This window comes from Scytonema sp. PCC 10023, assembly GCF_963920835.1.
In the GTDB taxonomy this organism is placed as follows: domain Bacteria; phylum Cyanobacteriota; class Cyanobacteriia; order Cyanobacteriales; family Nostocaceae; genus Kalymmatonema.
Genome location: NZ_CAWUDP010000054.1, coordinates 1 through 57,671, shown reverse-complemented (window position 1 = coordinate 57,671; position 57,671 = coordinate 1). Strand labels below are relative to the sequence as shown.

The window sequence follows — 57,671 nt, the reverse complement described above, 5'->3', positions numbered from 1 at the left end:
CTATCCTCGCTCACACTAAAAAGTATGCGCTTAGTGAATCATCAAATTTACACTACAGATTTAGGGCAGTCAGTGTAAGCACCACAGCCCTCCAAAAAAGTAGGTATTCAAGAAGAATGAATTTTCACCTGTGGAAAATCCGGTAGATACCCCATAACCTCATTGCGACCGATAGCAAAAATGAGACACACCCAATCACGGTATCAAGAGGTTTTTTTCGTTGCGATCGCTTTCTTACGTATATACGTATATACGTATTTTAGTAAAAAGCGACAACCGAGTACGGTCACGTACCCAGGTTGAGTAGCATAACCAAAGTTACCAAACAAGACACTAAAAATCAAGTAGAATCTATGAAGGCTTTAAGAAAAGTTGTTTAATTGGGATCAAAGCTTTGATTAAGGCTTTGAAATGAATCATGTACCAGGTTAGCTCTTATACTGCCTTGGTACCTGTGATTGCTGTGTGTAAAAATTCCAAAAAATAAGATTTCTAAGCACATTACTGAATTGATTATTATTGATTTTTATTTCATTCTTTCTCTTAAATGTTTACATATAGCAATCCTCCGCAGATTTATGAAAATTGAGAGACACAGATCCCCGACTTCTTTAAGAAGTCGGGGATCTTGTTTTTCACAAATGATTTAGCACTGCTATAAATAAAATGAGTAGAGGTTAAAATCCTGCTCAAAGTTCCCAAGTACTTACCGCTTCTAAAAACCGAAGCATATCTGGGCATTAGTCCGTAAATATGGGCAAGCTCAACTCCACGGTATAAGTTCGCTCGATTAGAAGCGCTTGGAAGCTTGGTTCCCTTGCTTCGTAGCTCAGGTTCTTTGACCACTAATCCCCAGTTAGAGATACTGAAACGAATTTCAATACGAGACTTAAAAAATATTCAATTTTTAATAATTAGTTTGTGCCAAGTGTTTCAAGGGTTTCACGCCAAGTAAGCTATGAGATCCCGTACTAATCAAACGTTGATTGATTATACAACAACAAACGTACAGTTTCCGCATTCCGATGGGCAATAATTCAGACATTTGCCTAGATATGCACAAAATTAACCGAGCAGCATCCAACCCTTACTAAAGAGCAGTCACTTTTTGGGGGACTCCTCCAAGCAAGTCAACTCAAAGGAAAGAGGAACTCTAAGAGGATGTTTGTCAAGTGTCGTATTGTACCAAAATTTATCGATGATCCCCCTAAATCCACGCCAGTTCGCCCACTCAAGACCCCTGCGTACCCGTCACTGGCTCCCCTTAAAAAGGGGGACTTTTACCCCCTTTTTAAGGGGGCAAGTTACCAAGGCTACTACGCCCTGAAGTTAAAGAAGATTCCGACATTAGTATTTAGTTGAGCTTTCAGAAACTAGAGAAAAGCTGATAGCGTCAAACAAAGGAGAGTATTTTTGTGGACGTTGTAGCTTGAAAACGCGCTCTAACTACTGGCAGCTTCTACCGTACATCCAACCCCAGTGGCAAACCATTGTCAAGGGGTTCATTGGCATCTTGGGATATGTGCTAGCGACTTTGGCACTTTTGACTCTTGTGCGTCAATTTGCAACTGTTTTTGGGGGTGGTGATTTAAAAGCGATCGCCCTACAACTTGGCATCATAGCAGCAGTGTTTCTTGCCCGAGGATTTTTTCAATCTGTGCAAGATATGTACATGGCAAAAGCAGCACTGCGAGTCGCTTTTCATCTCCGTAAACAGGTTTACTCACACCTGCAAAAGCTCAATCTCAGCTATTTTGAAACAGCAAAAGCAGGTGATTTATCTTACCGCCTCACCGAAGATATCGACCGAGTTGGGGAAGTTGTACACAAACTCTTTCACGACTTTATCCCCTGCGTTTTGCAGTTGGTGGCAATTCCCATTTACATGATTTCTCTGAATTGGCAACTGACGCTTGCTACAGTCATTGTTGCACCGTTGATGGGTATTTTAATTGGTTGGTTTGGCGAAAAGTTACGCCAGTTCTCCTTAAAAAGTCAAAATCGTGTTTCAGATTTGTCAGCAATACTAACGGAAGTTTTCAGCGGTATCCGCCTCATCCAAGCTTTTGCAGCAGAGAAGTACGAAATTTCCCGGTTTAGCCGTGAAGCAGAACGCACTTTAAAAGCAAAATACTCAGTCGAACGACTCAAAGCAATTCAGATTCCGATTATCGGATTTCTCGAAGTTTTGAGTGTTTTAACACTGCTGTTCGTTGGCGCGTGGCAAATTGCTAATGATAACTTGACAGTAGCGGACTTTCTTAGCTACCTAACTGCAGGAGGGTTGTTGATTGACCCTATCGCTCACGTAACGAACAACTACAATGAGTTTAAACAGGGTGAGGCGTCTGTTGACCGCGTTTTTGAATTGTTGGCAATTCAACCTACAGTGGTGGAAAAACCAGATGCTGTTGTGCTTCCGACCGTCACTGGTAAGGTGGAATATAGTTCTGTGTCCTTTGCCTACAAAACTGGTGAACCTGTTTTAAAAGATATCAGTTTATTGGCACAACCAGGAGAAGCGATCGCCCTTGTAGGTGCTTCGGGTGCTGGTAAAACCACTTTTGTGAATCTTCTCCCCCGCTTTTATGATCCCAATATTGGTCAAATCTTAATCGACGGCGTTGATATTCGCGATGTCACACTTGACAGCTTGCGGCGACAAATTGGCATTGTTCCCCAAGAAACGATTATGTTTTCTGGGACAATTGCCCAAAATATTGCTTTCGGGCAAGACTTGTTTGATATCGAAGATGTTGAGAAAGCTGCGAAAATTGCTAACGCCGATCAGTTTATCACCCAACTGCCAGATGGTTATCACACTTGGGTGGGAGAGAGAGGGGTGAATTTATCCGGTGGACAGCGACAAAGAATTGCAATCGCGCGTGCTGTTTTGCTGAACCCCAGAATTCTTATTTTAGATGAAGCCACATCGGCATTAGATTCAGAGTCGGAAGCTTTGGTACAGGAAGCGCTAGAAAGGCTGATGGAAGGGCGGACTGTGTTTATTATTGCTCACCGTTTGAGTACAGTAAGGCGGTGCGATCGCATTTTAGTTCTGGAACGCGGTCAAATTGTTGAATCGGGAACTCATGAAGAATTGTTAACGCTGGGGCGTCGTTATGCCAGATTTTACGCCCAGCAGTTTAGCCAGACTTGACGTACTCCTCGGCATAAAATGTACGAGGATTCTTAAAAGATGTTCCAATGTAGGCATTAGCCATACATTTCCACCTTAATTCCTGTTTTTTAGACTCTTAACTAGACTGAAAATCAGTCCCCGCTACTACCGTCTCCGCAGGCATTTTGATTTTACGTCCACTTTGGGCGTCCCACCGCAGACTACGGTACAGTCACTCATACTACGTTTCTACCCTCGGAGTCCAGTTATGGATATCCTGTATGGATCGCCACCCAGTACCTTCAAGAATTCTACCAGAGAAACATGATTGTTAAAACCTGTCGTGTCACGTTTCATCCCCGGATTAAAAGGCAGGGGTTCTCACGCTCCCGTTATGCTTTGATAGACAACTCATGGGACAACTCATGGTCTTCATGAACAGCAAAATCCCAGTTTAGGAGTTTTTCCAAAAGTTGACTCTGACGTTTGGCATTTTGCTCAATCTCTTTCAGCGCCACAATTGTAGCACTGCGGTCAAGTTGACCTTGACGCCATAGTTGAGTCAAGTGAGATGTGCGATTCAGGCACGACTTGAACTCGATAGCCACAGAATATTGAAACTTTCTTAACTTTTGATAGTGAAAGTCTACATTGAGTGACAAACTTGAAGCATCAGAGTCGATTTCGTAAGGAGCAAGACGCCAGTTTAGGAGTTGTTCCAACAGTAGAGTCTGAAGTTCGGTGTGTTGCTCAACGATTTCAAAAGCTTGAAGAGTGGCATTGTGGTCGAATCGACTTTGACGCCACAAATGAATCCAAGATAGCAGACAGTTAAGGGAAAATCTAAATTCAATAGATATAGAAGATAGAAATTTTATATACTTTTGGTTAACGTAATCTGCATCTATCTTAGTACTGACTTTATTTTTTCTCATATCATACTTCCTATTGTAGTGTTGACCAGAATCGGCGGTAACTACCGGAAACTAACGGAATTAACTCTACTGTACAAGTTTTCTTTAGGAGAGTCTGTATACCCACAAGCAGATTTGTTCTACTATCTTGAGGAGTATCACTAAACTAAAACTTAAAAAAAAATTCGGGATCACCACACGGATAAATCAGGGATACTCACCAAAATTTTTTGTTTTCAAAGAAAGAACTTGGAGGCTTTTCACCTTGATCCATCTAGCCAGAAAAATTTCCCAACAGATAATTTCTCCGTGTTTATCTGCATACATTTACACTTTTAAATACCCTACAATCCACTTGGGTTTGTAAAACTTTATAAAAACTAAAGATTTTAGGAAAAGTCGAGAGAGCATAAATGGCAGCCATTACAGTTCATCAAAAAGTATTTGAAAAATTAAAACAAGCTTATATAGAAAAGTTAGGTAGTTCACCGAAACTTCTCATTACTGAGTTAAATCGTGTTTATCAAGATAAAGACAATTTGACAAAAGATGTCATTTCTGACAAAACTTTACGTAATTTCTTCAACAACCCTGAACCAACAAAAATGCAGGAGAAGAATCTTAACTTTTTATGCAGAGTGTTGTTAGGATACGAAAGTTATCAAGAAGCTTTGAGACAACAAGCAGCATTAGAACAAGGACAAGCAAACACTCATGTTCATGAAGATTGGCTTGAGCGTTACCAGGAATATCTCAGAATAAAGTGCGGCACAATGAAGGTGCTCACTATGACTCAACCTGTAGAATTAGATAGTGTTTATGCGAATGTCAATGTTTTAGAAGGTATTAAAGGCAAAAAGCAAACAACAATTGAAGAGTTGTTAGGTAACATTTCTAGCGACAATGTCAATAGTATAAGCTTTAGTCGCATCAACTATACAGTGAGCAATAGAAATATAGCAGCTTTAGATGCCGTTAAACATTATCCTAAGCTTCTGATTTGGGGTAAACCAGGAGCAGGTAAAACGACTTTTCTTAAACACTTAGCTTTGCATACTACCCAAGAGGTAGGACAGCAAATTATCCCGATTTTTATTTCATTGAAAGCATTTGCAGATGAAGAAGATAAACATAGCCTTATTGATGCCATCAAACGAGAATTGCTCACTTACGCTTCTGTGTCAGAGTCACTTGTTCAGGAGTTACTAGAACAAGGTCGTTGCTTGATACTGTTAGATGGTGTAGATGAAGTCAGAGACGCAGAAAGCAACCGAATATACAGAAGCATTAATACTTTGGTAGAACAATTTTCCAAAAACCGTTTTGTTATGACCTGCCGTTCCGGAGCTTCAGATTATACATTTGAATATTTTACAGAAGTGGAGATGGCAGATTTTAATGAACACCAAATTGTGATGTTTGTTAATAAATGGTTTGCATCTAGTCAAGAGCCCAAACTAGGAGAGGAATTCTTAGGAGAAATAGAAAAAAACAGTTCTATCAAAGAGTTAACAACAAATCCTTTACTACTCACTATGTTGTGTTTAGTGTTTGAGGATTACTATAAATTGCCCAAAAATCAATACTCACTGATTGATGATGCTATAAATGTCCTGCTACGCAAATGGGATGCTAGTAGGCGAATTGAACGCAATTGGGCGAACCAATTTAACTTACCACATCAACGAAAAATTAATCTGCTTAGCCAGATAGCTTATGAAGCTTTTAACCAAGAACCACAAAAGTATTTTTGGCAAACGAGTGAACTAGAAGAGTTAATTAGGAATTATATTGAAAATATTTCTGATATTTCTCCTAAGACGCTAAGGATTGACAGTTTAGCAGTCTTGAAAACTATCGAAGCCAATCATGGATTACTTGTTAAGCAAGCTCAAGAACTTTATTCATTCTCCCACCTAACTTTTCAGGAATACTTCGTAGCTAATTACGTCGTGGAGAGTCGAAATCCCGAAATTTTGAAACAAATTATCAAGCAGCACTTAACCAACCATCAGTGGCGAGAAGTGTTTCTCATGATTGCAGGACGACTCGCCAATGCTGATGAATTTCTCAAACTCATTTTTAGCCAAATCAACAAGCTAGTCAATAGTAAAATTTTCCAAGATATGTTGGCTTGGTTGGATGATGTCACAGCCTTACACGCAGTAAAATCTAGTTCATGGAGAGCGTTTTATTTATTTGTCGATCAGGAGTTTGAACTTTACACTAATCGATTGACAAAAATTGATTCTAACTTGGCTTTAAAACTTGCAGTTATTTTGAAAGAGTTCAATGACGAACGAGAAAAAATTATCAAACGTTCACAACTGTCCAATTTTGCATTAAATTTAGTTGATATTTCTGCTAAAGTTTCTGCTAAAGCTTACGAACAAGAATTTGAACCTCATAACATCAACCCTTTGTTAAGAAAAGAACTTCCTGTTAGTGTTAATGCTCCTCAACTCCGAGGTGGACTCACTATTGATAAGGAAAAGGGTATCATTAGTATTCATAAACAGGAAAACCAAATAACTCTTGACAAAGAACATTTTCCTTTTCCAAATGATAGCAATAATGATGTAGAAGATATAACTGAGGGTGAAGAAGATATAGTTGCTCGTGCTAGACAACTGAAATATGACGATTTAGCAGATGAACTGATATACTTGCAAGATTGCTTTCCCTCTGATGATGCCCTGACATGGGAATGGCAAGAGTGGTCAAAAAAATTGAAAGGATTGATGAGGTTGTATTTACATATTGGTTTTGATGATGTGAAATTTTCCCAAAAGCAAATCAAAACTTTGAAAGATTATTTTTATGCCAATATTCTATTAATAGAATGTATTCGAGGAGATTGTTACTCTTCAAAAGAGTTACGCAACCAAATTGTTGACCATTTATTGTTGCCAAAGAAATGTATTCCTAAAACCCTCACCCTTGAAATATAGAAGTTATGTTCACAAGGTGTCCGGCAAATTACCCATAATTACAGAACCCCACCCCTAACCCCTCCCCCGCAGTCGCACGGGCGGGGGGAACCCCCGCACGGTGAGCCAGCACTGCAGGCGGGTTTCCCACGCCCAGGTGACTGGCGAACCCGAAGGGCGCTGCTCTCCGCAAGCGGAGAGGGGAAGTTTGGCTTACTCACATCTTGGACCAGTTGTTTTCTTGCAATTTTTGTAGGGTGGGCACTGCTTACCGTTCGCGAAAACCCTTATTTTTACGTTGTGGGCAGTGCCGCTACATTTTTCCGAGACTTAACCGGACAACCTATTGCCTTCGGCAACGCTACGCTAAGGGCAAAAAAGGCGGGTTTATTTGTTAACAAGTACGGATAATTGAGAATGACCGCCTTTTTTGCCCCCACCACAGATATCTGAGGAACCATTAGGAGTACTCGTGGGGGATGTTGTCCTGTTTTGTCATGGTTTCACCCAACCCACCCGAAGGGTTTTGAGAATGGTGAGTCCAGCCCTGTAGGCGGGTTTCCCACGCCCAGGGGACTGGCGTAAGCGCAAAGCGCAGGCTCCTTCATGTGCGCAGCGTCTCCGTAAGCGCAAAGCGCAGGCTCCTTCATGTGCGTAGCGTGCCCGTAAGCGCAAAGCGCACACTTCGTGTTCGCGCAGCGTGTCCGTAAGGACTCAGGGCTTAGGAGATACCCGAAGGGTGCAAGATCTCAGCTTAACCACTCATTCCGGGTAGCCCACAACCTTATTATTCCACTCTTTACCGCTTATTACCGCTTATTACCTTGAATGCTATATTAATTAGGTACGCTGTAGCATTAAAAAAGAATGGCTGTAATATGAGCAAGCAGGTTAAGAAAGTATGTAAGCACGAACCGGGTAAAGAGTGGACTGACGGCTGTTGTAGCTCGAATCATGTAGATGACACGAGTTCTAGAAAGCCTGATGAACAAGTCACAAAATTTGCTTTCGAGCAGTCTTTGTCAGCCCAACCAGGGACATAAGCGAAAGCTACTTGCTGCAATTATTGTGCTATAATCCAGTCGGCAATTTCTGGTATGCACTACCCAGTCCCTACCTTTTATTTCCTGGGAAGTTCATAGGGTTTCCAAATAGCTCAACAAATCCGCCATTTCTTGTGGGCTAGGTTGAAATTTCGGCATGGGTGGAGTTTCCCCACTAATGACTTGGTGAATCAGACCATACGAGGATTTACGCTTTGAGACTCCTTGTAAACTGGGACCTACGCGCCCATCTGCTTCCCAGCCATGACAACCAGCACAGTTGATTTGAAAGATGGCGTGTCCTAGTACTTGGTCGCCTTTGAGCGATAGAACGCTTTTGACGTATGGATCGGAAGCTCTGGTTATATCAACAGCAAAAATGCTCAAAACAACTGCTAGCAGAATCGCCAGCGCCGTCAGAGTGATTCGCCAAATCAGAGTTTCAGGTTTGGTAATCTGGTTATCCAAAAGTTTGCTGTTTAAGTTGAAGTGTACAAAAAGTTTTCATTTCATACACATAGCTTAAAAGTTCTTGATTGTGACTGCAAGCACAGACAAATGTTTTTTTGCTAACTCAGGAGGGGGTAGGGGTGAGGGGGATGCTGTCGGATGAGGGGGATGAGGGGGATGAGGGAGATGAGGGGCATGAGGGGGATGCTGTCGGATGAGGGGGATGTGAGCCTTTGGAAGAAGGGATTCATGCCAGATTTGGTAGAATCAAGAGCGGGAACAAAATATTGAACGATAGCAACAAAGGAGATTTAAAGTGGTTGAACCCTTGCTTGACGGCATTGTGCTGGGTCTAATCTTCGTAACCTTGAGTGGATTGTTTTACAAAGCCTACCAACAATACAAGCGCGGCAATCAGCTAGGTTTGTAAAGAAAGCATAAGGAGATGAGAGAGATGAGGGAGATGAGGGAGATAAGGAAGAGTACTAATTGTTCTTTGACTTCCTCATGCGACAGCATCCCCCTTCTCCCCCTCATCCTCCTTTTGAAGCCTTCCCTCACTCCACAACCCTGTAAAAGGTTAAAGCTGTGTTTCCGTAAACTTTTTCGCGGTAGATTTCCCAAGATGGAATGACTGGAGGTGTCCAATCTTGAGGATTATGTTCGACTGCTATTTCACCATTGGCGTCTAAAAGCCCAGAGTGAGCGATCGCCTGTAGCACTGGCTGGTATAATCCACTCGCATAAGGTGGATCGAAGTAAATTCTGTCAAACTGTCCTGACAATTTTGGCAAAAGCTGTACCACATCTCCTCGCAGTACCTTCCATTCTTGTTCGGCACTCGCTAAGCTCTGCCAGTTTTGTTGGATAATTGCACAAGCACGGTTAGATTTTTCAATCCCTACGACTAGGCTGGCTCCTCTACATAAAGCTTCTGCACCCATTGAACCAGTACCGGCGCACACATCCAGCCAGCGACAACCTTCTATTGTCCCTTGCCAAATATTAAAAACTGCCTCCCGTACCCGCGCACTTGTCGGTCGGGTTTCTCTCCCTGGTAAAGTTTTTAATTGTCGATTACCGTAAATTCTTAAACTCATTAGTCATTAGGAGGCTGTGCTCGACTAGGGTTCCCCGGCATAAAGCACCTGCCGTTCATTAGTCATGAGATGCAAACATCTTTTTATAGGGTAAGCATCACCCACCAGTCACTTGTAAAGGTGGGTAATGCCATCCTATATGAAATTTACAATTTTTAACAATCAATTCTCAAAAAACCCTTTGACTATGAACTAAAGACTAGAGACTATTGACTCATCCACAATTGTATTTAGGCAGCAACTTGTGTCCAAACTTGGGAGACAAAATTAGACAGAATTTGCAATCCAATATTAGAGGATTTTTCTGGGTGGAACTGAACTGCCATAAGGTTATCGCGGGCGATCGCAGCTGTTACAGTTTGACTACCGTGGGTAACATTTGCAGCACAGACTTGCGGATCTTGTGGATCAACATAATAGGAATGGACAAAATAGACCCAAGGTTGAGATGGGAGATACTCCCACAAATTACTTTTTGGGTGAGTCAGTTCGAGTTGATTCCAACCCATATGAGGAATGGCGATTCCTGGTTCTCGGTGAAATCGCCTGACTGTTCCTTTAATAATTCCGAGTCCAGGTTCAACGCCTTCTGCACTTGACTCAAAAAGAATTTGCAGTCCTAAACAAATGCCTAAAAAGGGTTTGCCAGATGCAATTGCATCTTTGATTGGTTTTTCCAAACCACGTGCTCTCAAGTGTTGCACTGCTGGATCGAATGCACCCACTCCCGGCAAAACTACAGCATCTGCCTTTTCTAATTCCTTTTGAGAGTCAGTAATCTTAGGAGTTGCCCCGGCTTTTTCCAAACCTTTGCAAACCGAGTGCAAATTTCCCATGTCGTAGTCTACGACTGCAATCACTGTCATTTACCTGCTCCCTGTTAATTTATGATGGAGGGTATTTCTATATTATCTATATTAAATAATATTCGATATGAAGAAAAGAATTCTATTAACTTCTTTTGACACTTGGCTATCTGATCAAAAATCAAATTCTTCTGATGATTTGTTGGCAGAAGTTGCTCGGCTTAACTCGTTACCTTATGATTTAACCTTGTTGCGACTATTGCCTGTAGATGTGCAGCGAGCCCGTTTTCGAGTCATAGAAAAAATTCATGAACTCCAACCAGACTGCATTATCTGCTGTGGCATGGCACGAAAGCGGACACTATTAAGTGTGGAAGTCGGCGCTAGTTGTGGAGAAAATGTGTTGCAGACAACAGTTGATTTAGAGCAATTAGTGGCGGGAGCAAGGGCAGTTGAGATCAGTCACGACTGCGGAAAATTTGTTTGCGAAGGTCTTTACTATTGCGTTTTAGATGAACTACGCCAACACCAATTAACAACCCCTTGCATCTTTGTCCACGTTCCTATTGTGACTGAAGAAAATTTGCCCTTAGTCGTTGACGATTTTTTATTGATTATGCACAGGCTGGCACTTTGGTAAAGCTGTTTGCGTCTGTAGCGAGAAAAATATATGTAAGTATATGTTGCCATTCTTACTAATTTTTCCTATCGCTCAAATAACTCCTCCCCCTGCAGCACCGCCACAAGAAATTGTGCAACAGCAACAAGTGCGTCCTTTACCAGGCAATCTGGATAATATCCCTGTATTTAACAGCAATAGCCCAGAAAAGGTTCTCAAAGAAGGAATTTTGCTTTCCACCTTTCCATCCGCAGGGAAAAAAGTTCCAACCGCACACCTGAATTTTCCTTTTAAAGGACGATTTGATGTTTTTGCCCACCATGTTGCTCAAGCACCCACACCAGAAGACTTGCGATCGCTGTACCTCGGGATAATTGTGCACAACCCAGGAAAACAACCTGTGACAGTGAACATTTTGCAGGCGGCGAGTTATTTAAGCCAACCAGATGCGCCGTTTGCGGAGTTGCCATCTAAGAGTGAGAATATTTTAGGAACAATTTTTGCCGGACCAGGCGATCGCGTGATGGCTGATGTCCTTCGGGGACAACGACAAGACACATTTCCTCCCCAAATTATCATTCCACCAGGCGAAAGCCGGATGTTGATGAATGCACCCATTCCTGTCAACGGACTGACACCACCGTTAAATGGTCGGTCTACACTCATGCGACTGTGGAGTAATGACACAGTTTATGCAGCGAGTCTGGCAATGTTTGCACCAAAGAATCCTGATGGCAGCGAGCGTGAGCCTACTTTAGAAGAATGGCAAAATTTACTAAATAATGGTGATTTATCCGGACCACGCGATAAAGTCCCCACGCCTCTTGAAGAGACTAATAAACCAATCATATATGGTCGCGTTGCCGGAGTCGCCCAGGGGACTGAATGGAAAGCATTATTAATAGATGATCCAAAAACTCAACATCTGACCATTCCCAGTTCTGGACAAGCCTTTTCTTACGCTCTTAGTGCTTTAAATCGCGGTACCTTAGGAACGAGTCAAATACAAAGTGCGCCGATGCTAGTGCGCTATCCTGACACCGCATATCGCGCTCATGGAAATTACACTGTGCAATACAGCTTAACATTGCCACTGTATAACAATACTCAGAACCCGCAAACCGTTATGGTGTCCATGCAGACACCAATAAAAGAAGACCAGTTAACCAAAGCAGGATTGCGCTTTTTGAATCCACCAGCGCAGCAAGTGTTCTTCCGGGGTTCCGTAAGGGTACGTTACAAAGATGACCAGGGTCTGCCCCAAAGCCAGTATTTGCATTTAGTGCAGAAACGGGGACAACAAGGAGAACCATTAGTGATGTTAAATATGAAAGCAGGCGAGAGAAGATTAGTAGAAGTAGACTTCCTCTATCCGCCAGACGCCACCCCACCCCAAGTGCTGACAGTTCAGACGATGAATAATGCCGGTTCAACTAGTAGTTCATCGCATTAATTATGATGGTTGTATAAGTTTGTAGTAAGGACTTTAGTCCACGACTGTTTGAGCGCTCTTTGCGCTCACTACCAAGCCTTCAAAAAAAGAAAAAATCCCACGCTTTCTAAGCATAGGATTATCAGTCTGACCTTTCATTTCCTAAAACTTTCACCTTGACGACAACATCATCATTGACCTTGACATAGACCTTGACTACCACTCCAAATGTGGGATCGACTTTGACGAAAACGTTCACCTTTACCACAATTTGCAAGAAACCCCGGTAGTTAAACCGGGGAAAAGGGGTTTTGTCGTGTACTTTGAGTCTTTTATGCAAGACCGCATTAATTTATAAAGATAGGCTTGTTTGAATCCAAATAATTGCCAAATTGCCAAGTAACTAAGCAAGAATAGCTAAAATAAAACCCCAGGCTTATTACCTGGGGTTGACGGTGTTTCAACCACGATGTGCATGACGGCTTATTGCCCTAATCTATCCTTTTGTTGTTAACAAGAGTAGCCAAAATGCCAAAAACACTTATCCACAGATAACTACTGAGTTTGCGACAATTCCCTCAACAACTATGTGTTCTTGGCGAAAAATCGTAATAAATATTAAGTAGAGTCGGCAAGGCACACCCTATAGACTAAAAAAAAGAAATTAAAAAAAATTAATAATTTGTGAATCAACAGCCTAACTATCAAACCACAGCACAATCCTCAAATGGCTGGCATGGCAAACTTAATTTAGTGTACGCCCATCGCCAAAATACAACAACGCTGATTCACAACCAAAATCAAGCACCGCTGAAGGTGCAACGCCCGTTTTATCCAGAAGGGCAAGAGGTTTGTCATAGCGTGATTTTACATACAGCAGGGGGAGTTGTGGGAGGCGATCGCCTTTCTTGCAATTTTCACCTCCAACGCAACGCCCAAGCACTGATCACCACAGCCGCAGCAAGTAAGATATATCGCAGTAATGGCACTCAAGCAAGACAAAGCATTGAGATACAAGTTGATGTTGGTGCTTGCTTGGAGTGGTTACCCCAAGAAACAATTGTCTTTAACGGGGCGATTTATCGGCAAGACTTGCGGGTAGAATTAGCTACGAAAGCGAGTTGGATCGGCTGGGAAATCAACCGATTTGGACGCAGTGCTAGAGGAGAGAAATTTGTAACAGGAGAATGGCGATCGCACACCGAAGTTTGGCAGCAAGGGGTTCCCTTGTGGATTGATAGGCAATGGTTACCGGGTAGCGAAGAGGTTTTTCACAGTCCCCACGGCTTGGCAGGACAACCTTTGGTAGGTAGTCTGGTATACGTTGGGCAAGAGGTTTCACCGGATTTGGTAGAGAAAGCGCGTTCCCTGTGGCGTGGGGAAGGGGAAGCAGGTGTGACTCGTCTTTCATGTGGATTATTGTGTCGATATCGTGGTTGTGCAACATCTGAGGTGAGAAACTGGTTTATTGGTGTCTGGCAACTGCTGCGACAATCATTTTTGGTACGTTCTAGTTGTGTACCGAGAGTTTGGCAGATTTAAACGAACCGCAAAGGCGCGAAGGGCGCAAAGGAAGAGGTAAGAAATGCAACTGACGCCGCAGGAGAAGGATAAATTGTTGATTTTTACTGCTGCGCTATTGGCAGAAAGACGGAAAGAAAGAGGTTTGAAGTTGAATTATCCAGAGGCGGTGGCGTATATTTCTGCTGCTATTTTGGAAGGTGCAAGAGATGGGCGAACAGTTGCAGAATTGATGAGTTATGGGACAACTCTGTTAACGCGGGATCTGGTGATGGAAGGTGTACCAGAAATGGTGCATGAAGTGCAGGTGGAAGCAACTTTCCCGGATGGGACAAAGTTAGTAACAGTGCATAATCCAATTCGTTAATTCTCGCACATAGAGGTAAAGAATGATTCCAGGGGAAATGATAACACTAGAAGGGGAAATAGAACTTAATGCAGGTCGTTCTACTGTAAGATTGCAAGTGTCAAATACAGGAGATAGACCGATACAAGTTGGTTCTCACTTTCACTTTTTTGAAGTCAACGCTGCGTTGAATTTTGACAGAGAACAAGCGCGGGGAATGCGCCTCGATATTCCCGCTGGGACAGCAGTCCGTTTTGAACCAGGCGATGAAAAAGAAGTGAGATTAGTGCCCTTAGTTGGTAGTCGTCAAGTTTACGGCTTCAACGCCAGAGTGAACGGACAACTAGATTGATGATAAGTCCGCCAAGGGTTAGAAACCCCACAGCGAGTAGCCTAAGTCCTTTCAAGAGGACTAAACGCAAGACGAGGCAAGATTTTCAGTCCATTTTAATGTAGAGACGTACCATGGTACGTCTCTACATAGCCGGGAACTTCAGTTCTGAGCGGGTGCGTGAGCTAATTGAGAATAATGCAAGATGTCAGTTCCTAAGTTCCCCACGCCAAAGCCATAAGTGTACACACTTTAGATGTGAGGATTCAACAGAGATGGAATGGTACAATGAACCGCCTGTTTGGAATGTCCAAGATGATAGAATCCGCATCACCTCTGGATCGAAAACGGACTTTTGGCGTGAGACGCACTACGGCTTTATTAGAGATAATGGTCACTTTTTCTATGAACAAATTCAGGGTGACTTCGTTGTTGAGGTGAAAGTCACTGGTGAGTATCAAGAATTATATGATCAAGCTGGACTGATGGTGCGTTTAAATGAGTGTCATTGGTTGAAATGTGGTATTGAATTTGTTGATGGTGTGCAACAAGTCAGTGCTGTCGTCACACGCGACTACTCGGATTGGTCTGTTATCCCAATGCCAGAAAATCCTGATGCAATTTGGGTGCGTGTGACTCGACGCGGGACTGCTGTGGAAGTGCAATACTCTCTGGATGGCAATGATTACACGATGCTGAGATTGGCGTATCTCACTCCTGTGGAAACAGTCAATGTTGGTGTCATGTGTGCTTCTCCAGAGGGAAATGGCTTCCCGATGAAGTTTGAAAAATTTACAATTCGCAGTTTGTGAGGAGTTGTTATGAGTTACAGAATGGATCGCCGCGCTTATGCGGAAACCTTTGGTCCAACAGTAGGCGATCGCATCCGACTAGCCGACACAGAATTATTTATTGAAGTTGAACAAGACTTCACCACTTACGGGGACGAAGTGAAATTCGGTGGCGGTAAAGTCATCCGTGATGGGATGGGACAGTCACCTATTTCCAACGCCGATGGTGCAGTTGATTTAGTGATTACCAATGCCTTAATTCTGGATTGGTGGGGTGTCGTCAAAGCAGATATCGGCATCAAAGACGGCAAAATATTCAAAATTGGTAAAGCTGGAAATCCCTATATTCAAGACAACGTAGATATTATTATTGGTCCTGGTACCGAGGCGGTAGCTGGGGAAGGCATGATTCTCACTGCTGGCGGTATCGACACCCACATTCACTTTATTTGTCCGCAACAGATTGAAGTGGCGATCGCCTCCGGGATTACCACAATGATTGGCGGTGGTACTGGTCCTGCTGCGGGTACAAACGCTACTACTTGTACTCCAGGACCTTGGAACATTTACCGAATGCTGCAAGCTGCCGATGCCTTTCCTATGAACTTAGGATTTTTAGGTAAAGGCAATGCCAGCTTACCTCAAGGACTGGTGGAACAAGTACAAGCAGGTGCGATCGGGTTAAAGCTGCACGAAGACTGGGGAACTACACCCGCAGCAATTGATACTTGTCTGAGCGTCGCCGATGAATACGATGTGCAAGTAGCAATTCATACCGATACTTTAAATGAAGCGGGGTTTGTGGAAGATACCATCGCCGCTTTCAAGAATCGAGTTATCCATACATACCATACTGAAGGTGCAGGCGGCGGTCACGCACCAGATATTATCAAAGTCTGCGGGGAAGCCAATGTGCTACCATCTTCTACCAATCCCACACGTCCTTACACCGTCAACACGTTAGATGAACACCTGGATATGCTGATGGTGTGTCATCACCTCGACGCTGGTATTGCGGAGGATGTGGCGTTTGCAGAGTCGCGCATCCGTCGTGAGACAATTGCCGCTGAAGATATTCTGCATGACTTAGGTGCATTCAGCATGATTTCTTCCGACTCCCAAGCAATGGGACGGGTAGGAGAAGTGATAATTCGCACATGGCAGACAGCGCACAAAATGAAAGTGCAACGCGGAGACCTCACCCCAACCCCTCTCCTACAAGGAGAGGGGCAAAGAGCAGATAATTTTCGGGCAAAGAGATATGTTGCCAAGTACACCATCAATCCAGCCATTACCCACGGTATTTCCCAGTATGTGGGTTCAGTGGAAGAAGGAAAACTTGCAGATTTGTGTTTGTGGCGTCCAGCGTTTTTTGGTGTCAAGCCGGAGATAGTCATTAAAGGCGGGATGATTGCATGGTCACAAATGGGCGATGCGAATGCAAGTATTCCCACACCGCAACCAGTGCATATGCGACCAATGTTTGGTAGTTTTGCAGGTGCGCGTCACGCTACATCGTTCACTTTTGTCTCACAAGCAGCGTTAGAAAGGGAGATTCCCAGTCAGCTGGGTTTGCAAAAGCAAGCAGTTGCAGTTTCCGGGACACGCCAATTGAGTAAGCAGGATATGAAGCTGAATGATGCGTTACCTCATATTGAAGTGGATGCGGAAACTTATGAAGTTAGGGCTGATGGCGAGTTGCTAACGTGTGAACCTGCAACAGTTTTGCCGATGGCGCAAAGATACTTTTTGTTTTGATATCTTATCTTTTGGTATCTATCTTTTGGTATTGTAGGAGCACCTGCCATGACTGTCTCTACTCATAACAACTAGGCTTAGGTGCAACCTACATTCCATAGAACAGAGAGGTGAAAAACTGTTAGGTGAAAAACTGTTGTTAATTTTCAAATCAGTGAGAGCTTTATTTAAGTAACCTTGTTACCCTGACGTCATATTCAGTGCCTTTTGGATGGTCACTTCTAGCTTGAAGGAGTGCCATGCTATCAGCTTTATATTTTGACTCTGCGTCGATTTCGTATCGTGTTGTCCCGCTTTGACAGGTATTGTTCTTCAGATCAGGAAATTCCTTGATATCCACTAATACTTCGTAAGTATGAACCATTTTGGCACCTCCAAATATCTAGTGTGCAACTAATGGGAATACAATCCACTATATGTATAGAAAAAGGTACTAGTTCTCAAACAATACAATTCTTTAACCTTTTTAAGGAAGGTTATTAATACTTTCGTGTTCGCAATTATGCAGGCACTGAGTCCCTTTGGGACATTATAGTGAGATAGCGCATTAAGCTAGCCGTTTGTACAGCTCAGCATTTTTCTTAAGTACATAACCCATAGCATTTTGAAAGGATGCTTCTGGCTGTTTGAGCAATTGTTCTACACCCATTAGCACTAATTCTTCTATTGATACGCCAAGACGAGAGGCGGTTTCTTGCAGCTTGACTAGACGATCATCAGGAATGTGGATGGTGATGGTGTTCATTGCTAGCTAAGGATTTGACGATACGATCACTTTAGCATTGCAACTTATTTCATGATGTTGAGGCTATTTGAGAAAGCGATCGCCTTTCCTGCGCAACGCTACGCGCCGAGAGTGCCTGTCCCCAGGACTTATATCAAATCCGGTTAATCACTTACTGCATCTATACCTCACCCCGCCTAACGGCACCCCTCTCCTTAGCAAGGAGAGGGGAAGGGGTGAGGTTTCACGGATATGATAAGTAAACAAACGGATTTCATATTACGGTGATCGCTTTGCGCGATTGGCTTTGCCACTGCCCCTTGGGCGATCGCTTGCTTTGGGGTAAGAGTGCGTTAGCAAAGTTATTTATTCTTCAAATTCGACAATTGACAATTGCATGACAGAACAACGCACTGATTACGATAGTCCTTGGAAGGAAGTTATTGAAAGCTTTTTTCCTCGCTTCTTGGAATTCTTTTTCCCTGACGCTTACGCCGTCATTGACTGGGAACGAGGCTATGAATTTCTCGATACAGAACTGCAACAGCTAGAACCGGATGCAGAAATTGGCAAGCGACTCGTCGATAAAGTGGCAAAAGTTTGGCTACTCAATGGTGAAGAGGCTTGGGTATTGGTTCATGTGGAAGTCCAAGGACAGTACGATCGCGAGTTTACCCAACGGATGTACACATACAATTACCGATTGTTTGACCGCCACCAAAAGCAAGTCATCAGTTTAGCAGTTTTGGCAGACGAAGAGGTAAATTGGCGACCTTCAAGTTACGGATACTTACTCGGAGGATGTCGCGTCAGTTTAGAGTTTCCCGTAGCGAAACTTTTGGATTATGAGGCGCAGTGGGAAACGTTAGAACAAAGCACCAATCCTTTCAGTGTAGTCGTCATGGCACATCTCAAAACCAAGGCAACACACCGAAACCCAGAAAGTCGGCTAAATTGGAAATTGAGTCTAGTAAGAAGATTATTTGAACGGGGATATAGCCGAGAAGAGATTCTGGGGTTATTTCGGTTTATCGACTGGATAATGGTATTGCCAGAGGAATTGGCGCGTAGTTTTAAACAAGAATTGAGAAGTTACGAGGAGGTACAGAGGATGCGTTATGTAACTAGTATTGAACGGTTGGCAAAAGAAGAAGGTATTGAGGAAGGAATGCTCCTGACAAATCGAGAAAATGTGATTAAAATCCTACAGACGCGGTTTGGAGTAGTACCTGAGCCAGTTGTGGAAGTTATTAATGGCATCGAGAATATGTCTATGCTGGAAACACTTTTCACAAGCGCGATTACCATTGGTTCTATAGAAGAATTCCAGCAAGTTCTCAACGAGAGTACATCCAAGGGAGAATCATGAAAGGATGAAATTACCCTCATTGATTTTTTGTTTCAAGTGATGATGTAACAGTTAAACTTTGCATCGGAAGCAAACAATTATGTTACCTGTTAATAAAAAAATTGTAACTGATGAAGAAATGCGTCCAGTTGCAGTGTTGATTGATTATAGCAATCCTATTTCATTTGTGAAAATTGAGTTCTTCAGATCCCCGACTTCTTAAAGAAGTCGGGGATCTTGTTTTTTCACAAATCCTGCACGGACTGCTATATCAAGACTGGCAGAGAATTGAGCAAATATTGGAGGCTTATCAAGCACAACAGAAAGAAGAGTTTAATTTAAACAAGTATGCAGGTGTCATTAAACTCACTCAACACCCTTTGGAGTATCAGCAACAAATTAGGGATGAGTGGAGTTGACACAAGCGATCGCACTTCGTAAACAATACAAACTAAAACTTGCTGACGCAATAATTGCAGCCACTGCACAATCTCTAAATGCAACTTTGTTTACTAATGATGTGAGATTGACTAATTTAACATAAATTAACATTCAGTCAGTACAAATTATGTAATACATGGAGGGCGATCGCCTACTTTGTTCCAATGCGATCGCCTCTACCACTGCTTTGAATTTCCAGCGATGCCTATTTTGGGTGAGAGTACGTAAGCTCGCCAGCAACTTTTTGTCCTTGGCACTTCCTTCAAGGACTATATATCTTCAGATCTCTTTACTCTTGAACCTGTTCAAATTTAAATCCACTTTCCTGGGGACCACCGCTACCTCTAACGGCTTTGACAAGAACAGGTTCTTGTTGGCGCTCACCATTATTATTAAACTGGAGTGGATATCCTGAAGTTTCATTTTGTGAAAGATTAACAGATTTGAGGTTGTTCAAGACATTCTGGCGAGAGGGATTTTCGGCAGACATAGATATAGCTTTAATGAAAGCCTGAGTTGCATCATAGTTAGCAGCTGTACGCGAGCTAATCTGTCCTCCCCATCTTTGTTTGGCATTAGCTGAAAATTCTTTTGATTTTTGTTCCTCTGCAAACCAGGGTACACATACAACCAAATCTTCAACAGCTTCTCCACCTGATCTCAAAATTTCTGGATCGTATAGAACAGCATCTCCTAGCAAATACAACTTTTTGCTTGCTCGCTGTTCTTGAATTCTTTGCTGTTGGGTACGGGCAATTTCAAGTGCTACAGAAATTGATTGTGTCTTCGGTAAGAAAACAATTGCATTTGCTTGGTTCTGATAATTATCAAGTAACTTTTCAATAGAGGTATTTAGTGTCAAATCATCTAAATTTAGATTTATAATTTTCCCACCTTTTTCTTGAAAATATTTTTCAAATTCTTGCTTTAAATTATCACTATAAATATCACTCTTATTATAGAAAACCACTACAGTATTGTAGCCTTTGATTTTAGCATAGTTAGCTAACTTTTTACCACTTTCTTCATTAGAGGCTATTGCTCTAAAAAAGACCTTATTCCTTTGTCCACTCAGTGAGGTACTTGTGCTTTGAGATATCATAGCTATACCAGCCTTTTCATACTCAGGTAGTGCAGCTTGACTACTTGGGCTAGTGTAGTGTCCAATGACTCCCAAAATATTTTGATTTTTAACTAGCTCTTGAGCAACTTTTTGAGCTTGAGTTGGATCATTTCTATCATCGGCAATTATGATATTCAACAATCTATCATTCACTCCACGTGAACTGTTAAAAGTATCTTGTGCCTGTGCAACTCCTCGCAAAAGTTCTTGAGAAACTTCTCTTCTAGTACTGACAGGTAAAACAACTGCTAAAGTGAGTGGATTGCCTTTTTGATAAGCTTTAGCATTGTTATAGTAAATTTGTAACTCTGAGTCATAACGAAAGGCTTGTTTAGCTCTTTCAAAATACTCAACAGCTTGTTTATAATCGCCTTTTTTGAAAGCTTCAAAAGCTTGATCGCGACTTGGATTTTCATTTCCACCAAAGAGAGTACGCTCGCCTTGGCTCAAGAATGTTGGTACTGACGGTTTCGGTTGTGGTGTTTTCGTTATTGATGGTGGTTGAGAAGGTGGTTTCTTAACAACTTGAGACCAGTATAGCCACCCAAGTACTGGAATGAGTATTAGTACTATTGCAGCAAGTACTGAAATCAGGCGTTGCTGCCTTAGTGTTGCCAATTCTTGGCTAGCATTTAAAAATTGATAATCTTCAACAAGTAATTCTTTACCTTGTTGCCATTTTTGAGCTTCTCTTAATTTCTGTCCACGCAACAGATGTGATTTATCCTGACAATTAAAGTTTAGCCATGCTGCTAGTTCCTTAGCATAGGGTCGTAAATTCGCTAATGTCTGATTAATCCATTTACGGTCAAAAACAAACTCATAAATGCGGTTATAAACTCTTAACTTGCCATTTTCCTTAACTACCAACCCAGACAGTCGCAATTCCATTTGCTCTGGACTATTATCTTCTCCAATTTCTCCCTTTTGTAAAATTCGCTGATATATCCCTAGCAACCGCTCCCCATGCTTATTAATTAAAATCCGATTGCTTATTGTCCGCAAATGCTCCGGGTCATCTTGAGCTTGCCAATTTTGGATAACACGCGATCGCACTAATTCCTCTACAGATAATCTCCGCTCATCATCAAGGATGAGTTGACAAAGCTTTTGGGTAAGAAAGGGTTGCCCACCAGTCCATGTCAAAACCTGCTTCAGCTTCTCTTGGGGATCACTGACTTTACCGACTAATCCCTTAGCCAAAGGCTCAGCTTCATCCTTATTAAATCCTTTGAGTTCAATGGCTTGACCAATATTAAACGGTGTGCGTTGTTTGTCTTTAATCAAATCCGAGGGAGTTGCTACCCCTAAAAGACAAAATGTGAGGCGTTTATATTCTGACTTATCAGCACGTTGGTTATAACAGGATCTAATCAAAGCGAAAAAATCCTCAGTCGAAAAGCTTAGGCTGAGAACACTATCAATTTCATCTACAAAAATAACAATGTTTTTATAAATAGAGGTTAGCAGTACCTCTTCAATAAATCTGCCCAATCGCTGTACTTGAGACAGCAAATTTTGAGCCTCCCACCAGCTTTCCAAATTAAAATGACTTAGTTTTAGACTCTTAGCCAACTTTGCAATCACACCTGCATACCATTGGTCACGGGTAACATCGTGGGTGCCGATCGCAGTAATATCAATCTCAGCACAAGCAATCCCCTCTGCTTGCAACTTTTGCATAGTTCTTACCCGCAAGCTTGATTTACCCATCTGCCGCGAGTTTAGGACATAACAGAATTCCCCCGCTTTTAACTTGTTGAACAATTCGTCATCTGCCTGCCGCGTCACATAGGTAGGCGCATCAGGTGGTAAACTGCCCCCAACTTGGTATTCGTAGTTTGAGTCTGGTTTTGCACTCATCAGTTCACCCTCAAGCGATCGCCAAAATACCGCCGATACAATTCACAAAAAGGCACCACTCCATTGGCTTTCCTCTTCACCAGTCCCATATTCACTAATTTAGATGCTTTCCCTGTATCGAGGCTAACTGGAGAATGAGCTGCAACGACTCGCCTCATGGCTACCAGTAGTTCTGGATTTTCCTCTAGTTTAGATAAATGGTTTAACAAATGGTCGCAATATAAACCTTCTTCCGTGGGTGCGACTTCCAAAAATTGTTCTAGTGTCAGTTCCCGTCGTCCAATTTTTTCTAGCCCCAAACGCACTAGGTAAAGATGCCCATCCACCATTGCCATGAATGTCTTGACTTGCGTCTCACTCCAATAAAGTCGGTAGCGTTGTGCCAAGTTTTGCACCTGCATCTGAGTGAGTTCTGGCAACGGTATAGGTACACCGACATTAAACGGCGATTGATTATTGTGCAGGGGGATGTAATCTTCTTTGGAATAGGCTAGTAGCAAACGTAATTTTTGCCAAATAAGCTCTATCCTGGCTTGTTCATGCCAACTGCGTAGTAACGAGAAAAAATCATGGGCGATACTTGGATAGGGAAAAAGCAAATCCACATCATCCAATCCCAAAACTAGAGGAGTTTGATTTTCTTGCAATAAATATTTTTGAAAGTAGTCGCTACATTTCATTTTAAGAGGCAATATTCCCTGCCAATACTCATTTACCCTATCCTCTACCTGCAATTTCCAAGAAATGTAGGAACAGAACCACCGTAAAAACCCCTCCAGACTAGCAAATACCTCTGTTTCCGCCTGCTTTAGATCCACTCGCACGGCTCGATAGCTTTCCTTAGTCGCGTAATCTAGAATCTCTTTCATTAAGTAGGTTTTGCCCCAACACAATGGAGCTTTGATCCGCAGTAATGCCCCTGGTTTCTTAACTTCTTTGTGGCAGGAGGAATACAAAGCCTCATCAAAAATAAGAAATTCTTGTTCTGTGCAGGGTTCTTCTGGGTATAGAGTACTTGATAATTCAGACCATGCTTTATGTAGCACTTTTGTAGGAATCATAAACGCAGCTTTGGCATCTGGTCGATTGATTTCTGCCGCCACAGCCATTCCTGCTATACCCACAAGCTTTTCATCCCAAATCGGCGCACCACTAAAGCCAGGTTCTAATGCATAACCCTGTTGTTTCACATCCTCAAGCTGAACCCAACCGTTAGCGGTTCCAGATCGTAACTCCCCAGAAGCCCAAGCCCCGTTAGGTTGCTTTAGCGGAAAGCCCAAGACTCTAAAAGAATGTCCCCATAAATCTTCTGATGTCACCAATTGCGCTGGTTTTGCTGCATCTGGAGGAGAACTTTCTAACTCCAATCCTGCAATGTCTTCTGCAAATTCGTCGGGATGAATTGGTCGCCAGAAGACCGCTCTAGCTTTGAAAAACTGTTTTGCTGCTACTATCGGGAAGTCTAAGCTGACTGTTTGCTCAGGCTTGTCAACAATATTTCGTGCCAGTCCCAAAGCATCTGCAACTACATGAGCGCAAGTGAGGATATACTTTGGGGACACCAAGAAGCCAGCACCAACGACTTTGCCACTGTTTGAGTAAATCCTGACAACTGATGACTCAAGCAGTGTGGTCATCCTGTGACTCCCGTTTCCACTTCAGGGTAATTTCGTAGTTGACCTCGCCATTACCAGAAGCAATCACTGCCCCAAGTTCTGCACTAATTTTAATGCCAAACTTAACTTCCACTTCGTCCGCTGGCTCTTTGATATTACGCACCTTGGTGAGAATCACATTAGCTACTGGTCTTATCTTATCCAAGGCAGACTCGAAAGTCTGATGAGCCTTGTCAACAATCTGATCCCGTAAACCAATGCGATCGTCAATGACTGCTGGCTCATCTACTTCTACAAGAATCGATTCGCCGCTTTCCAGAGGAAATTCAACTATGCGCTTCACCCTAAACCTCTAAATATTTTTCCGAAAATGGGTTGTTTTTAACCGTAATCCGCAAATTTTCCTGGTTTGATGCACCTATACTGAAACCCTGCCTAGTTGCTCTCCCTCTAGAGAATCGTCAACTTGCCTTTGCATTATTTTAGGGAACTATTAACTCAACAAAGCAATCGCTTTTTATTAACTTTTTTAAAACTGTTATTACATAGCTATAATATTGTACTATAACAATTGAAATTTTATTGTCAATTTTATACTAAAGTTTTTCATCCTGCTTCCGTAGCTTAATATTCTCGCCATAAGGTAGGAAATTTTCATAACAGTGGTAATCCTCTGTGAATGTATCAGTGGTTCACTGCTGCTAACCGTACTCAACAGCTACAAAAATCGTAACCTTTATCGCCTGTGTCTTGTTCTAAAATTCTACGAGCCATAATTGAATTAGCTTGTCATTATTTCTGGCAAAGAGAAACAGCATTGAACCTCTAAAAAAAAAATAAAGACTAAGTTGAGAAAATTTTAGAGTAAAAAATGTTTCCTCCGTAGGAAGTCAACCTAAGTAAAAAATGACAAAAATAATACAAGTCTAGCTTTGTATACACTCATCTAGTTTTACTGCATCTCTTCTATGCTGTATGTCTAAATCTTCTAACTCTGATAAGATTCTGGTTGTAGATGATTCTCCTGATAATGTCTTTCTAATTAAAACCATTTTGGAGGAAGAAGGCTACACAGTTAGCACGGCAGAAAATGGTGCTTCAGCATTGGCACAGATTGAAACATCGGCTTGTGACTTAGTGTTGCTGGATCTGATGATGCCGGGTATAGATGGTTATGAAGTCACCAAGCGTATTCGGCAAAATATGGCATTGCCATTTATCCCAATTTTGCTCATTACCGCCCATGACTCACCCAACGTTGCTCAAGGATTAGACTTGGGTGCTGACGATTTTATCCGCAAACCTGTCACCGTAGATGAATTGCTCGCGCGAGTGCGATCGCTCCTTCGTCTCAAGCACAGTATAGATGAACGCGATGAAATCGCCCGCCAACGGCAAGATTTTGTCTCTCGCCTCACCCACGACTTACGCACACCCCTAGTCGCAGCGGATCGGATGCTGTTGCTATTTCAGGAGGGTGCTTTGGGAAATCTGTCAGATCAAATGCAGGAAGTCATAGAGATTATGGCTCGCAGTAACAGCAACCTGCTGGCTATGGTAAATACCTTGCTAGAAGTTTATCGCTTTGAAGCAGGTCGTAAAACCCTGGCGTTTCAACCCGTTAATCTTAGCCAGTTACTAGAAGAAGTCTCTGAAGAATTAAGTTCTTTAGCAGCACAAAAGGAACTTGCAGTCAATCTGCATTTGGGTGAAGATTCAGGGATTAGTAAAGTGATGGGCGATCGCCTAGAACTGCATCGGCTATTCACCAACCTTATAGGCAATGCTATCAAATTTACCGATACCGGGTCAGTCACCATCCGCCTTACGCCAGCGACTGCTTCAGATGAATATATTACCGTTGAAGTAGCAGATACAGGTCCAGGTATTCCTCTTGAAGAACAAGCAACTTTATTTGAACGGTTTCGCCAAGGAAGTCACAAGAGTTCTGGTAGTGGCTTAGGGCTGTACCTTTCTCGTCGAATTGTCGAAGCACATCAAGGGACTATTCTCATGAATTCAGAAGTTGGCAAAGGCAGTGTCTTCACAGTACGTTTGCCTATCAAACAGTAATCATTATCGTTTCTTCGGAATTAGTTATAAATAGGATATAGGCAAACAGCCCACCTGACCAAAACAGTGCTAAGTACTATAGCAGCCCTAAATAATTTGTGAAAAAACAAGATCCCCGACTTCTTTAAGAAGTCGGGGATCTGAATAAGGTCAATTTATGTGCTTAGCGCAGGCACTTTCACATAAATAAAATAGGATTACTATAGACTTCTTGCAAAAGTTAGCTACCAAGGACAAAAATGATGATTGTTCAAGAATTATCAATTGCCGATATCATCCGCAAACAACGTGATTTTTTTAATACTAATCAGACAAAAGACGTTAATTTTCGACTGGAACAACTGAAAACTTTAAAACAAGCAGTTACTGAGAATAAAGAAGCGATTATCAACGCACTAAAAGCGGATTTGAAGAAACCAGAATTTGAGAGCTATGTTACAGAAATTGGAACACTCCAAGAAATTGATCATGCTATCAAACACATCAAAACTTGGACGAACCCTCAGAAAGCACCAGTTTCCCTGCAAGTATTTCCCGCTTCTGCAAAAATTTATCCTGAACCGCTAGGAGTCGTTTTAATTATTGGTACTTGGAATTATCCATTTCAATTAATTATCTCACCATTGGTAGGTGCTATTGCGGCAGGCAACTGTGCAATTCTCAAACCTTCAGAACTTGCACCCCACACTTCTCGTCTTTTAAGTCAGATGATGGAAAAATATTTCGATCCGGCTTATATTGCTGTGGTAGAAGGAGGTGTGCAAACAAGTCAACAACTCCTAGCAGAAAAGTTTGACCATATCTTTTTTACTGGTGGTACAGCTGTAGGCAAAATAGTCATGGAAGCAGCCGCAAAACACCTGACACCTGTGACTTTGGAATTGGGCGGCAAAAGTCCTTGTATTGTAGATTCTGATATTAACATCGAACACACCTCCAGACGCATTACTTGGGGCAAGTTTCTCAACGCTGGACAAACTTGTATCGCACCTGACTATCTTTTAGTTGATAAAAAAATCAAAGAAAATTTGTTAAATGAAATTCAAAAACGCCTGCAAGAATTTTATGAAGGTAATCCTGCCAACAGTTCTGATTATGCTAGGATTATCCATCAAAAACATTTTGACAGGTTAGCTAGCCTCTTGAAAGATGGCGAAATTCGTATTGGGGGAGAAACTAATCCTTCGGAACTTTATATTGCTCCCACAGTGCTTGATAATGTCTCCTTGACAGACTCGGTAATGCAGGAAGAAATTTTTGGTCCTATTCTTCCTGTCATTGAATATACCGATATAACAGAAGCGATCGCCCTAATTAACTCTAAATCAAAACCCTTGGCTTTGTACTTATTTTCTAATAACAAAAACCTGCAACAACGAGTCTTGCAGGAAACCTCATCTGGTGGAGTTTGTATTAACGACACACTCATGCAGTATGCTGTTTCATCGTTACCATTCGGCGGTGTGGGTGATAGCGGAATTGGCAACTATCACGGTAAATTCAGCTTTGACACCTTTTCCCATTACAAAAGTGTGTTGCACAATTCCTTCTGGCTCGATTTAAAATTGCGATACGCTCCCTATAAAGACAAGTTATCTACACTGAAGCGATTTATTGGTTAGAGTGGCTAGGGTGGTAGGGTGGGAATTGCCCTCCTTACCCTGCATCTATCGGTACTTATTAGCAATTGAACAAGTATTTCATTATGAATGATGACTACGTTGTCCAGCAAAAAAAAACTATCCAACAGATGAAAGATAGTATTCACCAAGGGCAAAGTAAATCGAGCATTGTTGAGATGCAAAGTGATTATGAAAACGATGACCAAACTTGTCTAACATCAGTGGCTTTTACTTGAAAAGATATTGCAAAAACAATATTAAAAAAAATAATTGAACCATTAAAAAGCTTAGACCCTAACCACTTCTATTATTCGAGTCAATTACTCCACTTAACTATTAAAAATGTGCGATCTATACATAATCCCCCTCTTTTTAATGACGAAGATGTTGTTAAAGTTCATCAATTATTTACTCAAATAATTCCAACTTTTCAATCGTTCACTTTTAGTTTTGAAGGTTTAATTTTGTTTCCAACGAGTGTTGCTCTGTTAGGGTATTGTAATGATACCCTCAGAAAATTAGTTCAAGCATTAGATTTTGGCTTAAGAGAAATAGGCGTACCAGATAATAAAAAATATATTTCTGATACTATATTTTTTGGAAACATGACCTTATGTAGATTTACACATGAGCCGAGTTCCTCATTTCAAAATAAAGTCAAAGAATTGGAAAATATTTATATTGGGGAAATGCATGTTACTGAAATTAGCCTGATCACATGCAACGCTGTTTGTCATTCCAAAACCAGAAAAGTTATAGGTACTTATAAGTTAAGCCAGTAGATAGGGCATAGCCCCACCTACTTAGTCAAGTCTAAAACCCAAAACCACCAACCCTTTCAAGGTGGGTAAAAATTTTGGTCAAAAAACTCCTTTTTAACCTCTTTACTCTGTGTACTCTGCGCCTAATCGGGTTAAATAACTTATAAACCAATACGCTTGCTGTTAAGGATTGTTGGTGATAGCGAAGCGTGGCACGAATGTGCCATAGATTCCACACGTGTAGAGACGTTGCATGCAACGTCTCTACATAGACGTGTTGATAATGGTTTTGGTCTTATCACCAAGCGTATTGACTTATAAACCGCCGAGACGCTCCAGACCCCAGAGAGAAAAGAAGAGATTTTACGAGTCACCTTGAAAGGGCTACCCAAAACCACTAACTATATCGTTCCTCCGCCCAGGGTTCACCACGGCGGTGATAGCCATTGCGTTCCCAAAAACCCGATTCCTCGCGTTCTAGAAACTCCAAACCATTAATCCACTTGGCACTTTTCCAGGCGTAGAGGTGGGGAACGACAAGCCGCAATGGACCACCATGTTCTGCTGGTAACGGTTCTCCAAAGACTTTAAAGGCAAAGAAGTTTTCTTCCCGTACAAAGTCTTCCAATGGGAGATTGGTAGTATAGCCACCATAGCAGTGTTCCATAACATGAACTGCTTTGGTGTCTACCTCAATGAGCTTCATAAAGTCTGTAACCTTAATACCAGTCCACTTGACATCAAGTTTCGACCAGCGCGTAACACAGTGGAAATCTGCTGTGAATTCGTGCTGCGGAAGCGCCATAAAGTCAGACCAGGTAAAGGTTGCTCCTTTTGCTAAACCCCATACCCGAAACTCCCACTCATCTGTGCTAATTTGCGGAGTTGCACCGTAGGTTAATACAGGAAATCCCTTGGTCAAGTACTGACCAGGAGGAACGCGATCGCTCTCTTGGTTTGTAGGCTTTTGAAAAAATTTTCTTACCATAGTCACAGAAAAATAGCTTTTCTGAAGACAATCTAATTTTTATAGAGTTATTTGTTAATCAGTCAGAGGTGATAGTTAGTCATTAGTCAATAGTCATGGAGTCAAAGGACTCTAGACTTTTGACTATGGACTCAACCCTCAGGACTTTTAACTTAGGAATTATGATTCCTCTTCTTCCTCTTCTTCAGCAGTTGGATAGACAAATGTAGAACGTCCAGTCAAAATAGACTTGCCTAGAGAAAGAGCTTTTTGCGCTTCAACTGCGGCTTTGCGCCTCCATGTAGCTCGACGTTTGTCTCGTTTAGACTTGGATGTTTTCTTCTTTGGAACAGCCATTGTAACGGGTACTGCAAATATAGACAACCTTTTTATTCTAAAGCATACAAACAAATGCAGTGAGTCCTTGGGTACAAATCACTATTTTGCTTGCGTCGGCGGTGCAGGAACACCCAACAGTGGGGGAACATCCAAAGATCCAGTCCTTCCCCTTGGATCAACAGCACCCGAATTGAGGTATTGCTGGGGCAGTACTGGTGATCTGTGGTTTAGCTAGACTATTATGACGTATGACGTAGGTTAGCCTTGTTTTTTTCACAAAGCCAACCACTACCAAAAGGCAAGTAAACAAGGAGTAACAAAAATCGCGATGGCAAATAATTGGGCGATCGCAATTGGCATCAATCAATATCAGTTCTTTCAACCTTTAAGTTGCGCCCAAACAGATGCCGAGGCGATCAGAGATTTTTTGGTGACACAAGGTGGTTTTTTGCCGCAACAGTGTCTGCTGATGACAGAGACTTCGCCACCATTTGCACAGAGGTCTACCTATCCTAGTAAAGAGAATATTTTCCTGTTATTTGAACATTTAGCAGCCACTTGCTGGCGACCACAAGACCGATTGTGGTTTTTCTTTAGCGGTTATGGCGTCAACTACAAGGGACAAGATTACTTAATGCCAGTCGAAGGTGATCCCAATCGCATCGAAGAGACGGGTATAGAAGTACGAGCATTAATGCAAAGTCTGCAAGTTGCTGCCCTTGATGCATTGCTGTTGTTCGATATGAACCGTGCTTTTGGAACCCACGCAGATGCTCACGTTGGCAAAGAAACAATAGAACTAGCTAAAGAACTACAAATTCCTATTATTCTTTCTTGTCAACCAGACGAATTTTCTCACGAAAGTAGCGAATTAGGTCACGGATTCTTTACAGCAGCGCTGTTAGAAGCTTTGCGTTACGGCAATCGTACCAATTTGGCGAATGTAGAAAAATACCTCAGTGTCCGCACGCCAGAACTATGTCAACACTACTGGCGTCCCACACAAACCCCCATCACTATTTTTGTATCAAAGCCGCAGGTTCCCTCCCCGCAATTGCAGGAGAAAAGCGAACCAAGAGTCAAGGAACTAGCAGAAGTAGCGGCAAACAATAGTCTTTCATCACCCCATCACCCCATCACCCCAGCTCCCCATCACCCCATCACCCCATCTCCCCAGCTCCCCAGCTCCCTCACTCCCTCATCCTCCTCATCCTCCTCACTCCCTCACTCCCTCACTCCCTCATCCCCCTCATCCCCCTCATCCCCCTCATCCCCCTCATCCCCCTCATCCCCCTCATCCTCCTCATCCCCCGATCCCCACAAAAGGTCATCAAACAACAAATTCTTGCCGCACCTTCTACTGGGGAGCATTGCTACAATACTTCTTCTATGCTTAATCGTGGTTGTTTTGTTCCGCGATCGCCCTTTATTCAAGTTAGCCCAGATATTACCACCGTCCTCCAAGCCTGCTAGCAATAACACAAAGGTAGTTAAAGCATCACCAAAACCCAGCCCCACAGCATCACCAATCGTACTAGCCCAACCAGAAATCCAATCAACTCCTCAAGTCACTTCTAGCTCACAAGTCACTCCAAGTGCTGACGAATCGAAACAGCGTAACCAAGCACTGTTGGAATTGCAGAAAATGTCCCTGAGTCCAACTCAGGCTAGCGATTTGAGGCAAGCTATTAATACGGCTCGTAAAATTCAACCAGGTGAACCGCTCTACACACAAGCTCAAGACAACATCAAGATTTGGAGCCGCATGATTTTAGATTTAGCCCAAGATCGTGCTAAGCAAAAACTATATGCGGGTGCTATCTCAGCAGCACAGTTAGTCCCCAAAGACCAACTTGTATACCCAAAAGCACAAACATCTATTAACCAGTGGCGGCTAGAAGCAAAACAGTATGTCAGCAATACAACCCTTATCGATGCTGCTGTTGGCTTAATTCGGTCTGGACAGGCTTCTAGCTACAATCGCGCTATAGAAGTTGCCAAAAAAGTCCCACAAGGTGAACCAGGGTTTGATATTGCCCAAAAATCTATTGATAGCTGGAGTGAAAATATTTTGCAGCTGGCTAAAACAAGAGCCGCGCGAAGAGAATTCAAAGCCGCAATTGCAACCGCGGCTCTAGTTCCAGAGGGAACAGCCGCATATAAAAAAGCGCAAAATGCAATTGCACAATGGGAAAAAAACAGTCAATAGTTATGAGCTATTGCTAGTTGTTAGTTGTTAGCTGTTGGCTATGAGTTTTTGTACCAACCACTAACTACTAACGACTAAACAGTCTGGATGAGTCCTTAACAAGAGGCTCATTTATCAGCAGTACTGTGTGACATCCTCGCCACATTGATCCGCTAGATAGCACAGCGCTCGAAAACGTAAGCTAACCACTTCTTCATATACGGGGTTGAGCTTGCACATTGGCGGAATATGAAACAAGGTTTTACCCAAAAATTTCACATCACGCTCAAAGGGACACTGGGAAGGAATCACCTTACACAAGCGATGAGCAAGTTGGCGATCGCGAATTTGAACGTTGTCTAACCAACGCCGTATGGGTTGGAGAATATCAATTTGAGACTTGGCAGAAGGACGCTGGCGCTCGGTTCCATGAGCGTCACCTTGTGCTTGATTTATCAATACCCAGCTTGCCAAGAAAATGTTTTTTGTGGTATTATCGTATACCTTCATGGTTCACTCCTCTATTTGATTGAGGCTCTTGAACTGCCTGATGGACATCTACAACATTGCCAGGACCTGTTCAGGAAGAATGTTGTTCTGACTAAGATGCAATCTGATGATTTGTCTGATCTGATGATTTAGTAGCTACTAGCCTCAGTACCTGTTCTATATTACGTCAAATTAACAATAATTTCCTTTTCCTCGGAAGTATGGTATGGATATCTTGTTTATAACTTGACATAGATAAAATTATAGTAAAGACATCTACCTTTAGGTAGAGGACAACGTCTCATTTACAAAAACTTCACAAAACTAATTGCTCAGTATTTATGCTTAAGTACAAATACTGTTTTTTTGTATCAGGCAGTTATGAGCTATTAGGACAACTGCGTAAATTCTACATTGAGAGCAACCTCTAAATATTACATCCTTGTCACCAAAAAAAAACTTATATGTAAAAGAGGTTAAGTAGGAGATACATAGAATAAACCAAAGAAACTTTGGCAAAAAACGCAAGTTACCATTTTTTAAGAGTTCATTTTCCGTGATTTCAGCCAGATTCTCACTCGTAGTTTAGAAGTGGTAATCTTGCATTGGAATATGAGTAATTTTGCTGATAGCTGTATCGCTGCTGTAAATAACTTGATAAATTTGTGATTCTCCTGCGACAATTTGCAATCTACAGTGTGTTAGGGCTGACTTACCTGGGGTTAGCACTGGGTTATCTACCTGGTTTACGCATGAACCGTGCCACAATTGCCCTAGTTGGTTCTGCATTGCTCATTGCTTTGGGTGTTCTGAGATTGCAAGAAGCATGGGATGCGATCGATGCCACCACCATCGTGTTTTTGTTAAGCATGATGGTTGTGAACGCGAATCTATCCTTTGCTGGGTTTTTCCCAACAGCGCTGTCAGTGCTGTTGAGTTTCACCCGCAGTCCTTTAGGCTTGTTAATCGCCTTAACTTTTTCCAGTGGTATCCTTTCCGCCTTTTTTCTTAATGACACCTTGGCGCTAATTTTTACACCACTGACTTTGAGCCTGACACAAGCCCTGAATTTGAATCCAATTCCCTATTTACTTGCACTCGCTGGGGCAACAAACGTTGGTTCAGTAGCCACCTTGAGCGGTAACCCGCAAAACATTCTCATTGGCTCTTTCTCAGGTATCAGCTACATCGATTTTCTGCGGGCGTTGGCTCCCGTCGCCGTGATAGGCTTGGCAATTCAGGTGGGATTACTCTGGCTGCTTTACCCTGAAGTACGCTCAACTCAACCCAGCGAGCAATTACGCCTTGGGAAGGCACGCATCTTCAAACCTCTGTATCAAAAAACCATTATTATCACCACTGGGCTGCTTATTGCCTTTGCTGTAGGCTTACCCCTTGCAGTGTCTGCCCTAGTTGCTGCAAGCCTTTTGCTTATCACTCGACGTATTAAACCACAGCGGATTCTTAAAGAGCTGGATTGGAACCTGCTAGTGATGTTTTCTGGACTGTTCATCCTCACGAAAGCGACACAGAAGTTGAACTTGTTGCAGCCCTTCACTTATGCAGTCAACTCTTCTGCTGGTTTAGTGAGCGTCACAGCCATCCTATCTAACCTAATTTCCAATGTTCCTGCGGTACTCCTGCTACAACCCTTAATTCCTAAAGATGATACTCAGTCTTGGCTATTGCTTGCAGCCGGCTCAACCTTGGCTGGAAATTTGACTTTGTTTGGTTCAGTCGCTAATCTTATCGTTGTCGAAGCAACTACTGAGTTAGGCTACAAGCTGACCTTTTGGGAACATCTGCGCTTTGGGTTGCCACTGACAGTGTTAACTCTACTTCTATTATACCTGTGGATTCAGTAAATATAATTATTCAAATTTTATATCTTATCTAATGCTACTCACCGGCAAAACTGCATAAGTTGATTTCACATACAACTATTAACTGTCACAAGGCTTCAAAACAATGGTCTTGTGTTCAACTTTAATCAGCCAAACAAAGGAGTTTATTTTTATGACGTTTCCCAAAACTTTCAGCGCAGATCTATCCGGTACCAAGCCTACTATTCCCTCTGATTTTGAGGATGTAGGATTTCTCGCTCCTAGTGTAGGTACTTTTATCGTCACTAAAAAGAACGGTACAGCCAATTTTATTTGGCAACATGATATCGAAGATGTAGACTTTCACAGTGAAAGGTTGATATTTGACGGTATTGTTACCATTGGTCAGAGCGAATTTTACCAAGGTACGATAGCAGTCGAGAAAGAAGAAACTGGATCAGCGCAAACCAAGGTAACTGTTCTGCTTTCAGTAGAACCAGCCGACGCGGATGAGGGGCATAGAATCTTCTATAAACGTGAAGAAGACAGTGACTACAATGTCTGGGCAACTGATGCTCAGAAGTTCGAGCTTCACACACCCGCTCTTGGTATTGCTGCGTAATATCAAATCCGCTTAATATCAAATCCGGTATGGAAATACGTCTTAGGATATACTTCGTAGCAGAATACCCTTAGAGCATTATACTATGTGCAATCATCCGGATTTAATATAAGTAGGTTCAGATTTGGCTATGCGCTACCCTTAATTGGCAGCGCAAGCGCCTTGTGAACTACCCATATACAAGCGGGAGAAACTTGCTTTAAATCTCGCGCCAAGTCGAGCCAGCGCCCTTTGGAGGGTTTCCCTCCGTAGGCGACTGGCGTCGCAAAGTCGCAAAATTTTTCTTAGCGTCTAGAGCGTAGTGCGCGAGATTATTAATGACTACGATGCGACTTGAGCAGCAGTACGAGTGCGACGCCTTCTACCATCACTAACTTTTACTGGTGGCTCATCAGGAATTTGCATCAGCAAGGTAACAGATGGTTGACAATGCAGTTCCTTTCGCAAAGAGCGTGCTAGTTCCCGCTCCAAAACCTCTTGTAATCCACCCCAGTCTACCTCTGGCTGGTCGCCATCAAAAGAAGGGGCAAATTCTGACCAGCGCACGGTGAGAATTTCTTCGAGCCGCTGTTGTATCCACTTTTGCAACAAGGAGCGCTCGACGCTCGTCACAACACCTCGCAGGTGAATTTCTGGCTTCGCCATCAGCTTGCCATTCCAATCTATCGCCGTCGCAATTGTGACAATACCTTCTTCTGCCATACGTTGCCGTTCTTGCAGAACTTTGGCGCTGACCATACCAGAACCGGAAGTATCCACCAGTTCTAGACCAGCTGACACTTTACCAGCAACACGGAGGGATTCCTCAGTGAGTTCAACGATATTCCCATTCTGAATAATCACCATGTTTTCAGCGGGAATTCCCATACTTTGAGCTGTTTGGGCGTGCTTCACCAGCATCCGATGTTCCCCGTGAACTGGCAAGAAGAATTTAGGTCGAGTCAGAGCAATCATCAGCTTTTGGTCTTCCTGACATCCATGACCGGAGACGTGAATTCCTTTGTCCCGACCATAGATAACGTTTGCCCCTTGCATCATCAACTTATCGATGATGGTAACTACGGCGATCGTATTTCCAGGAATTGGGTTAGCTGAGAAGACTACCGTATCTCCTTGTCGGATTTTGATGTGGGGATGTTCTTGATTAGCAATCCGGGTCATTGCTGACATTGGCTCACCTTGAGAGCCAGTCGTCAAAATCAGCACATTTTCCACAGGAAGATTCCGGACGACGTGCAACGGCTGGAATAGATTATCCTCACACTTGATATAACCTAGATTGCGGGCATGGGCAATCAAATTCAGCATGGAACGTCCGACCACGGTGACGACGCGGTTATACTTCTGCGCTAGCTGCAAAACCATGTTAATGCGATGCACGCTAGAGGCAAAGGTGGTCACGAACAGTCGCCCAGTGGCTTGACTGAATACCCTATCCAGATTTGGAAACACAGAACGTTCTGAAGGCGTGAATCCTGGTACTTCTGAGTTCGTTGAGTCGCTCATCAAGCACAGTACACCTTTTTCACCGTGTTCGGCGAGCCTTTGCAAGTCAAAATGCTCACCATCCACTGGCGTGTGGTCAAATTTGAAATCCCCTGTGTGGATGAGTACGCCAAGAGGTGTATGAATTGCTACTGTGAAGCTATCAGCGATGGAGTGGGTATTGCGAATGTATTCTACAAAGAAATGTTTGCCAATTCGCACCAGATCGCGGGGAACGACGCTTCTTAACTCTGTGCGATCGCGCACTCCCGCTTCTTCCAATTTGCCCTCTAGCATTGCCAGTGCTAGTCTGGGACCGTAAATCACGGGAATGTCAAATTGCTTCAAGTGAAAGGCTATCCCACCGATATGGTCTTCGTGACCGTGGGTCACAATCATGCCTTTAATTTTGTGGCGATTTTCCCGTACATAAGTCATGTCTGGAAGAACAATATTGACTCCATGCATCCCGTCTGTGGGAAAAGCCAATCCTGCATCTAACAAGATAATTTCGTCGTCATACTCGAAAACACAAGTATTTTTACCAATTTCATGCAAACCGCCCAACGGTATAATTTTTAGGGCGGCTAAAGATTCGTTTTTAGCCATTTTCTCCTTAGGTTGTTCTTTGTCGTTAAAAATGTAAAATTTAGAGATTGTTCTTTGTCTTTTTAGATGTGGAATTTAACGCTGTTGTAATCACAAGACAACCAATCTATGAAATCACTCTCAAAACAGTTGAATTTTTATGAGATATTCAATTGTTGTTTAATTAATTGGGCTTGAAAAGCTCAAAATTCATCATCTATTGATTCAGTCGTAGCACAGGGTTTTCACCTGGAATTTTGTAAAATTACGCACCAACTTTTTATAAATATCTTCCGCGAACGAGCGCTTCAGCCTTCAACAACTTGCTGCTAAATCAGACCTAGCTCTTTGAGAACCACTTCTAACTTTCGACTGACTTCTGAATCAGCTTCGCACAAGGGCGGACGAGTTGAACCAACCTCCCAACCTAAAAGTTTCAGTGCTTTCTTGACTAGGATAGGGTTTGTAGTTGCAAATAAAGCTTTAAACAGAGGGAACAATTGGAGATGTATTTCCCTGGCTACTTCAGTTTCACCCGCATCAAAGGCTTGAATCATCTTTTGTAGTTGATTTCCTACCAGATGAGAAGCCACACTGACGACACCCTTCGCCCCTATTGCTAAGAGAGGCAAAGTCATGTAATCATCTCCAGAGTATATCTGGAATTCTTTTGGCGTCAAGCGACGGATTTCACTTGCCTGGTCTATGTTGCCGGTAGATTCCTTAATTCCGACAATATTGTCAATCTCTGCTAACCGAGCAACTGTTTCTGGTTGAAGATTTTGACCGGTACGACCAGGGATATTGTATAACAGCACAGGTAGGTCAGGCGTAGCTTGAGCGATCGCCTTAAAGTGCTGATAAAGCCCCGCTTGCGGTGGTTTGTTGTAGTAAGGAACAACATGCAGTGCGCCATGTACTCCTATTTTAACCGCCTTTTGGGTAGCGGCAATTGCTTCTTTGGTGGAATTGGAGCCACACCCTGCTATCACAAGAGCTTTTTGATCCACCGCCTGCAACACCACACAAAACAACTGGTATTCTTCCTCCCAACTCAGGGTAGGAGATTCTCCGGTGGTTCCACATACCACGAGTGTATCTGTACCGTTGTCAGCTAGATGTGCTGCCAGTGCTGCTGCTACATCATAATTGACACTGCCGTCTTCTTTAAACGGCGTAATCATAGCGGTTAGAACTCTGCCAAAATCTACCACCCTCTTTTCACTCCTAAATATTCCTCTTTGTTATTTGTTTTTTTGGGTTTTGGTGGTTTTCTATTGTAATAATCTATCTGACTATTACTTTCAAGCGTAAGCAAGCGCCTTAGTCCTTTATGATTTCTCTTTGTCATAAGTCATTTGTTCTTTGTCTAATACCCATGACCAAATAACTGATGACTTATAACTTCTGACTTACGGCTACCGCCCCTTGAAGCAGATTTTTTTCTACTAATAACTCAGCAATTTGTATTGCATTCAAAGCTGCACCTTTACGGACTTGGTCGCCACATAGCCACAGTTCTAAGCCGCACGGGTGAGAAATATCCTGACGAATTCTCCCTACCAAAACTTCATCTCGACCTGTCGCTTCAATTGGCATAGGAAAATGATTTGCCTTCCAATCTTCCACCAATTTCACACCAGGTGCTTGACTTAGAATTTCTCTTGCCTTATCTGGGCTAAATGGCACCTCAAATTCTAGGTTAATCGCTTCCGAATGGCTACGTAGTACGGGTACCCGTACACAAGTTGCAGTAATTCTTATATCTTGATTGCCAAAAATTTTACGAGTTTCGTTAACCATTTTTATTTCTTCCTCGCAGTACCCCAAATCATTCAACGGGGTGTTGTGCGGGAAGACATTAAACGCTAATGGATAGGGAAATACTTCAGCAACGGGTTGCTTGCCTTCTAAAATGGCACTTGCTTGGGTTTTCACTTCTTCCATTGCTTGAGCACCTGCGCCACTGGCAGACTGGTATGTTGCAGCGATTAGGCGTTGCACTGGTGAAACTTTATGTAGGGGCCACACTGCGAGTGTCATCAAAATCGTCGTGCAGTTGGGGTTGGCAATAATGCCTTTATGGTCAGATGCAGCTTGCGGATTCACTTCTGGAACCACCAAAGGAACTTCTGGGTTCATGCGAAACGCGCTGGAGTTATCAATCACCACAGCACCAGCCGCGACAGCTTTTGGTGCCCATGTTTTCGATGTGGAACCGCCTGCACTTGCCAGCACCAGATCCACATTTTCAAAGGCTTTTTCGCTCACTGCCTCTACAGGCAAATTTTCCCCCTTAAAAGGCAGCGATCGCCCTGCACTGCGAACGGAAGCCAATAACCTTATGTCAGAAACAGGGAAATTTCGACTTTCTAATAATTCCAGCAACTCTTTGCCAACGGCACCAGTCGCTCCCAAAACAGCTACACGGTAGGATTTAGACAAACAGGCTTCCTCCTTTACTAGATGTTATTATGTGCAATTTGTTGTAAAAATTCAAACTTTAAATGGCAATAGCAGACATTCAATAAACTTTTTAATAGTTTGATTATTTTTTGCAAATGATTGTAATTCTTAATTTAATACATTTATTTTGTTACTTATCCTGATTTATGTTGCAATTTATAATGATTTATGAATCAACTTGGGACTCGCTTAAAATATCTATTATACAGCACACTATCTTTCAACGTCAGCATGACACAAGCTTGATGCAAATTAGCTTCAGACAGGTATTGGTGTCTTTAAGATGCGTTCGTCTTGATGATTGGTGTACTATGATTCAAATGGACTGAAACCAGCAAGGCAATCAGCGAGAGCTTTAAGCGAGGCAGCAGCTAAGCATAAGCTCTCGCTCAGTCTTATAAGGCAGGCAGCACCAACGTTACAACAATGGAAATGCGAACTGCTAGTTTATAAACAGGATATCACGGTGTTAACCCTTTGGTAAAAAACAATTTAGAGTTGAAATTGCTAAACTAGTTAGCGCTAAAATGTCAAGAACTTTTAGCAACTAAAGGGTAAAGGATGAAGGATGCACAAAGGAAGGAATAAACGGGATACAAGCCCTTGGAGAACTCTGTGGAGAAAATCTTCAGGTGTTGTATCCTTGTCTAGAGGCACCGGATTCAGCAAGAAGTGGATACTTCTAAGTCCATAGTTTACACTTGGGTCAACACTTGGCATCTTTCATCCAAGTCACGAAACTTTAACTTAAAAGACGCTATTCCCTTGCGCCAAATCACGTAATTAGTAAAAAGAAATACCAAGAATAGAGACATAGCATGAAAGTTACCCAGGAAAAACTTCCCGCCAGTCAAATTGGTCTAGAAATAGAGATTACGCCAGAAAAGACCAAGGAAACTTACGAAAAAGTTGTTAAAAACTTAGCCAGTACTGCAAATATTCCTGGGTTTCGCAAGGGCAAGGTCCCTCGGCAAATATTGTTACAGCGCCTTGGCGTCACTCGAATCAAGGCAGCAGCTCTAGAAGAATTAATTCAAGATGGCATTGAGCAAGCGCTACAACAAGAACAAATCCAGGCGCTTGGTCAACCACAGCTGCGCTCCTCATTTGAGGAATTAATTAACAATTATGAACCAGGCAAACCCCTAACATTTGCCGCATCTGTAGATGTGGCACCAGAACCTAATCTGGGTGAGTACACGAGCTTACAATTCAAAGCCGAGGAAGTCAAATACGATCCACAGCAAGTGGACAAAGTCTTGGAAAGCGAACGCCAAGAAATGGCGACGTTAATTCCTGTGGAAGGACGTTCAGCACAGATAGGTGATGTTGCTGTCGTCGATTTTAAAGGTGTTGTGGTTGCATCCGAGGGTGAAGACGAAACAGCAGAACCCCAGCCAATACCTGGCGGTGAAGCAACTGATTTCCAATTAGAGATGCAGGAGGACAAATTCATTCCCGGCTTTGTGACAGGGATAGTGGGAATGAATCCTGGAGAAACCAGAGAAGTTTCAGCTCAGTTTCCAGACCCTTATGTAAATCAAGATTTAGCAGGAAAACCGGCTGTTTTCACCGTAACAATCAAAGAACTCAAGGAAAAAGAACTGCCCGAATTGAATGATGACTTTGCCCAAGAAGCCAGCGATTACGAAACTCTAGCAGATTTGCGTTCTTCTTTAGAAGAGCGCTTTCAAAAAGAGGCTGAACAGAAAACAAAAGCGAACAAGCAAGAAGCCTTGTTAGGTGAACTGCTCAAGCACGTAGAAGTTGACTTGCCAGAATCAATGATTCAGCAGGAAGTGGATGCGATGCTGACGCAAACAGCCATGCGGCTTTCTCAACAGGGGCTTGATATTAAGAAATTGTTTACCCAAGATGTGATTCCCCAGTTGCGGGAACGTTCTCGCGGTGAAGCAGTTGAGCGCATTAAGCGTTCTCTGGCGCTGCGGGAAATTGGTAAACGCGAGTCCATCCAAGTGTCAGAAGCAGAAATCAACGCTAGAGTCCAAGAATTGTTGGAACAGTACGCTGAAAAAGATGTTGATGAGGATAGACTGCGTGAAGTCGTAGAAAACGAATTGTTAACCGAAAAAATCATCGATTGGCTTTTAGAACGCTCAACCGTTGAATTAGTCCCTGAAGGTTCTTTGAGTGCAGCACAAACTGAAACTGAGACTGAGACTGAAGAAGTCAAAACTGCTGACTCAGATGCTGCAACTGAAACAGTAGAACAAACCCCCCAAGTTAGTGCAGAAATCTCACCACAAAACACAGAGTCAACAGAGGCACAATAGATGAAAAGGGGACAAGGGAAAGAGGACACGGGGACAGATCAATTCAAAATTTGGAATTTCTCCCTCCCTCACTCTCTCTCTCCCTCCCTCCCTCACTCCCTCTCCTAAGGTGGAAGTCTAAGAAATTTTAAATAAGTGACAGTATACGTAACACCCTTGGTTTGATACTGTTTTACACGATAGGAATTTATATGAGGCATAATGGTTAACACATAGCCACATCAAAAATCAAATTCCTTAAAAAGGCAGCCTTTGCTGTCTCTACCATTGTTACACTTAGTGTGAAACGTTCTTTTATGCTTGTATCGCAGTCGGGAAACTACCAATTTAACAGTTTGAGTGACTTTAAACTCTACTCCCTAGACAGTCCTAACAACATCGTCCCGATGGTGGTAGAACAATCTGGCATGGGAGAACGCGCTTTCGACATCTACTCTCGCTTGCTACGGGAGCGGATTATCTTCTTAGGAACACCAATAGACGATAACGTTGCCAACTCAATTGTTGCCCAGTTATTGTTTCTAGATGCTGAAGATTCCGAAAAGGATATTCAACTGTATATTAATTCTCCTGGTGGCTCGGTGACAGCAGGCATGGCTATTTATGATACTATTCAGCAAATCCGTCCTGATGTAGTCACGATATGTTTTGGATTAGCCGCGAGCATGGGGGCGTTCTTGTTAGCAGCAGGAACGGCTGGTAAACGGATGTCTCTTCCTGATTCCCGGATCATGATTCACCAACCACTCGGTGGTGCACAAGGACAAGCCGTTGACATCGAGATACAAGCCAGAGAAATTCTTTATCATAAATCTAAGTTGAATCAGTTATTGGCGACTCATACTGGTCAACCATTAGAAAGAGTCGAAGCCGATACTGATCGCGATTTCTTCATGTCGGCTGAAGAGGCGAAAAATTATGGGTTGATTGATCAGGTCATCTCCAGGCAAAATCTTCCCTCTCCAGGGGAAAACGTCACCATTGTCAAATAAGAGGCTGGTATGTCTAAGTACGACTCCCATTTAAAGTGTTCATTTTGCGGCAAGTCTCAGGAGCAGGTTCGTAAACTAATCGCCGGACCGGGAGTCTACATCTGCGATGAATGCGTAGACTTGTGTAATGAAATCCTGGATGAGGAGTTACTCGACACAAATGCGGCAGCATCGTCGCAACCAGCACCCAGGTCAGAACCACCTCAGAAACGCCGTGCTCGTTCCTCTAATCTCTCGTTGAATCAAATACCTAAGCCACGAGAGATTAAAAAGTACCTAGACGAACACGTCATTGGTCAAGACGAAGCCAAAAAAGTGCTTTCAGTCGCAGTTTATAACCATTACAAGCGGCTAGCAGTGGTTCAGTCTAAAGGCAGTGGCAAAGGTTTGGATGATGCTGTAGAACTCCAAAAGTCCAACATTCTACTGATTGGTCCGACAGGCTGCGGCAAAACTCTGCTAGCACAGACTCTGGCAAAAATTCTCGATGTCCCCTTTGCTGTTGCTGATGCCACCACGCTAACAGAGGCAGGGTACGTGGGAGAAGATGTGGAAAATATCTTGCTGCGACTGTTGCAAGTAGCAGACTTGGATGTAGAAGAAGCGCAGCGGGGAATTATCTACATCGACGAAATCGATAAGGTTGCTCGCAAGAGTGAGAACCCTTCAATTACCCGAGATGTCTCTGGCGAAGGCGTACAGCAAGCTTTACTGAAAATGTTAGAGGGGACGGTCGCTAACGTACCACCCCAAGGAGGACGCAAGCACCCCTATCAAGACTGCATCCAGATTGATACAAGCAACATCCTGTTCGTCTGTGGCGGTGCATTCGTCGGTTTAGAAAAGGTCGTAGAGCAGAGAACTGGCAAAAAGTCAATAGGCTTTGTACAACCTGGAGAAGGTCAAACCAAGGACAAACGCACAGCAGATACTCTGCGCAATCTAGAACCGGATGACTTAGTGAAGTTCGGTATGATTCCGGAATTTATTGGGCGAGTGCCAATGGTAGCGGTGGTAGATCCACTCGACGAAGAAGCGCTGATGGCAATTCTCACCCAACCGCGCAGCGCCTTGGTGAAGCAGTACCAAAAGCTGCTGAAGATGGATAATGTCCAGCTAGAGTTTAAACCAGAGGCTCTGCGAGCTATTGCTCAAGAAGCCTACCGCCGCAAAACCGGCGCAAGGGCGCTGCGGGGCATTGTGGAAGAACTGATGCTGGAAGTGATGTACGAGTTGCCTTCGCGCAAAGATGTGACTCGTTGCACAGTCACGCGGGAAATGGTAGAGAAGCGTTCCACCGCGGAACTCCTGATGCACCCATCCACACTACCCAAACCAGAATCAGCGTAATTGTTATTAGTCATTGTAGAGACGCGCTGTTTGAAGCGTCTGTACATCTTTGTCATGAGTCATTAGTCATTAGTCATGAGTAAAATACTGTTAACTCTTGATCTTTGACTTTTGACTTTTGACTTTTGACAAATGCCTTATATAAACGTTCGTGGTGTTGACCATTACTACGAGTGGATAAAAAAGCCATCGGATACTGAGGACAAGCCTGTGATGGTTTTTATCCACGGTTGGGCTGGTTCCAATCGGTACTGGCAAAGTACGGCACATACTTTATCAGAACAATTTGATTGCTTACTTTACGATTTACGGGGATTTGGGCGTTCCCGTGGGCGACCTACCCTAGCTAAAGCGAGTGAAGCTGTTGTTGAGTCTGTCGAGTTGCAGTCACCGCAGGCAGAATCTGTAGCAATCCAAGAGTTAACTTATGAGCTAGAGGAATACGCTGACGACTTGGCAGCTTTGCTAGATGAGTTGCAGCTCCAACGCGTGTATATCAATGCTCATTCGATGGGCGCGTCCATTGCTACTTTGTTTCTCAACCGCTACCCCCAACGAGTGGAAAGAGCAATTCTCACCTGTAGCGGTATTTTTGAGTATGACGAAAAAGCATTTACAGCTTTTCATAAATTCGGTGGGTACGTGGTCAAATTTCGTCCCAACTGGTTGGATAAAATACCGTTTGTTGACAGAATGTTTATGGCGCGATTTCTACACCGTGCCATACCAGCAGCAGAACGCAAAGCTTTCTTGCAGGATTTTCTCATAGCAGACTACGATGCTGCTTTGGGTACAATTTTTACATCTGTTAGTAAAGCGGCATCTGAGTTAATGCCGCAGGAATTTGCTCAGCTGACGGTGCCTACACTACTGGTGGCGGGCGAGTTCGACAAAATTATTCCAGCCGAAATGGGTCGTCAGGCAGCCGCACTGAACGATAAAGTAGAATTTTGCTTGATTCGCAATACGGCTCATTTCCCTATGTTGGAAGACTCGGCTACTTACCTCAAACGGGTGCGAGAGTTCTTGGAACTAGAGCAAAGATTAGGCTAGAAAATTGGCTTATGAATGAGTGAATTATGAATTGGGAATTGCCGTATTCATAATTCACTCTTGATCATTCAACCCAAACCCAGCTCTCGTTTGAGCAAGTTAATCGAGTTGGTACCAATATATTTTTCGCTAGTCATGTGTTTAGGTGGGCGAATAATGTCATCCATAGCAGCTTGCATAGCAGCTTGCACCGCAGAAAAACTCACCTGATCAACGCTAAAAATGACTTGTGCTCGCTTAACGATCGCCTGAAGTTTGTAAGCATCTTTTGGTTGTGCAGTCATCACGAGTATTTCATCCCCCCGTAAACCGTGGAGGATAACTTCTGCAGCTCGAAGAATTCCAGAACTGATGCTAACTATGCCAAGACAACTGTCTTTAGGTAGGTTTTTAAACTGGTTGAATTCGTTGGCGTAGTCATGAATGTCAAGGGGTATGACGCGCACAGCTTTAGGTGCGGCGATGACTTCCACCTCACCAATAAAATACCGACTGGTGACAACTGTCGCTGAGGAAGTTTGATCTAGCACAGCAGCTAATTGTTCCATCGCTACCAACTGCACTGGTATTTTCAGGGCTTGTTCTAATTCATAGACCATCAATTCCCCAACACCGATATCCTGAGTTGGAACTGCAACCAACACTCGCGCACTACAACGCAAGCGCCAATCAACTTCCGCCAAGAATAACTCACGGGCTTGATTGAGGGAACAGCCTTGAGAAAGGAGCTCGTCTAGTGCAAGCTGAACAACTTTGTATGCTTGAGGATATTCTTTGAGAATCGGTGATTGCAGCCTACTACCACCCTCATGACCCTGGGCGCGGACGTAAATCCCTGACCCCGCAAGACTTTCTACAAGCCCGTCGTCTTCCAATTGACGGTACACTTTGCTAATGGTATTACGATGCAAGCCTGTCTGCATTGCCAGCGCTCTCGTACTCGGTAGTTTATACCCAGGTGGATATTGCCGAGAGGCGATCGCAAACCGAATTTGATTAAACAGCTGGTTTGATGCGGGGATTTCACTGTCTGGCTGTATACGAAACTGAATCATCACCAAAGCTCCTGCATGATAGTAGCTGCATATGACCAGCTGCGAATGCTAACTGTCAAATATTTTACTTATATATTGAATTTCTATGAAGGGAAAATTCTGGTGTGGTTGTTACTCGTAGTTGATAATTTGATTGGAGATCGCCTTGACATCTTGGCATAGCTATTTCTTCATAGTCACACAGCACTGGTAAAACCTATTATGGCAGAGCGAGCAATACATACCACAACTGTTAAACTTTCGCAAGATGATTTGCAAATCGACGCCTATCTAGCTAAGCCTTCTCAAGAAGGTTCTTATCCAGGAGTTGTGGTATTGCAGGAAATTTTTGGAATCAACTCCCACATTCGGAACGTTACAGAACGTATCGCCCAAGAAGGTTATGTCGCAATTGCACCTGCACTGTTCCAACGAATTGCCCCTGGTTTTGAAACTGGCTACACCCCGCAAGATATTGAAATAGGCAGAAACTACGCAATGCAAACCAAGGCATCAGAGTTACTGAGCGATATCCAACGATCCATTGACTATCTGAAAACCCTCCCTGAAGTGAAAAAAGATGGCTTTGGCTGTATAGGCTTTTGCTTTGGCGGTCATGTGGCATATCTTGCCTCTACCCTACCAGATATTAAGGCTACCGCTTCCTTCTACGGTGCTGGAATCGCCACCCGCACCTTTGGGGGTGGAGAGCCTACCGTTTCTCGCACAAGAGAGATTAAAGGCACTCTCAATGCCTTCTTTGGTATGGAAGACGCCAGTATCCCAACAGAACAGGTAGACCAGATTGAGGCAGAGTTAGAAAAATACAACATTCCTCATCGTGTGTTTCGCTACGATGGAGCTGACCACGGATTTTTCTGCGACCAACGCGCCAGCTATAATTCTATAGCTGCTGCTGATGCGTGGGAGCAGGTAAAACAACTGTTTGGACAACTTTAGCTATCCGATTTGATTTGCGTTCTGGTTGCATTCAGGTCGTCCCTACCCATTAGTCATTAGTGAGCCAGCGCTGCAGGAGGGTTAGCCCGACCTAGGCGACTGGCGTTCACCGAAGGTGTGCCGTTCGGCGATAGCCGTGGCGCAAGCCATAGGCATACCCGAAGGGTCATTACAAAGAACTAATGACTAATGATAGTCTTCACGAGCAATCACAGTCACTCGAATAGTGTTGTTTAGCGTTGAGTAAAACTCCAGTGGCATCAGCTAGAATCGCAATTTATCTTTAACAGTCATGGATTCCGAAGCGAAATTATCTCAAAAAGCCAATTCGTCATTTACAATGGACGACTTTGCCAAAGCACTGGAAAAACACGATTACCAGTTTCAAAAGGGACAGGTGGTAAACGGCAGGGTGTTCCAACTTGATTCTGATGGAGCGTATGTTGATATTGGTGGCAAGTCGTCGGCGTTTGTCCCTCGCGATGAGGCTTCTTTGAGAGCAGTCACCGATTTGTCGGAGGTGCTGCCATTAAATGAGAATTTAGAATTTTTAATCATCAGGGATCAGGATGCAGAAGGTCAAGTCACCCTTTCGCGAAAGCAACTCGAAATCCAGCACATTTGGGATCGACTGGCGCAAATGCAGGAGAATTCTCAAACGACGCAAGTGCGGGTGATAAATGTCAATAAAGGTGGTGTTACTGTCAATGTTCAGGGTTTGCGAGGATTTATTCCGCGATCGCACTTGGTTGAGCGAGATAATTTAGAAGCACTTAAGGGTCAATCTCTCAATGCTGGCTTTTTGGAAGTTAATCGCAGTAACAACAAGCTTATCCTTTCGCAGCGCATAGCAACTCGTTCTGCTAGCTTCAGTACATTGGAAGTTAATCAGCTGGTGCTTGGGAAAATCAGTGGTATCAAACCCTTTGGTGTCTTCGTGGATTTAGATGGCACAAGCGCCTTGCTCCATATTAAGCAGATCAGCCAGAAATTTATTGAAAATCTGGAAAAGGTGTTTCAAGTCGGTCAGCCGATTAAAGCTATAATAATAGACTTGGATGAAGGCAAAGGTCGGGTTGCTCTTTCCACGAGAGTTCTGGAAAATTTCCCAGGCGAGATGCTAGAAAATATGGACGAAGTTATGGCATCCGCCGAGGCGCGTGCAGAACGAGCAAAGAACAAGGTCTCGGAATAGGTTAGTTGTAGAGACGCTTCAAACAGCGCGTCTCTACATTTGCAGCGTTACGGATAGATTCACTGGGGAAATTACAGATAAATCATCCGCTATATCCGTTACATCCCCTACCTCATCCGCTGCTATGCTTCATCTCCATCACCAATATCTCGCTTGGGTGGGCGCTTGTAGGTAAACGTGAAAGTGTCACCACTGGTAATAACTTGCCGCATCTCATCATACATTGGGTAATTACCGACACCACTTACACTTGCCCAGCCCCGTGTCCTGGTTAAAGCGACAAACAACTGGTTACGACAATTCACATCACTTTCATTACGAGCGACATTATCAAAGCCGACTACATACACCATATCAGCCTCATTTCCTTTAGCGCGAGGGACACGAGAGACTGTAACAGCCCCATCACACCAGAAGTTGTTTGGCTGACTAACTTCCCATTCAAACTTTAAGATATTACTGCTGGGAGCGCTGGGAATATAGATATCAATGCTCTGTTGCATCAAAAATCCCGCCACTTGAGTTTCTAAGTCCATTGCCTCGGAATTAGAGCCTAAAACCACAACTAAGATATCGCGGCTGGGATTAAGACCATCATCGACGATGTTATGCATGATGTTCTGCGCCAACGCTGTCATTTCTTCTTGGCGAGAACCGTAAGTTTGAAATTCCAATATAGGTGTGTCCCAGAGTTCAGCAATGGGATTTGGTGAATATTTTGGAGGTCGATGCAAAGTTATTGGCTTACCGACACCCCGAAAATCTCCCTTGACTTCGTAACCAATTCTGTCCCAATCTTTTTTATTTGTGATGCCAGAAACCATTCCCTCTGGGCGTAGCAAACCCATACCAATGGCATGAGCAGTTGTGAGAATTGGTCCAGGAGTGCGGTAACAGTGGCGCATCACTACAGCACGTTGGATACCGCCGACATACTGCGGTTGCTTGTTCAACAAATTGCTCAAACTCTTGCCAAAGACTTCTTTAGCCTTTGGCACTGCTATACTATCAAGGCTTTGTGCTTCGTCGTAAGCCCAAATTAAGCGCCTCTCCTCTGGTGTGTCCTCACTCACAGGTCGCAACGCTTGATAAGCCAACCAGTAAATAGCTTGTTTATCCTCATATTTCAATTCATCTTCGGCTACTAAATCTTGACCTTCATCAATCAAGATGGCATCGAACATCGGCTCAATCTCTATTTCCTCTTGTAGCCGTTTACATAACTCTGCCAAACCTCGGTTAGGTTGTTTTTCTTTTGTATCTACAACCGTTCCGCGTCTTTTACCGTGGTACTCGCAAATCGTCCCGTACAAACCTGGTTGTTCCCTCGCTCCCCAAGCATGAAGTACTTGCAGCTTGTGGTTTGTCTTGCGGTCGTACTGCATCTCACCACAGCTGAAGCGGCGTATCCACTTATCTACTAATGCGATAATTTGGTCGTAGAGCGATCGCGTAAAAAACACCAAAGCAATATCCCACTCTGGGTGCTTAAGGTGCATCATCGCCGCTTTTTGACACAGCAGCACTGTCTTACCTGAACCCGCAATACCGCGAATTTGCTGAGGTCCTGGGGGAATTTCTTTTCCTATGTGTTCTTGCTGTAAATCTATTTCGTACAGCCTTTGCCGCAAACTGTCCATAATGCTGGCGCGGGTTTTGCCTATGGTTGAGGTTGTAGCGCGAGGAGGTTTACGAAGAACGGGTGTTCCGCCAATCACTGACAGTAGTAATTCCCAGTCTTTATCTTCCAGGCTTTCTCCTGGAACGACACAAGAGATTTGTTGAATACGTTCCAATAAGCCAACTTTGCCTAACTGGTCTTGGAAAATCACAGGAGGACAGTTGGGTAGTTGGTCAAAACCTTTTTGTTGCCATTGTTCTTGGGTAATCAGAGGTAATGCAACGAGCGATCGTCCGGTAACCTTGCGCCAGATAGCAGATTCGCGGTCAGCATATGCAATCAATGCTCGTAGTTGATGTTCGGCTCGCCCGTCAGGATTAGTTTCTGCGATGTGATAGTTTTGCAACTGCCAAATACCATCGTTAATAGCAACGACTTGGTCAATGGCGACAGGCAATACTTCAATAACCACTAAACCGAATTCTCTATCAGCAATGAGAATGTCAGGTTCCTTACGAATTTCTCCCACCTTCGAGAAAATCGGATAGCGCCAGTAACCAATACAGTTTCTATCAGAAAAAGCACTCTTAACAGCATCCCAAACTTTTTGCTCACCTGCTTCACTGCTAGCTTTTAACGGTTCGGTAGTGATAAATTTGCTACTTTGTTCTTCGTTACCACGAGCCATTCAGTACCTGCCTGTACTAGTTAAATTTATGATACAAAAGCATTTTGAGTAATGCTGTCAGGCTAGCACTGCCAATGTGATACTTACCAGTGCGAATACACGGAACTACTTAGCTGGCTTAGTTCAGCAGATATGCGGTATTAATTGAACAAAGGTTGTGATAATTTTGCTCGTTAACTTTTAGATACTGAAGGTAAGTTAGCGTTGCTCCTCCTCTAAATTCAGGGCAACGGTGGAATCTCAAAGTCATTCAACAAGCAAACATCATAAGACGTAGCCCCTAAAGCCCTAATCAGGCGCTGGTCTAGAGTCAGTAGCGTAGCACCAACCTGCTGTGAAAGGGCAACGTAAGAAGCATCATAGGCGGAAATGTTATACGCCAAGGCGATGCTCACGGCATCTTCCACCAAGTCAACCGTCGAGACAACACGCAAGGGGAAAGTTTTGAGACTAACTAAATCTGCCGGAACGTCACCAGCAGCATACAGTCCGGCGCGGACATATTTCCAAAGGATGTTTGCACACTCAATGTAAAACAGGTCAGGTACGAAGAATTGATTTTGAGGATTGGCAAGGTGAGCAAACAGTTGATTAACTTTAGGGGTTAGCGGATCGGGAACAAATTGCTTAATGCCTACACTAGCATCTACGACGCATCTAAAAGGGGTTGTCATCTGTCGCGGTCTTCTCGGATTAGGGCTGTGCTATCAGGCCATTCGACATCAGTCCTACGACTCTCACGACGACGACGTATTTCTTCCAAGAGTTTTGGCACATCTCGTCGCCTCTGTTCTTCCCTGCGCTGTATCTCAACTGCTGACAAAGCATTTCGTAATAGAGTGATGACTTGGGCGTTAATTGAGCTATTTTCGGTTATGGCTAGCTCTTGTAGCTCTTGATATAAGTCATCGGGTAAATCTACGTCATGAAGGATAGCCATCTGTCGAACTCCTTGTTGAATTTATTGGACATAGTAGCATGGTGCAACTGGCGTGGATTGGAAGGGAGAGGCGGCGATTGCGCGGAGCGCAGTGGGAAGACAGCCCAATCGCCCGAAATTGCAGTGGCAAAGCCAATCGCCTGCTAAATCAAAAGCACCTAATTATACTTGTGGAGGTAAGTAACGCAGATGAGAACTAGAATTGCTCCTGTTTGATTGAGTACTGTTGTGTTAAGCACAGCTTGAGCCGGATTAAGCCGGATGAAGCTTTGAAATCAGTATCATTTCCATAGCACGGGCAAAACTCGTCTCTGGATTGCCAGGAGAAGCAACTAGTTTTGCTGCTCTTTTAGCACTTGGACGAGCATTGCTCATTGCAACTCCAAGACCCGCCCAAGCAAGCATTAGCACGTCGTTATTACCATCACCAAATGCAATCACTTCTGTTGGCTCAATATTATAGTAGTTAGCTACTGCTGCTAAACCAACAGCCTTGTCCACTCCAAAGGCTGTAAATACTAAATATTCTGGATCTGTCAGTGTGATGTTGAGTACAGCCTGATAAGATGCCTCTGCGGCTTTATGCACTGCTGCAATCTGTTGAGGGTTTCCACACCAAATCACCTTCAAAGGAGCAGATCGCAATTCTTGAGCTTGCTGACTATCCACCGTAACCTGTTCGCCGGAACGCTGCTGGTACAGCGTTGTCAATTCGTTGCTCTCACTTACGTATACACCATCAGTGTAATAGCAGATCAGAGTCAAGCCGTAAGCAAGCCCATCCGCCATAACCTTAGCTGCCAAATCTGTTGGCACTGAATGCTGTTGCAGGACTATGCTTGTTTCTGCGTTTTTTACGAGTGCTCCGTCACTGGAAACAATAAGACCGCGCAAACCAAGTTGTTGGTGAAAGTTTAGTATGTTCTCATAACTCCGCCCGGAAGCAAGTACCACCATCACGCCCAGATTTCGCAGGGATTGTACGGCAGATGCATTCTGCTCACTGATCCGTTTATCGGGACCAAGCAAGGTATCATCAAGGTCAATAGCCGCCAATCGGTAAGGAAATCTAGCAGTAGCCTCCTTCATAGCCTTATCCTCCACGTACAATAGAAAAACTCAAAAAAGCAAAATTATGCACCAACCCGCATCATCAAAATTATAAACGCAACTAAACGCAACTACAAGAACAAAAACGCAAAATTTTTTAGAAAACAATGCTGAGTGCTGAAAGAAAACAGTTCATTCTTGAAACCCTGCACCGGGATGGAAAGGTGCTTTCGTCGGATTTGAGTAGTCAGCTTAAAGTTTCAGAAGACACGATTCGCCGAGACTTGCGTGACTTAGCTGATGCTGGGCTGCTGCTGCGCGTACATGGAGGTGCGCTACCCGCCTCTCCACAAGCTGTTACCTATACAGCGAGACAAAGCCAGGCTCAAAAGGCGAAAGTGGCAATTGGTCGAGCAGCAGCTAGCTTGGTACGATCACAACAGGTGGTGCTGTTGGATGGCGGCACTACAACACAGCAAGTCGTGCAACATCTCCCCTTGGATCTACATGCCACAGTCATTACCCACAGTCCCCCAATTGCTATAGCCTTGGTAGAACACGCCCATATTGAAGTTATCCTGCTTGGTGGGCGGCTCTTAAAAAATTCCTTAGTGAGTGTCGGGGTGTCAACTGTCGAGGCTTTGCGGGGTATCCGTGCCGATTTATGCCTGTTAGGTGTACGCAGCTTACATCCAGAAGTGGGGATTAGTATGCTTAATATAGAGGAAACTTATGTCAAGCGTGCAATGATAGAGAGTTCTGCCGAGGTCGTCGCGCTTGCCTCTGGGGAAAAATTGGGAACTGCATCACCATATATTGTTGGACCGATAAGTCAACTAACGCATATAGTGACTGAAAACACAGTTAGTGATAAAATTATTGCTCCTTACGAGGCTGCTGGGGTAGCTATCATCCGTGCTTAAATTATGTTACTTAGAGCAAGCGCGAGTGATAAATTACCGTAGTTGATGAAGCAGACCAGGTAGAACAACAACGGAGAGGGGGAGATTCGAACTCCCGGAACCTTTCGGTTCATCCGATTTCAAGTCGGACGCAATCGACCACTCTGCCACCTCTCCAGTAAAGCTGTCAGCTCTTAGCTGTCAGCAGTCGGCGTCATAAGCCGACCAAATACATAGTATATATCATCCTCTACGCAGGTTGCACTACTGGACTGGGTTTTTGATAAAGAATTTCTTCAGAAGTGACAGTGAAATCCTTTCCAACCCAAACTAGGGAGACTTGGGAGACGGTACCACCTTCTAGTAGAACAATGGAGAAGTTACGCTGCTTATAGCTGCCATGTTCCACAATCCTGGGTACACTAGCAGCGTTCAAGTAAACTATCCCCTCTGGACTTCTAAAGATGCGCTTTCGCGCCTCTTTCTTTGTGTGTCGCAGGCTGTGGTGCATATGACCAAATGTGACGAGGGGAATCGTTTTACCAGCCGTGATGGTCTGAGATATTGCCTCTCCTAAATCCGCGTCGCCAAAGTCGCCGCCTATGGGATGCCAATCTTTGCCGCAGGGGTCTTCTGGGCGATCGCCCAACCCAGTCGGACCGTTGTGACCCAAAAAGATTATCGTCTGGTAAGCCGCACTCTTAGCTGCTGCAACGATGCGGGCTGTGGACTCTTCAAAACTGGTCACTCCATACCACTGTTGGTAGAAATCAGTATATTTCCACTCTGGTCCACCCCAGCTAAAGGGACGACCTCCAACAACCGTTAAATTTAGAGCCGGAAAATCTAGCTTACCGTAACCGACTTGGGTTTCACCCAATAAATCCAGTTGCTGCTGTACCCAGTCTTCCTTGGTGCGGTCGTAAGGACACTTCTTCCGTCCCCAGTCTGTAGCAGTGTACCAGGCATCGTGGTTTCCCATCACGGCTGCTTTGGGAATGTCGAGGGATGCGATCGCTCTTACGACTTGCACCGACTCATTGCCAAAATCCCCAACAAACAGCACTAAGTCAACACCCAGATGCTTGAGTGCAATGCCATCTTCTTCTTCCCATTGGTCGTGAACATCTCCTACTACAGCAATTTTCAAAGTTTTTGAGTTTGTTTTCTGACTGGTCATGCCACTTTCCTTGCCATCTGTTTCCAGCATATGAAAATTACGGGATTTTGACACAATTCCGGGGGAGGAGCATCACCCGTCAAACATTTTTGGTAAAAACTACTATAATTGAATCCACTAGATAAAACTTGTAACATTCAGCAACGTCTAACTGTGTTTACGACTGCACTTGCTCAACGTGGAAAAACGGAACAGGGTGATCTACCACTAGATTTATTTACAGCGATTGAGACTCTTAAAAAAGAACTCAATGCTGTTATCCTGGCACATTACTATCAAGAACCGGATATTCAAGATATTGCAGACTTTATTGGGGATTCGCTACAGCTTGCCAAAGCAGCAGCGCATACAAATGCAGATGTGATTGTCTTTGCTGGTGTCCATTTCATGGCAGAAACAGCAAAGATTCTCAATCCTGACAAGATGGTTCTTTTACCGGATTTAAATGCTGGTTGTTCTTTAGCCGATAGTTGTCCACCAGAGGCGTTTGCTGCTTTTAAAGCGGCGCATCCAGAGCATTTGGTAGTTTCTTACATCAACTGCTCTGCTGACATTAAGGCAATGAGCGATATTATTTGCACCAGTTCCAACGCTGTCAAAATTGTCAAGCAGATTCCCAAAGACCAACCGATTATTTTTGCCCCAGATAGAAATTTGGGGCGGTATGTGATGGAAAAAACTGGGCGAGATTTAGTGCTGTGGGAAGGAAGTTGTGTTGTCCATGAAACTTTTTCTGAAAAGAAAATTGTACAGTTAAAAATTGCACACCCACAAGCAGAGGCGATCGCCCACCCAGAATGTGAAACTAGTGTCTTGCGCCACGCGAGTTTTATCGGCTCGACTGCGGCTTTACTCAAATATTGTGAACAGAGTTCTTCTCAAGAATTTATCGTTGCTACGGAACCTGGTATCATTCACCAAATGCAAAAACGAGCGCCGCACAAGCGCTTTATACCTGCACCACCGCTAAATAACTGCGCTTGCAACGAGTGTCCTTTTATGCGGTTAAATACCCTGGAAAAGCTCTACTGGGCAATGAAAAATCGCGCTCCAGAAATCACCTTGCAAGAGTTTATCCGCGAGGCTGCATTGCGACCAATTCAAAGAATGCTAGAAATGAGTGCTTGATATTAAGCTACTGACCATTTTGACCATTTTGAATACGTGTGCCTCCTGGGTGGGAGTTGCGCAAACCGCGTAGCGTGCCGTAGGCATATTTTAAATTGCTTAGGAGGACCTTTTCTTTGATTCTTCTTCAGCAGCTTGACTATATTTTTTGTATAGTTTAGTGCGGATCTGAGCTTCCTGATAGCGGCTGTGGTTTGGTGGCACGGCACTCATTAATTCTGATGCCCGTTGCCACCTAGCAGCAAGATCCAACCACTGAGCTGAACTTGTAGCTGTTTTACCAGTTGCAGAAGCTGTGTTGGCAATTCGTACTGCTGCTGCAAAGGGATCTACAGAAAAAGTAGAACCATTTGGACTAGCAGTAGGCGGCGGTGCTGCAGGTTGTTTTTGGTTGGTAGTTACTGGGGCTAGAGAGTTTAATATTTCTGGTTGGATTGGGTTTTTCAGCTTATCTCCTAGCAAAGCATATGCAGCTACACCAAGCGACAGAAAAAACATGCAAAAGCTAGCGGCTCCTAGCATCCGTCCAACAGGAGAATTTTTGATTTTATTGTTATAAGTAACTACTGAAAGACGAGAAGATTGAGGCTTGAGTAAATTTCTTTTTCCTTGTTCAGTTGTACGCTCTTTAAATTCTTTTATTCTTTGCCTAAAAATATTAGGTTTGACTAATGTAATTTCCTGTGACCACAGCAATTGATTTTCGGGGTTGCGATTAATTTCCTCTAGCCACAGCAACTGCTGTTCCCGAACAATACGACTGTTGATATTGACTCGACAAATATTGCGTGGTGCAATTGACTCGAGAATCTGCTGGATGTGCTTTACCAAAGTTGATTGTTCAAGTTGAGCCACCGTACGAGCCTCACAAAGAAGTTGTAAGACACCATCGTCAAAAATAGCTCTGGTTCTGATACCAGACGAGGCTAGTTTTTCGTTCAACAGTTGAATAATCGCAGCAACGCTACCTTGATGAGCTTGCCAAGCGATATCATTTATCCGCTCTACCATTTGTGAATTAGGGATAGCAGTTTAACCCTGAATTATTAACAGACAAATTTATTTAGGAAATTTAGACTTTGCCTTGTTTTAGATTTTATGAGTAAAAATATGATCTGCCAAATTTGACAAAAATCTCCTTTGTGCATCGGTTGCGTTGCTTTTGTCAAAAGTAACGCGGTTCGTGCGCTTGGGCATGGTGTGCATCAAACTCCTCAAGGGTTAATTTGACACCTCAACTCTAACAAAATATTTCAGCAATATTGCTTATTCACATATCGAGCAATGTCTTCATGTGTCACCAATCGCTTTGGAGACAGGGTGTAGAGCGTCAACTATAGCGCTTCTCGTTTGAATGAAGTACAAATTTATCTGTGTTCCATGAGCGTCCATCTGTGGTTCTTATTTCTTAATGTATTGCACTCAAACCCCCGAACCGCTATATAGGGTATATAGACAGCCTCAAAAACTAGGACATAAAAATAAAGCCTCTTTCTGTGTTAGAGAAAGAGGCTTTATTTTAAAAATAGTCCTGGCACCGAGCTATTGTCACAGGCAGCTACCCGCCAACTATCGTCGCCACAG

General features: G+C 43.4%; 56 protein-coding genes and 1 tRNA gene. 31 read left to right on the top strand and 26 right to left on the bottom strand.

Annotation, left to right across the window (positions count from 1 at the left end; translation table 11 throughout):
• Window positions 1-1,429: 1,429 nt before the first annotated feature.
• Entirely contained in the window at window positions 1,430-3,160 is a 1,731-nt protein-coding gene (locus ACM0OZ_RS28590; RefSeq protein ID WP_414586221.1) for an ABC transporter ATP-binding protein, read from the top strand.
• Between the two features lie 353 nt (window positions 3,161-3,513).
• On the opposite strand, the gene ACM0OZ_RS28585 is transcribed toward ACM0OZ_RS28590, so the two are convergent.
• On the bottom strand, window positions 3,514-4,056 hold the full coding sequence (locus ACM0OZ_RS28585) for a hypothetical protein (protein ID WP_414586220.1): 543 nt from the start codon (window positions 4,054-4,056) through the stop codon (window positions 3,514-3,516).
• 392 nt (window positions 4,057-4,448) lie between these two features.
• Between ACM0OZ_RS28585 and ACM0OZ_RS28580 the strand changes: the two genes are divergently transcribed.
• The gene (locus ACM0OZ_RS28580; protein WP_414586219.1) at window positions 4,449-6,986 is read left to right on the top strand and encodes an NACHT domain-containing protein; all 2,538 of its coding nucleotides are present in this window, start codon (window positions 4,449-4,451) and stop codon (window positions 6,984-6,986) included.
• A 272-nt stretch (window positions 6,987-7,258) separates the two neighbouring features.
• Here the strand turns inward: ACM0OZ_RS28580 and ACM0OZ_RS28575 are convergent, their stop codons facing one another.
• The gene (locus ACM0OZ_RS28575; RefSeq protein WP_414586218.1) at window positions 7,259-7,426 is read right to left on the bottom strand and encodes a hypothetical protein; all 168 of its coding nucleotides are present in this window, start codon (window positions 7,424-7,426) and stop codon (window positions 7,259-7,261) included.
• Between the two features lie 417 nt (window positions 7,427-7,843).
• Between ACM0OZ_RS28575 and ACM0OZ_RS28570 the strand changes: the two genes are divergently transcribed.
• A complete protein-coding gene (locus ACM0OZ_RS28570; RefSeq protein WP_414586217.1) occupies window positions 7,844-8,008 on the top strand; it encodes a hypothetical protein in 165 nt (54 codons plus the stop codon).
• Window positions 8,009-8,101: 93 nt separating this feature from the next.
• On the opposite strand, the gene ACM0OZ_RS28565 is transcribed toward ACM0OZ_RS28570, so the two are convergent.
• Window positions 8,102-8,476, bottom strand: a complete 375-nt coding sequence (locus tag ACM0OZ_RS28565; protein WP_096570299.1) for a c-type cytochrome — start codon at window positions 8,474-8,476, stop codon at window positions 8,102-8,104.
• A gap of 298 nt (window positions 8,477-8,774) precedes the next feature.
• Here ACM0OZ_RS28565 and petG point away from each other — a divergent pair, with 298 nt between their 5' ends.
• Window positions 8,775-8,888 (top strand): cytochrome b6-f complex subunit V, encoded by a 114-nt coding sequence (gene petG / locus ACM0OZ_RS28560; RefSeq protein WP_017316458.1) that lies wholly within the window; start codon window positions 8,775-8,777, stop codon window positions 8,886-8,888.
• Between the two features lie 127 nt (window positions 8,889-9,015).
• Here petG and rsmD read toward each other — a convergent pair whose 3' ends face one another.
• Window positions 9,016-9,558: a 16S rRNA (guanine(966)-N(2))-methyltransferase RsmD gene (gene rsmD, locus ACM0OZ_RS28555; RefSeq protein ID WP_414586216.1), complete on the bottom strand. Its 543-nt coding sequence runs from the start codon at window positions 9,556-9,558 to the stop codon at window positions 9,016-9,018.
• A 230-nt stretch (window positions 9,559-9,788) separates the two neighbouring features.
• Entirely contained in the window at window positions 9,789-10,424 is a 636-nt protein-coding gene (gene hisH, locus ACM0OZ_RS28550) for an imidazole glycerol phosphate synthase subunit HisH (protein ID WP_414586215.1), read from the bottom strand.
• 67 nt (window positions 10,425-10,491) lie between these two features.
• Here hisH and ACM0OZ_RS28545 point away from each other — a divergent pair, with 67 nt between their 5' ends.
• Window positions 10,492-11,004, top strand: coding sequence for a peptidase C15 (locus ACM0OZ_RS28545; protein ID WP_414586214.1), 513 nt, complete (start codon window positions 10,492-10,494; stop codon window positions 11,002-11,004).
• A 40-nt stretch (window positions 11,005-11,044) separates the two neighbouring features.
• Window positions 11,045-12,436: a DUF3370 domain-containing protein gene (locus ACM0OZ_RS28540; protein WP_414586213.1), complete on the top strand. Its 1,392-nt coding sequence runs from the start codon at window positions 11,045-11,047 to the stop codon at window positions 12,434-12,436.
• Between the two features lie 121 nt (window positions 12,437-12,557).
• On the opposite strand, the gene ACM0OZ_RS28535 is transcribed toward ACM0OZ_RS28540, so the two are convergent.
• Window positions 12,558-12,755, bottom strand: coding sequence for a hypothetical protein (locus ACM0OZ_RS28535; protein ID WP_414586212.1), 198 nt, complete (start codon window positions 12,753-12,755; stop codon window positions 12,558-12,560).
• Window positions 12,756-13,099: 344 nt separating this feature from the next.
• On the opposite strand from ACM0OZ_RS28535, the gene ACM0OZ_RS28530 reads away from it, so the two are divergent.
• The 5 genes from ACM0OZ_RS28530 to ureC all read left to right on the top strand — a co-directional run bounded on the left by ACM0OZ_RS28530 (window position 13,100) and on the right by ureC (window position 17,162).
• A complete protein-coding gene (locus ACM0OZ_RS28530; protein ID WP_414586211.1) occupies window positions 13,100-13,957 on the top strand; it encodes an urease accessory protein UreD in 858 nt (285 codons plus the stop codon).
• A gap of 43 nt (window positions 13,958-14,000) precedes the next feature.
• Window positions 14,001-14,303 (top strand): urease subunit gamma, encoded by a 303-nt coding sequence (gene ureA / locus ACM0OZ_RS28525; RefSeq protein WP_414586210.1) that lies wholly within the window; start codon window positions 14,001-14,003, stop codon window positions 14,301-14,303.
• A gap of 22 nt (window positions 14,304-14,325) precedes the next feature.
• Window positions 14,326-14,634 (top strand): urease subunit beta, encoded by a 309-nt coding sequence (locus ACM0OZ_RS28520; RefSeq protein WP_414586209.1) that lies wholly within the window; start codon window positions 14,326-14,328, stop codon window positions 14,632-14,634.
• Window positions 14,635-14,888: 254 nt separating this feature from the next.
• Window positions 14,889-15,425, top strand: coding sequence for a DUF1349 domain-containing protein (locus ACM0OZ_RS28515; RefSeq protein WP_414586208.1), 537 nt, complete (start codon window positions 14,889-14,891; stop codon window positions 15,423-15,425).
• Between the two features lie 9 nt (window positions 15,426-15,434).
• On the top strand, window positions 15,435-17,162 hold the full coding sequence (gene ureC / locus ACM0OZ_RS28510; protein WP_414586207.1) for an urease subunit alpha: 1,728 nt from the start codon (window positions 15,435-15,437) through the stop codon (window positions 17,160-17,162).
• Between the two features lie 163 nt (window positions 17,163-17,325).
• Here the strand turns inward: ureC and ACM0OZ_RS28505 are convergent, their stop codons facing one another.
• Together ACM0OZ_RS28505 and ACM0OZ_RS28500 are read right to left on the bottom strand one after the other, a co-directional pair.
• The gene (locus tag ACM0OZ_RS28505) at window positions 17,326-17,526 is read right to left on the bottom strand and encodes a hypothetical protein (protein WP_414586206.1); all 201 of its coding nucleotides are present in this window, start codon (window positions 17,524-17,526) and stop codon (window positions 17,326-17,328) included.
• 183 nt (window positions 17,527-17,709) lie between these two features.
• On the bottom strand, window positions 17,710-17,907 hold the full coding sequence (locus ACM0OZ_RS28500) for a DNA-binding protein (RefSeq protein ID WP_414586205.1): 198 nt from the start codon (window positions 17,905-17,907) through the stop codon (window positions 17,710-17,712).
• A gap of 376 nt (window positions 17,908-18,283) precedes the next feature.
• Here ACM0OZ_RS28500 and ACM0OZ_RS28495 point away from each other — a divergent pair, with 376 nt between their 5' ends.
• From ACM0OZ_RS28495 to ACM0OZ_RS28485, 3 genes are all read left to right on the top strand, one after another.
• Window positions 18,284-19,255, top strand: coding sequence for a transposase (locus ACM0OZ_RS28495; protein ID WP_414586204.1), 972 nt, complete (start codon window positions 18,284-18,286; stop codon window positions 19,253-19,255).
• 173 nt (window positions 19,256-19,428) lie between these two features.
• Window positions 19,429-19,653 carry a hypothetical protein gene (locus tag ACM0OZ_RS28490; protein WP_414586203.1) on the top strand — a complete coding sequence of 75 codons (225 nt, stop codon included), beginning with the start codon at window positions 19,429-19,431 and terminating at the stop codon, window positions 19,651-19,653.
• On the top strand, window positions 19,644-19,778 hold the full coding sequence (locus tag ACM0OZ_RS28485; RefSeq protein ID WP_414586202.1) for a PIN domain-containing protein: 135 nt from the start codon (window positions 19,644-19,646) through the stop codon (window positions 19,776-19,778). Before ACM0OZ_RS28490 ends, ACM0OZ_RS28485 begins: the two co-directional genes overlap by 10 nt.
• An 8-nt stretch (window positions 19,779-19,786) precedes the next feature.
• Here ACM0OZ_RS28485 and ACM0OZ_RS28480 read toward each other — a convergent pair whose 3' ends face one another.
• The 4 genes from ACM0OZ_RS28480 to ACM0OZ_RS28465 are packed head-to-tail and all read right to left on the bottom strand — an operon-like array spanning window position 19,787 to window position 24,620.
• Window positions 19,787-19,915: a hypothetical protein gene (locus ACM0OZ_RS28480; RefSeq protein ID WP_414586201.1), complete on the bottom strand. Its 129-nt coding sequence runs from the start codon at window positions 19,913-19,915 to the stop codon at window positions 19,787-19,789.
• A 49-nt stretch (window positions 19,916-19,964) separates the two neighbouring features.
• The gene (locus ACM0OZ_RS28475; protein WP_414586200.1) at window positions 19,965-22,661 is read right to left on the bottom strand and encodes an AAA-like domain-containing protein; all 2,697 of its coding nucleotides are present in this window, start codon (window positions 22,659-22,661) and stop codon (window positions 19,965-19,967) included.
• Window positions 22,661-24,298 carry an AAA-like domain-containing protein gene (locus ACM0OZ_RS28470; protein WP_414586199.1) on the bottom strand — a complete coding sequence of 546 codons (1,638 nt, stop codon included), beginning with the start codon at window positions 24,296-24,298 and terminating at the stop codon, window positions 22,661-22,663. The genes ACM0OZ_RS28475 and ACM0OZ_RS28470 overlap by 1 nt, the downstream gene beginning before the upstream one ends.
• A complete protein-coding gene (locus ACM0OZ_RS28465; RefSeq protein WP_026082537.1) occupies window positions 24,282-24,620 on the bottom strand; it encodes a CU044_2847 family protein in 339 nt (112 codons plus the stop codon). The genes ACM0OZ_RS28470 and ACM0OZ_RS28465 overlap by 17 nt, the downstream gene beginning before the upstream one ends.
• Before the next feature lie 632 nt (window positions 24,621-25,252).
• Here ACM0OZ_RS28465 and ACM0OZ_RS28460 point away from each other — a divergent pair.
• The 4 genes from ACM0OZ_RS28460 to ACM0OZ_RS28445 all read left to right on the top strand — a co-directional run bounded on the left by ACM0OZ_RS28460 (window position 25,253) and on the right by ACM0OZ_RS28445 (window position 28,754).
• On the top strand, window positions 25,253-26,350 hold the full coding sequence (locus ACM0OZ_RS28460; protein WP_414586198.1) for a sensor histidine kinase: 1,098 nt from the start codon (window positions 25,253-25,255) through the stop codon (window positions 26,348-26,350).
• Window positions 26,351-26,592: 242 nt separating this feature from the next.
• A complete protein-coding gene (locus ACM0OZ_RS28455) occupies window positions 26,593-27,972 on the top strand; it encodes an aldehyde dehydrogenase (RefSeq protein WP_414586236.1) in 1,380 nt (459 codons plus the stop codon).
• An 83-nt stretch (window positions 27,973-28,055) separates the two neighbouring features.
• Window positions 28,056-28,208 (top strand): hypothetical protein, encoded by a 153-nt coding sequence (locus tag ACM0OZ_RS28450; protein ID WP_414586197.1) that lies wholly within the window; start codon window positions 28,056-28,058, stop codon window positions 28,206-28,208.
• Between the two features lie 108 nt (window positions 28,209-28,316).
• Window positions 28,317-28,754, top strand: a complete 438-nt coding sequence (locus ACM0OZ_RS28445; RefSeq protein ID WP_414586196.1) for a 2'-5' RNA ligase family protein — start codon at window positions 28,317-28,319, stop codon at window positions 28,752-28,754.
• Window positions 28,755-29,130: 376 nt separating this feature from the next.
• Here ACM0OZ_RS28445 and ACM0OZ_RS28440 read toward each other — a convergent pair whose 3' ends face one another.
• Window positions 29,131-29,721, bottom strand: coding sequence for a sulfite oxidase-like oxidoreductase (locus ACM0OZ_RS28440; RefSeq protein ID WP_414586195.1), 591 nt, complete (start codon window positions 29,719-29,721; stop codon window positions 29,131-29,133).
• Window positions 29,722-29,880: 159 nt separating this feature from the next.
• On the bottom strand, window positions 29,881-30,057 hold the full coding sequence (gene rpmF / locus ACM0OZ_RS28435; protein WP_073635836.1) for a 50S ribosomal protein L32: 177 nt from the start codon (window positions 30,055-30,057) through the stop codon (window positions 29,881-29,883).
• Between the two features lie 310 nt (window positions 30,058-30,367).
• On the opposite strand from rpmF, the gene ACM0OZ_RS28430 reads away from it, so the two are divergent.
• Window positions 30,368-32,248, top strand: a complete 1,881-nt coding sequence (locus tag ACM0OZ_RS28430; protein ID WP_414586194.1) for a caspase family protein — start codon at window positions 30,368-30,370, stop codon at window positions 32,246-32,248.
• A gap of 114 nt (window positions 32,249-32,362) precedes the next feature.
• Here ACM0OZ_RS28430 and ACM0OZ_RS28425 read toward each other — a convergent pair whose 3' ends face one another.
• Complete coding sequence (locus ACM0OZ_RS28425; RefSeq protein ID WP_414586193.1) at window positions 32,363-32,737, bottom strand: Mo-dependent nitrogenase C-terminal domain-containing protein; 375 nt, start codon at window positions 32,735-32,737, stop codon at window positions 32,363-32,365.
• Between the two features lie 647 nt (window positions 32,738-33,384).
• Here ACM0OZ_RS28425 and ACM0OZ_RS28420 point away from each other — a divergent pair.
• Window positions 33,385-34,581, top strand: coding sequence for an anion transporter (locus ACM0OZ_RS28420; protein WP_414586235.1), 1,197 nt, complete (start codon window positions 33,385-33,387; stop codon window positions 34,579-34,581).
• Between the two features lie 151 nt (window positions 34,582-34,732).
• Window positions 34,733-35,161, top strand: a complete 429-nt coding sequence (locus ACM0OZ_RS28415; RefSeq protein ID WP_414586192.1) for a hypothetical protein — start codon at window positions 34,733-34,735, stop codon at window positions 35,159-35,161.
• Window positions 35,162-35,482: 321 nt separating this feature from the next.
• Here the strand turns inward: ACM0OZ_RS28415 and ACM0OZ_RS28410 are convergent, their stop codons facing one another.
• The 3 genes from ACM0OZ_RS28410 to ACM0OZ_RS28400 all read right to left on the bottom strand — a co-directional run bounded on the left by ACM0OZ_RS28410 (window position 35,483) and on the right by ACM0OZ_RS28400 (window position 39,679).
• The gene (locus ACM0OZ_RS28410; protein WP_414586191.1) at window positions 35,483-37,255 is read right to left on the bottom strand and encodes a ribonuclease J; all 1,773 of its coding nucleotides are present in this window, start codon (window positions 37,253-37,255) and stop codon (window positions 35,483-35,485) included.
• Window positions 37,256-37,563: 308 nt separating this feature from the next.
• Complete coding sequence (gene dapA / locus ACM0OZ_RS28405; RefSeq protein WP_414586190.1) at window positions 37,564-38,448, bottom strand: 4-hydroxy-tetrahydrodipicolinate synthase; 885 nt, start codon at window positions 38,446-38,448, stop codon at window positions 37,564-37,566.
• A 184-nt stretch (window positions 38,449-38,632) separates the two neighbouring features.
• Complete coding sequence (locus ACM0OZ_RS28400; protein WP_414586189.1) at window positions 38,633-39,679, bottom strand: aspartate-semialdehyde dehydrogenase; 1,047 nt, start codon at window positions 39,677-39,679, stop codon at window positions 38,633-38,635.
• 839 nt (window positions 39,680-40,518) lie between these two features.
• On the opposite strand from ACM0OZ_RS28400, the gene tig reads away from it, so the two are divergent.
• From tig to ACM0OZ_RS28380, 4 genes are all read left to right on the top strand, one after another.
• Window positions 40,519-41,994, top strand: coding sequence for a trigger factor (gene tig, locus ACM0OZ_RS28395; protein WP_414586188.1), 1,476 nt, complete (start codon window positions 40,519-40,521; stop codon window positions 41,992-41,994).
• A gap of 296 nt (window positions 41,995-42,290) precedes the next feature.
• A complete protein-coding gene (gene clpP / locus ACM0OZ_RS28390; protein WP_073635844.1) occupies window positions 42,291-42,986 on the top strand; it encodes an ATP-dependent Clp endopeptidase proteolytic subunit ClpP in 696 nt (231 codons plus the stop codon).
• A gap of 9 nt (window positions 42,987-42,995) precedes the next feature.
• Window positions 42,996-44,336, top strand: coding sequence for an ATP-dependent protease ATP-binding subunit ClpX (clpX, locus tag ACM0OZ_RS28385; protein WP_414586187.1), 1,341 nt, complete (start codon window positions 42,996-42,998; stop codon window positions 44,334-44,336).
• Window positions 44,337-44,468: 132 nt separating this feature from the next.
• Window positions 44,469-45,389 (top strand): alpha/beta fold hydrolase, encoded by a 921-nt coding sequence (locus tag ACM0OZ_RS28380; protein ID WP_414586186.1) that lies wholly within the window; start codon window positions 44,469-44,471, stop codon window positions 45,387-45,389.
• A gap of 68 nt (window positions 45,390-45,457) precedes the next feature.
• On the opposite strand, the gene ACM0OZ_RS28375 is transcribed toward ACM0OZ_RS28380, so the two are convergent.
• Window positions 45,458-46,444: a GntR family transcriptional regulator gene (locus tag ACM0OZ_RS28375; RefSeq protein ID WP_073635846.1), complete on the bottom strand. Its 987-nt coding sequence runs from the start codon at window positions 46,442-46,444 to the stop codon at window positions 45,458-45,460.
• Between the two features lie 15 nt (window positions 46,445-46,459).
• Here ACM0OZ_RS28375 and ACM0OZ_RS28370 point away from each other — a divergent pair, with 15 nt between their 5' ends.
• The 3 genes from ACM0OZ_RS28370 (at window position 46,460) to ACM0OZ_RS28360 (ending at window position 48,578) form a co-directional block, all read left to right on the top strand.
• On the top strand, window positions 46,460-46,606 hold the full coding sequence (locus tag ACM0OZ_RS28370) for a hypothetical protein (RefSeq protein WP_332989087.1): 147 nt from the start codon (window positions 46,460-46,462) through the stop codon (window positions 46,604-46,606).
• 39 nt (window positions 46,607-46,645) lie between these two features.
• Window positions 46,646-47,383: a dienelactone hydrolase family protein gene (locus tag ACM0OZ_RS28365; protein WP_414586184.1), complete on the top strand. Its 738-nt coding sequence runs from the start codon at window positions 46,646-46,648 to the stop codon at window positions 47,381-47,383.
• Between the two features lie 292 nt (window positions 47,384-47,675).
• Complete coding sequence (locus ACM0OZ_RS28360; RefSeq protein WP_414586183.1) at window positions 47,676-48,578, top strand: S1 RNA-binding domain-containing protein; 903 nt, start codon at window positions 47,676-47,678, stop codon at window positions 48,576-48,578.
• 122 nt (window positions 48,579-48,700) lie between these two features.
• Here the strand turns inward: ACM0OZ_RS28360 and ACM0OZ_RS28355 are convergent, their stop codons facing one another.
• The 3 genes from ACM0OZ_RS28355 to ACM0OZ_RS28345 form a co-directional block, all read right to left on the bottom strand.
• Window positions 48,701-50,887: a DEAD/DEAH box helicase gene (locus ACM0OZ_RS28355; RefSeq protein ID WP_414586182.1), complete on the bottom strand. Its 2,187-nt coding sequence runs from the start codon at window positions 50,885-50,887 to the stop codon at window positions 48,701-48,703.
• 221 nt (window positions 50,888-51,108) lie between these two features.
• Complete coding sequence (locus tag ACM0OZ_RS28350) at window positions 51,109-51,561, bottom strand: type II toxin-antitoxin system VapC family toxin (protein ID WP_414586181.1); 453 nt, start codon at window positions 51,559-51,561, stop codon at window positions 51,109-51,111.
• Entirely contained in the window at window positions 51,558-51,827 is a 270-nt protein-coding gene (locus ACM0OZ_RS28345) for a hypothetical protein (protein ID WP_414586180.1), read from the bottom strand. The genes ACM0OZ_RS28350 and ACM0OZ_RS28345 overlap by 4 nt, the downstream gene beginning before the upstream one ends.
• A gap of 38 nt (window positions 51,828-51,865) precedes the next feature.
• On the opposite strand from ACM0OZ_RS28345, the gene ACM0OZ_RS28340 reads away from it, so the two are divergent.
• Window positions 51,866-52,027: a hypothetical protein gene (locus tag ACM0OZ_RS28340; RefSeq protein WP_414586179.1), complete on the top strand. Its 162-nt coding sequence runs from the start codon at window positions 51,866-51,868 to the stop codon at window positions 52,025-52,027.
• 52 nt (window positions 52,028-52,079) lie between these two features.
• On the opposite strand, the gene ACM0OZ_RS28335 is transcribed toward ACM0OZ_RS28340, so the two are convergent.
• Window positions 52,080-52,916 (bottom strand): Cof-type HAD-IIB family hydrolase, encoded by an 837-nt coding sequence (locus ACM0OZ_RS28335; RefSeq protein ID WP_414586178.1) that lies wholly within the window; start codon window positions 52,914-52,916, stop codon window positions 52,080-52,082.
• Window positions 52,917-53,044: 128 nt separating this feature from the next.
• On the opposite strand from ACM0OZ_RS28335, the gene ACM0OZ_RS28330 reads away from it, so the two are divergent.
• A complete protein-coding gene (locus tag ACM0OZ_RS28330; protein ID WP_414586177.1) occupies window positions 53,045-53,800 on the top strand; it encodes a DeoR/GlpR family DNA-binding transcription regulator in 756 nt (251 codons plus the stop codon).
• A gap of 71 nt (window positions 53,801-53,871) precedes the next feature.
• Here the strand turns inward: ACM0OZ_RS28330 and ACM0OZ_RS28325 are convergent.
• Window positions 53,872-53,956 (bottom strand) — tRNA-Ser (locus ACM0OZ_RS28325).
• Between the two features lie 73 nt (window positions 53,957-54,029).
• Complete coding sequence (locus tag ACM0OZ_RS28320) at window positions 54,030-54,959, bottom strand: TIGR04168 family protein (RefSeq protein ID WP_414586234.1); 930 nt, start codon at window positions 54,957-54,959, stop codon at window positions 54,030-54,032.
• 153 nt (window positions 54,960-55,112) lie between these two features.
• On the opposite strand from ACM0OZ_RS28320, the gene nadA reads away from it, so the two are divergent.
• Entirely contained in the window at window positions 55,113-56,087 is a 975-nt protein-coding gene (gene nadA, locus ACM0OZ_RS28315) for a quinolinate synthase NadA (protein ID WP_414586176.1), read from the top strand.
• A 99-nt stretch (window positions 56,088-56,186) separates the two neighbouring features.
• Here the strand turns inward: nadA and ACM0OZ_RS28310 are convergent, their stop codons facing one another.
• On the bottom strand, window positions 56,187-57,098 hold the full coding sequence (locus ACM0OZ_RS28310) for a hypothetical protein (protein ID WP_414586175.1): 912 nt from the start codon (window positions 57,096-57,098) through the stop codon (window positions 56,187-56,189).
• Window positions 57,099-57,671 lie beyond the last annotated feature (573 nt).

Excerpts from the sequence above, each read along its gene's own strand:
- ACM0OZ_RS28585 (WP_414586220.1), bottom strand. The coding sequence starts at position 4,056 with ATGAGAAAAAATAAAGTCAGTACTAAGATAGATGCAGATTACGTTAAC.
- ACM0OZ_RS28580 (WP_414586219.1), top strand. The coding sequence starts at position 4,449 with ATGGCAGCCATTACAGTTCATCAAAAAGTATTTGAAAAATTAAAACAA.
- ACM0OZ_RS28575 (WP_414586218.1), bottom strand. The coding sequence starts at position 7,426 with ATGGTTCCTCAGATATCTGTGGTGGGGGCAAAAAAGGCGGTCATTCTC.
- ACM0OZ_RS28570 (WP_414586217.1), top strand. The coding sequence starts at position 7,844 with ATGAGCAAGCAGGTTAAGAAAGTATGTAAGCACGAACCGGGTAAAGAG.
- rsmD (WP_414586216.1), bottom strand. The coding sequence starts at position 9,558 with ATGAGTTTAAGAATTTACGGTAATCGACAATTAAAAACTTTACCAGGG.
- hisH (WP_414586215.1), bottom strand. The coding sequence starts at position 10,424 with ATGACAGTGATTGCAGTCGTAGACTACGACATGGGAAATTTGCACTCG.
- ACM0OZ_RS28545 (WP_414586214.1), top strand. The coding sequence starts at position 10,492 with ATGAAGAAAAGAATTCTATTAACTTCTTTTGACACTTGGCTATCTGAT.
- ACM0OZ_RS28540 (WP_414586213.1), top strand. The coding sequence starts at position 11,045 with ATGTTGCCATTCTTACTAATTTTTCCTATCGCTCAAATAACTCCTCCC.
- ureA (WP_414586210.1), top strand. The coding sequence starts at position 14,001 with ATGCAACTGACGCCGCAGGAGAAGGATAAATTGTTGATTTTTACTGCT.
- ACM0OZ_RS28520 (WP_414586209.1), top strand. The coding sequence starts at position 14,326 with ATGATTCCAGGGGAAATGATAACACTAGAAGGGGAAATAGAACTTAAT.
- ACM0OZ_RS28515 (WP_414586208.1), top strand. The coding sequence starts at position 14,889 with ATGGAATGGTACAATGAACCGCCTGTTTGGAATGTCCAAGATGATAGA.
- ureC (WP_414586207.1), top strand. The coding sequence starts at position 15,435 with ATGAGTTACAGAATGGATCGCCGCGCTTATGCGGAAACCTTTGGTCCA.
- ACM0OZ_RS28505 (WP_414586206.1), bottom strand. The coding sequence starts at position 17,526 with ATGGTTCATACTTACGAAGTATTAGTGGATATCAAGGAATTTCCTGAT.
- ACM0OZ_RS28500 (WP_414586205.1), bottom strand. The coding sequence starts at position 17,907 with ATGAACACCATCACCATCCACATTCCTGATGATCGTCTAGTCAAGCTG.
- ACM0OZ_RS28495 (WP_414586204.1), top strand. The coding sequence starts at position 18,284 with ATGACAGAACAACGCACTGATTACGATAGTCCTTGGAAGGAAGTTATT.
- ACM0OZ_RS28475 (WP_414586200.1), bottom strand. The coding sequence starts at position 22,661 with ATGAGTGCAAAACCAGACTCAAACTACGAATACCAAGTTGGGGGCAGT.
- ACM0OZ_RS28470 (WP_414586199.1), bottom strand. The coding sequence starts at position 24,298 with ATGACCACACTGCTTGAGTCATCAGTTGTCAGGATTTACTCAAACAGT.
- ACM0OZ_RS28460 (WP_414586198.1), top strand. The coding sequence starts at position 25,253 with ATGTCTAAATCTTCTAACTCTGATAAGATTCTGGTTGTAGATGATTCT.
- ACM0OZ_RS28455 (WP_414586236.1), top strand. The coding sequence starts at position 26,593 with ATGATTGTTCAAGAATTATCAATTGCCGATATCATCCGCAAACAACGT.
- ACM0OZ_RS28450 (WP_414586197.1), top strand. The coding sequence starts at position 28,056 with ATGAATGATGACTACGTTGTCCAGCAAAAAAAAACTATCCAACAGATG.
- ACM0OZ_RS28440 (WP_414586195.1), bottom strand. The coding sequence starts at position 29,721 with ATGGTAAGAAAATTTTTTCAAAAGCCTACAAACCAAGAGAGCGATCGC.
- rpmF (WP_073635836.1), bottom strand. The coding sequence starts at position 30,057 with ATGGCTGTTCCAAAGAAGAAAACATCCAAGTCTAAACGAGACAAACGT.
- ACM0OZ_RS28430 (WP_414586194.1), top strand. The coding sequence starts at position 30,368 with ATGGCAAATAATTGGGCGATCGCAATTGGCATCAATCAATATCAGTTC.
- ACM0OZ_RS28425 (WP_414586193.1), bottom strand. The coding sequence starts at position 32,737 with ATGAAGGTATACGATAATACCACAAAAAACATTTTCTTGGCAAGCTGG.
- ACM0OZ_RS28415 (WP_414586192.1), top strand. The coding sequence starts at position 34,733 with ATGACGTTTCCCAAAACTTTCAGCGCAGATCTATCCGGTACCAAGCCT.
- ACM0OZ_RS28410 (WP_414586191.1), bottom strand. The coding sequence starts at position 37,255 with ATGGCTAAAAACGAATCTTTAGCCGCCCTAAAAATTATACCGTTGGGC.
- tig (WP_414586188.1), top strand. The coding sequence starts at position 40,519 with ATGAAAGTTACCCAGGAAAAACTTCCCGCCAGTCAAATTGGTCTAGAA.
- clpP (WP_073635844.1), top strand. The coding sequence starts at position 42,291 with ATGCTTGTATCGCAGTCGGGAAACTACCAATTTAACAGTTTGAGTGAC.
- clpX (WP_414586187.1), top strand. The coding sequence starts at position 42,996 with ATGTCTAAGTACGACTCCCATTTAAAGTGTTCATTTTGCGGCAAGTCT.
- ACM0OZ_RS28380 (WP_414586186.1), top strand. The coding sequence starts at position 44,469 with ATGCCTTATATAAACGTTCGTGGTGTTGACCATTACTACGAGTGGATA.
- ACM0OZ_RS28375 (WP_073635846.1), bottom strand. The coding sequence starts at position 46,444 with ATGATTCAGTTTCGTATACAGCCAGACAGTGAAATCCCCGCATCAAAC.
- ACM0OZ_RS28370 (WP_332989087.1), top strand. The coding sequence starts at position 46,460 with ATGATAGTAGCTGCATATGACCAGCTGCGAATGCTAACTGTCAAATAT.
- ACM0OZ_RS28365 (WP_414586184.1), top strand. The coding sequence starts at position 46,646 with ATGGCAGAGCGAGCAATACATACCACAACTGTTAAACTTTCGCAAGAT.
- ACM0OZ_RS28360 (WP_414586183.1), top strand. The coding sequence starts at position 47,676 with ATGGATTCCGAAGCGAAATTATCTCAAAAAGCCAATTCGTCATTTACA.
- ACM0OZ_RS28355 (WP_414586182.1), bottom strand. The coding sequence starts at position 50,887 with ATGGCTCGTGGTAACGAAGAACAAAGTAGCAAATTTATCACTACCGAA.
- ACM0OZ_RS28350 (WP_414586181.1), bottom strand. The coding sequence starts at position 51,561 with ATGACAACCCCTTTTAGATGCGTCGTAGATGCTAGTGTAGGCATTAAG.
- ACM0OZ_RS28345 (WP_414586180.1), bottom strand. The coding sequence starts at position 51,827 with ATGGCTATCCTTCATGACGTAGATTTACCCGATGACTTATATCAAGAG.
- ACM0OZ_RS28340 (WP_414586179.1), top strand. The coding sequence starts at position 51,866 with ATGGTGCAACTGGCGTGGATTGGAAGGGAGAGGCGGCGATTGCGCGGA.
- ACM0OZ_RS28335 (WP_414586178.1), bottom strand. The coding sequence starts at position 52,916 with ATGAAGGAGGCTACTGCTAGATTTCCTTACCGATTGGCGGCTATTGAC.
- ACM0OZ_RS28330 (WP_414586177.1), top strand. The coding sequence starts at position 53,045 with ATGCTGAGTGCTGAAAGAAAACAGTTCATTCTTGAAACCCTGCACCGG.
- ACM0OZ_RS28320 (WP_414586234.1), bottom strand. The coding sequence starts at position 54,959 with ATGACCAGTCAGAAAACAAACTCAAAAACTTTGAAAATTGCTGTAGTA.
- ACM0OZ_RS28310 (WP_414586175.1), bottom strand. The coding sequence starts at position 57,098 with ATGGTAGAGCGGATAAATGATATCGCTTGGCAAGCTCATCAAGGTAGC.